Source organism: Achromobacter sp. RTa, assembly GCF_000757485.1.
Lineage (GTDB): Bacteria > Pseudomonadota > Gammaproteobacteria > Burkholderiales > Burkholderiaceae_B > Achromobacter.
The window spans coordinates 225,812-282,309 of record NZ_JPYO01000013.1 but is presented as its reverse complement, the minus strand read 5'-3'; the positions used below and the strand labels follow the sequence as shown (position 1 = coordinate 282,309).

General features: G+C 64.2%; 50 protein-coding genes and 3 tRNA genes (1 of these 53 cut by a window edge). 32 read left to right on the top strand and 21 right to left on the bottom strand.

What is annotated here, in order from left to right:
* Positions 1-1,051 carry the 5' portion of a DNA polymerase III subunit beta gene (dnaN, locus tag JL37_RS05965; protein WP_043542658.1) on the bottom strand. Its footprint begins 59 nt before the window's first position, so 1,051 of the gene's 1,110 nt are visible here — the first part of the coding sequence; its start codon is at positions 1,049-1,051; its stop codon lies beyond the left edge, outside the window.
* Between the two features lie 2 nt (positions 1,052-1,053).
* Positions 1,054-2,511, bottom strand: a complete 1,458-nt coding sequence (dnaA, locus tag JL37_RS05960) for a chromosomal replication initiator protein DnaA (protein WP_043542620.1) — start codon at positions 2,509-2,511, stop codon at positions 1,054-1,056.
* A 406-nt stretch (positions 2,512-2,917) separates the two neighbouring features.
* Here dnaA and rpmH point away from each other — a divergent pair, with 406 nt between their 5' ends.
* From rpmH to JL37_RS05940, 5 genes are all read left to right on the top strand, one after another.
* Positions 2,918-3,052, top strand: a complete 135-nt coding sequence (rpmH, locus tag JL37_RS05955; RefSeq protein WP_006228069.1) for a 50S ribosomal protein L34 — start codon at positions 2,918-2,920, stop codon at positions 3,050-3,052.
* Between the two features lie 50 nt (positions 3,053-3,102).
* A complete protein-coding gene (locus JL37_RS05950) occupies positions 3,103-3,474 on the top strand; it encodes a ribonuclease P protein component (protein ID WP_043542619.1) in 372 nt (123 codons plus the stop codon).
* Complete coding sequence (gene yidD, locus JL37_RS29925) at positions 3,471-3,764, top strand: membrane protein insertion efficiency factor YidD (RefSeq protein WP_081954984.1); 294 nt, start codon at positions 3,471-3,473, stop codon at positions 3,762-3,764. The genes JL37_RS05950 and yidD overlap by 4 nt, the downstream gene beginning before the upstream one ends.
* 48 nt (positions 3,765-3,812) lie before the next feature.
* Entirely contained in the window at positions 3,813-5,498 is a 1,686-nt protein-coding gene (gene yidC, locus JL37_RS05945) for a membrane protein insertase YidC (protein WP_043542618.1), read from the top strand.
* 252 nt (positions 5,499-5,750) lie between these two features.
* Positions 5,751-7,196 carry a catalase gene (locus JL37_RS05940; protein WP_043542617.1) on the top strand — a complete coding sequence of 482 codons (1,446 nt, stop codon included), beginning with the start codon at positions 5,751-5,753 and terminating at the stop codon, positions 7,194-7,196.
* Between the two features lie 79 nt (positions 7,197-7,275).
* Here JL37_RS05940 and JL37_RS05935 read toward each other — a convergent pair whose 3' ends face one another.
* The 10 genes from JL37_RS05935 to JL37_RS05890 form a co-directional block, all read right to left on the bottom strand.
* The gene (locus JL37_RS05935) at positions 7,276-8,154 is read right to left on the bottom strand and encodes an ABC transporter permease (RefSeq protein ID WP_043542616.1); all 879 of its coding nucleotides are present in this window, start codon (positions 8,152-8,154) and stop codon (positions 7,276-7,278) included.
* A gap of 7 nt (positions 8,155-8,161) precedes the next feature.
* Positions 8,162-8,992 carry an ABC transporter ATP-binding protein gene (locus JL37_RS05930; RefSeq protein ID WP_052096887.1) on the bottom strand — a complete coding sequence of 277 codons (831 nt, stop codon included), beginning with the start codon at positions 8,990-8,992 and terminating at the stop codon, positions 8,162-8,164.
* Position 8,993: 1 nt separating this feature from the next.
* Positions 8,994-10,037, bottom strand: coding sequence for an ABC transporter substrate-binding protein (locus JL37_RS05925; protein WP_043542615.1), 1,044 nt, complete (start codon positions 10,035-10,037; stop codon positions 8,994-8,996).
* Positions 10,038-10,083: 46 nt separating this feature from the next.
* A complete protein-coding gene (locus JL37_RS05920) occupies positions 10,084-11,007 on the bottom strand; it encodes a TauD/TfdA family dioxygenase (protein ID WP_043542614.1) in 924 nt (307 codons plus the stop codon).
* 317 nt (positions 11,008-11,324) lie between these two features.
* Positions 11,325-12,524, bottom strand: coding sequence for a M20 aminoacylase family protein (locus tag JL37_RS05915; protein ID WP_043542613.1), 1,200 nt, complete (start codon positions 12,522-12,524; stop codon positions 11,325-11,327).
* Between the two features lie 44 nt (positions 12,525-12,568).
* Positions 12,569-13,588 (bottom strand): ABC transporter ATP-binding protein, encoded by a 1,020-nt coding sequence (locus JL37_RS05910; protein ID WP_043542612.1) that lies wholly within the window; start codon positions 13,586-13,588, stop codon positions 12,569-12,571.
* A complete protein-coding gene (locus JL37_RS05905; RefSeq protein WP_043542611.1) occupies positions 13,585-14,595 on the bottom strand; it encodes an ABC transporter ATP-binding protein in 1,011 nt (336 codons plus the stop codon). The genes JL37_RS05910 and JL37_RS05905 overlap by 4 nt, the downstream gene beginning before the upstream one ends.
* Before the next feature lie 11 nt (positions 14,596-14,606).
* Entirely contained in the window at positions 14,607-15,539 is a 933-nt protein-coding gene (locus JL37_RS05900; protein ID WP_043542610.1) for an ABC transporter permease, read from the bottom strand.
* On the bottom strand, positions 15,536-16,510 hold the full coding sequence (locus JL37_RS05895; RefSeq protein WP_043542609.1) for an ABC transporter permease: 975 nt from the start codon (positions 16,508-16,510) through the stop codon (positions 15,536-15,538). The genes JL37_RS05900 and JL37_RS05895 overlap by 4 nt, the downstream gene beginning before the upstream one ends.
* Positions 16,511-16,532: 22 nt before the next feature.
* Positions 16,533-18,119 (bottom strand): ABC transporter substrate-binding protein, encoded by a 1,587-nt coding sequence (locus tag JL37_RS05890; RefSeq protein ID WP_043542608.1) that lies wholly within the window; start codon positions 18,117-18,119, stop codon positions 16,533-16,535.
* 115 nt (positions 18,120-18,234) lie between these two features.
* On the opposite strand from JL37_RS05890, the gene mnmE reads away from it, so the two are divergent.
* Positions 18,235-19,587 (top strand): tRNA uridine-5-carboxymethylaminomethyl(34) synthesis GTPase MnmE, encoded by a 1,353-nt coding sequence (gene mnmE / locus JL37_RS05885; protein WP_043542607.1) that lies wholly within the window; start codon positions 18,235-18,237, stop codon positions 19,585-19,587.
* A 35-nt stretch (positions 19,588-19,622) separates the two neighbouring features.
* Here the strand turns inward: mnmE and JL37_RS05880 are convergent, their stop codons facing one another.
* Positions 19,623-19,979, bottom strand: a complete 357-nt coding sequence (locus JL37_RS05880) for a hypothetical protein (protein ID WP_043542606.1) — start codon at positions 19,977-19,979, stop codon at positions 19,623-19,625.
* 57 nt (positions 19,980-20,036) lie between these two features.
* On the opposite strand from JL37_RS05880, the gene JL37_RS05875 reads away from it, so the two are divergent.
* Complete coding sequence (locus JL37_RS05875; RefSeq protein ID WP_043542605.1) at positions 20,037-20,621, top strand: hypothetical protein; 585 nt, start codon at positions 20,037-20,039, stop codon at positions 20,619-20,621.
* Positions 20,622-20,626: 5 nt separating this feature from the next.
* Here JL37_RS05875 and JL37_RS30345 read toward each other — a convergent pair whose 3' ends face one another.
* On the bottom strand, positions 20,627-20,962 hold the full coding sequence (locus JL37_RS30345; RefSeq protein ID WP_043542604.1) for a hypothetical protein: 336 nt from the start codon (positions 20,960-20,962) through the stop codon (positions 20,627-20,629).
* 206 nt (positions 20,963-21,168) lie between these two features.
* Here JL37_RS30345 and JL37_RS05865 point away from each other — a divergent pair, with 206 nt between their 5' ends.
* Positions 21,169-21,618, top strand: a complete 450-nt coding sequence (locus JL37_RS05865; protein WP_052096885.1) for a GNAT family N-acetyltransferase — start codon at positions 21,169-21,171, stop codon at positions 21,616-21,618.
* Positions 21,619-21,658: 40 nt separating this feature from the next.
* Here the strand turns inward: JL37_RS05865 and JL37_RS05860 are convergent, their stop codons facing one another.
* Complete coding sequence (locus JL37_RS05860; protein WP_043542603.1) at positions 21,659-23,041, bottom strand: ClcB-like voltage-gated chloride channel protein; 1,383 nt, start codon at positions 23,039-23,041, stop codon at positions 21,659-21,661.
* Positions 23,042-23,530: 489 nt separating this feature from the next.
* Here JL37_RS05860 and JL37_RS05855 point away from each other — a divergent pair, with 489 nt between their 5' ends.
* The 5 genes from JL37_RS05855 (at position 23,531) to JL37_RS05835 (ending at position 28,860) form a co-directional block, all read left to right on the top strand.
* Positions 23,531-24,208 carry a response regulator gene (locus JL37_RS05855; protein WP_043542602.1) on the top strand — a complete coding sequence of 226 codons (678 nt, stop codon included), beginning with the start codon at positions 23,531-23,533 and terminating at the stop codon, positions 24,206-24,208.
* Positions 24,198-25,670: a sensor histidine kinase gene (locus tag JL37_RS05850; RefSeq protein ID WP_156124229.1), complete on the top strand. Its 1,473-nt coding sequence runs from the start codon at positions 24,198-24,200 to the stop codon at positions 25,668-25,670. Before JL37_RS05855 ends, JL37_RS05850 begins: the two co-directional genes overlap by 11 nt.
* Before the next feature lie 117 nt (positions 25,671-25,787).
* Entirely contained in the window at positions 25,788-26,786 is a 999-nt protein-coding gene (locus tag JL37_RS05845; protein ID WP_043542600.1) for a tripartite tricarboxylate transporter substrate binding protein, read from the top strand.
* A 113-nt stretch (positions 26,787-26,899) separates the two neighbouring features.
* Positions 26,900-27,337 (top strand): tripartite tricarboxylate transporter TctB family protein, encoded by a 438-nt coding sequence (locus tag JL37_RS05840; protein WP_043542599.1) that lies wholly within the window; start codon positions 26,900-26,902, stop codon positions 27,335-27,337.
* Complete coding sequence (locus JL37_RS05835; RefSeq protein WP_043542598.1) at positions 27,334-28,860, top strand: tripartite tricarboxylate transporter permease; 1,527 nt, start codon at positions 27,334-27,336, stop codon at positions 28,858-28,860. Before JL37_RS05840 ends, JL37_RS05835 begins: the two co-directional genes overlap by 4 nt.
* 150 nt (positions 28,861-29,010) lie before the next feature.
* On the opposite strand, the gene JL37_RS05830 is transcribed toward JL37_RS05835, so the two are convergent.
* Complete coding sequence (locus tag JL37_RS05830) at positions 29,011-30,177, bottom strand: pyridoxal phosphate-dependent aminotransferase (RefSeq protein ID WP_043542597.1); 1,167 nt, start codon at positions 30,175-30,177, stop codon at positions 29,011-29,013.
* 113 nt (positions 30,178-30,290) lie between these two features.
* Between JL37_RS05830 and JL37_RS05825 the strand changes: the two genes are divergently transcribed.
* From JL37_RS05825 to JL37_RS05790, 8 genes are all read left to right on the top strand, one after another.
* Positions 30,291-31,325 (top strand): AbrB family transcriptional regulator, encoded by a 1,035-nt coding sequence (locus JL37_RS05825; protein WP_043542596.1) that lies wholly within the window; start codon positions 30,291-30,293, stop codon positions 31,323-31,325.
* Between the two features lie 233 nt (positions 31,326-31,558).
* On the top strand, positions 31,559-31,765 hold the full coding sequence (locus JL37_RS05820) for a cold-shock protein (RefSeq protein ID WP_006216596.1): 207 nt from the start codon (positions 31,559-31,561) through the stop codon (positions 31,763-31,765).
* Between the two features lie 2,716 nt (positions 31,766-34,481).
* The gene (mnmG, locus tag JL37_RS05815) at positions 34,482-36,401 is read left to right on the top strand and encodes a tRNA uridine-5-carboxymethylaminomethyl(34) synthesis enzyme MnmG (RefSeq protein WP_043542595.1); all 1,920 of its coding nucleotides are present in this window, start codon (positions 34,482-34,484) and stop codon (positions 36,399-36,401) included.
* A gap of 116 nt (positions 36,402-36,517) precedes the next feature.
* The gene (gene rsmG, locus JL37_RS05810; RefSeq protein WP_043542594.1) at positions 36,518-37,192 is read left to right on the top strand and encodes a 16S rRNA (guanine(527)-N(7))-methyltransferase RsmG; all 675 of its coding nucleotides are present in this window, start codon (positions 36,518-36,520) and stop codon (positions 37,190-37,192) included.
* Positions 37,189-37,989 carry a ParA family protein gene (locus tag JL37_RS05805; RefSeq protein ID WP_043542593.1) on the top strand — a complete coding sequence of 267 codons (801 nt, stop codon included), beginning with the start codon at positions 37,189-37,191 and terminating at the stop codon, positions 37,987-37,989. The genes rsmG and JL37_RS05805 overlap by 4 nt, the downstream gene beginning before the upstream one ends.
* Before the next feature lie 9 nt (positions 37,990-37,998).
* On the top strand, positions 37,999-38,823 hold the full coding sequence (locus JL37_RS05800; protein ID WP_043542591.1) for a GNAT family N-acetyltransferase: 825 nt from the start codon (positions 37,999-38,001) through the stop codon (positions 38,821-38,823).
* Positions 38,824-38,866: 43 nt separating this feature from the next.
* Positions 38,867-39,787: a ParB/RepB/Spo0J family partition protein gene (locus JL37_RS05795; RefSeq protein ID WP_043542590.1), complete on the top strand. Its 921-nt coding sequence runs from the start codon at positions 38,867-38,869 to the stop codon at positions 39,785-39,787.
* A complete protein-coding gene (locus tag JL37_RS05790; RefSeq protein WP_043542588.1) occupies positions 39,780-40,784 on the top strand; it encodes an asparaginase in 1,005 nt (334 codons plus the stop codon). Before JL37_RS05795 ends, JL37_RS05790 begins: the two co-directional genes overlap by 8 nt.
* Before the next feature lie 14 nt (positions 40,785-40,798).
* Here JL37_RS05790 and JL37_RS05785 read toward each other — a convergent pair whose 3' ends face one another.
* Entirely contained in the window at positions 40,799-41,674 is an 876-nt protein-coding gene (locus JL37_RS05785) for a LysR substrate-binding domain-containing protein (RefSeq protein WP_043542587.1), read from the bottom strand.
* Between the two features lie 115 nt (positions 41,675-41,789).
* Here JL37_RS05785 and JL37_RS05780 point away from each other — a divergent pair, with 115 nt between their 5' ends.
* The 4 genes from JL37_RS05780 (at position 41,790) to JL37_RS05765 (ending at position 46,335) form a co-directional block, all read left to right on the top strand.
* Positions 41,790-42,377, top strand: a complete 588-nt coding sequence (locus tag JL37_RS05780; protein WP_043542586.1) for a cysteine dioxygenase family protein — start codon at positions 41,790-41,792, stop codon at positions 42,375-42,377.
* Between the two features lie 2 nt (positions 42,378-42,379).
* Complete coding sequence (gene metC / locus JL37_RS05775) at positions 42,380-43,561, top strand: cystathionine beta-lyase (protein WP_043542585.1); 1,182 nt, start codon at positions 42,380-42,382, stop codon at positions 43,559-43,561.
* Positions 43,562-43,569: 8 nt separating this feature from the next.
* Positions 43,570-45,165, top strand: a complete 1,596-nt coding sequence (locus JL37_RS05770; RefSeq protein ID WP_043542655.1) for a rhodanese-like domain-containing protein — start codon at positions 43,570-43,572, stop codon at positions 45,163-45,165.
* A gap of 174 nt (positions 45,166-45,339) precedes the next feature.
* Entirely contained in the window at positions 45,340-46,335 is a 996-nt protein-coding gene (locus JL37_RS05765; protein ID WP_043542583.1) for a tripartite tricarboxylate transporter substrate binding protein, read from the top strand.
* A gap of 9 nt (positions 46,336-46,344) precedes the next feature.
* On the opposite strand, the gene JL37_RS05760 is transcribed toward JL37_RS05765, so the two are convergent.
* The 4 genes from JL37_RS05760 to JL37_RS05745 are packed head-to-tail and all read right to left on the bottom strand — an operon-like array spanning position 46,345 to position 50,889.
* Positions 46,345-47,106 carry a DeoR/GlpR family DNA-binding transcription regulator gene (locus JL37_RS05760; protein ID WP_043542582.1) on the bottom strand — a complete coding sequence of 254 codons (762 nt, stop codon included), beginning with the start codon at positions 47,104-47,106 and terminating at the stop codon, positions 46,345-46,347.
* A gap of 17 nt (positions 47,107-47,123) precedes the next feature.
* A complete protein-coding gene (locus JL37_RS05755; RefSeq protein WP_052096881.1) occupies positions 47,124-48,806 on the bottom strand; it encodes an ABC transporter permease subunit in 1,683 nt (560 codons plus the stop codon).
* Positions 48,807-48,837: 31 nt separating this feature from the next.
* A complete protein-coding gene (locus JL37_RS05750; protein ID WP_043542581.1) occupies positions 48,838-49,845 on the bottom strand; it encodes an ABC transporter ATP-binding protein in 1,008 nt (335 codons plus the stop codon).
* Positions 49,846-49,881: 36 nt separating this feature from the next.
* Positions 49,882-50,889, bottom strand: coding sequence for an ABC transporter substrate-binding protein (locus JL37_RS05745; protein ID WP_156124228.1), 1,008 nt, complete (start codon positions 50,887-50,889; stop codon positions 49,882-49,884).
* Between the two features lie 193 nt (positions 50,890-51,082).
* Here JL37_RS05745 and hisN point away from each other — a divergent pair, with 193 nt between their 5' ends.
* The 7 genes from hisN (at position 51,083) to JL37_RS05710 (ending at position 56,442) form a co-directional block, all read left to right on the top strand.
* On the top strand, positions 51,083-51,889 hold the full coding sequence (gene hisN, locus JL37_RS05740) for a histidinol-phosphatase (protein WP_043542580.1): 807 nt from the start codon (positions 51,083-51,085) through the stop codon (positions 51,887-51,889).
* Positions 51,890-51,949: 60 nt separating this feature from the next.
* Positions 51,950-53,335, top strand: a complete 1,386-nt coding sequence (locus JL37_RS05735) for a glutamine synthetase family protein (protein WP_043542579.1) — start codon at positions 51,950-51,952, stop codon at positions 53,333-53,335.
* 29 nt (positions 53,336-53,364) lie between these two features.
* Positions 53,365-54,753: an aldehyde dehydrogenase family protein gene (locus tag JL37_RS05730; protein ID WP_043542578.1), complete on the top strand. Its 1,389-nt coding sequence runs from the start codon at positions 53,365-53,367 to the stop codon at positions 54,751-54,753.
* 24 nt (positions 54,754-54,777) lie between these two features.
* Entirely contained in the window at positions 54,778-55,941 is a 1,164-nt protein-coding gene (locus JL37_RS05725; RefSeq protein ID WP_043542577.1) for an iron-containing alcohol dehydrogenase, read from the top strand.
* A gap of 110 nt (positions 55,942-56,051) precedes the next feature.
* Positions 56,052-56,138, top strand: a tRNA-Tyr gene (locus JL37_RS05720).
* A gap of 145 nt (positions 56,139-56,283) precedes the next feature.
* Positions 56,284-56,357, top strand: a tRNA-Gly gene (locus JL37_RS05715).
* Between the two features lie 10 nt (positions 56,358-56,367).
* Positions 56,368-56,442: transfer RNA gene (locus JL37_RS05710), tRNA-Thr, on the top strand.
* Positions 56,443-56,498 lie beyond the last annotated feature (56 nt).

Here is a 56,498-nt window from a genome sequence, read left to right as displayed (position 1 = left end):
GCGCCGACGCGTTGGCGTCGGGCATGACCGACCACTGGATGCTGTCGACCTTGACGTTCGACAGCACATCGAGCAGGTAGCCGACGTTGAAGCCGACGTCCAGCGCTTCATGGCCGTAATCGATGTCGATCTCTTCCTGCGCCTCTTCCTGCTCGGCGTTGGAGGACGAGATCTTCATCTGGTTCTGCGCCAGTTGCAGGCGCACGCCCTTGAACTTGTCGGTGGTCAGGATGGCGGCGCGCTGCAGGCTGCCCTGGAGCGCTTCGCGGCCGACCAGGAAATGGCGCGTGTAGTTCGTCGGGATCACGCGGGTGAAGTCGGGGAACTTGCCTTCGACCAGCTTGGAAACCAGCTCCACGTCACCGAAGCGGAAGCGGATCTGGCCCGGCGCCACGTCGATGGAGACGGGCTCGTCGGAGTCTTCCAGCAGGCGCTGCATTTCCAGCACGGTCTTGCGCGGGACGATGACTTCGTGGCGTTCCTTGATGCCGTCGGCCTCGGTGGCGCAGTGCGCCAGGCGGTGGCCGTCGGTGGCCACGGCGCGCACGCGGCCCGGCTCGAACACCAGCAGCATGCCGTTCAGGTAGTAGCGGATGTCCTGTTGCGCCATGGCGAAATGCACCATGTTGAACAGGTGGCGCAGCGTGCGCTGCGGCAGCGTCAGCGAGACGTCCCACTGCTCGGGCTGGGCCACGGTGGGGAACTCGCTGGCGGCCAGCGTCTGCAGCGCGAAGCGGCTCTTGGCCGACTGCACGGAAAGCTTGTTGCTGGCCAGCGCCAGCTTGACCTCGCCCGTATCGGGCAGCGCCTTCAGGATGTCCAGCAGCTTGCGCGCCGCAACCGTGGTGGACTCGTTGTCCTGGCCCACGCCGAAGTCGGCATGAGTGGTGATCTGTACTTCCAGGTCGGTCGCAATGAAGGCGACTTTGTTGCCTTCCTTGCGCATCAGGATGTTCGCGAGGAGGGGCAGGGTATGGCGTCTTTCGACGATGCCCGCCACAGTCGACAGCGGTTTCAGCAATGCATCGCGTGTGGTTTGTACGAGTTGCATGTTCATCCTTTTAGAGTTTGTTCCAACACGTGCAGGGTATGGTTGAGCTCCGCTTGCTTGGCGCGGGCGTCGGAAATCTTGCGTACGGCATGCAGTACGGTGGTGTGATCACGGCCACCGAACAGATCGCCGATTTCCGGCAGGCTTTTCTGGGTCAGCTCCTTCGCCAGGTACATCGCGACCTGGCGCGGCAAGGCGATATTGGCGGGCCGGCGTTTCGAGTACATGTCGGCCACTTTGATCTTGTAGAAATCCGCCACCGTCTTCTGGATGTTTTCCACGGTGATCTGCCCGTTGGACACGGACAGGAGGTCCTTCAGGGCTTCCTTGCAGACATCCACCGTCAGGACGTCGCGGCCGTGGAAGCGCGCGTAGGCCAGCACCTTGCGCAGCGCGCCTTCCAGTTCGCGCACGTTGCTGCGCAGATGCTTGGCGATGAAGAACGCCACTTCCTCGGGCATGGGCACGCCTTCGGATTCCGCCTTGCGCAGCAGGATCGCGACGCGCATCTCCAGTTCCGGCGGCTCGATGGCGACCGTCAGGCCGGAATCGAAGCGCGAGATCAGGCGGCTGTCGATGCCGGACAGTTCCTTCGGATACGTATCGCTGGTGATGATGATCTGCTTGCGCTGCGCGACCATCGCCTCGAACGCATAGAAGAACTCTTCCTGCGTGCGGTTCTTGCCGGAGAAGAACTGGATATCGTCGATCAGCAGCAGGTCCAGCGAATGGTAGTAGCGCTTGAAATCGTCGAACGCCTTGCGCTGGTACGCCTTGACCACGTCGGACACGTACTGGTCGGCATGCACGTAGCGCACGCGCACCCCGGTGCCCGCCGCCACCATCGCATTGCCGATGGCGTGGATCAGGTGGGTCTTGCCCAGGCCCACGCCGCCGTACAGGAACAGCGGGTTGTACGAGGTGCCCGGATTCTCGGCCACCTGCAGCGCGGCGGCGCGCGCCAGCTGGTTCGCCTTGCCGGTAACGAAGTTCTCGAAGGTCAGGTCGGTGTTCAGGCGCGAGCGCTCGTACACGATATTGGCCGCATCGGCGGTCACCGCCTGCGCCGCGGCCGTCGTGGCGGGCGCGGGTGCAGGCGCGGCGGCCGGCGCGCTCATGGGCGGCGCGCCGCCTGACGGAGACGCGGCGGACGGATGCGTGGGCGCGGGCTGGGCGGCCCGCACGGGCGCGACCGGCATGCGCGGCGCGGTGCCATGGGAGGGCAACTCGAACAGCACCTGCACCGGACGCTCGAACCACTCCGCGGCCAACGCTTCGATCTGGTGGGAAAAGTTCTTGCGCACCCAATCCAGCTTGAAGCGGTTGGGCGCGGCAACGCGCAGCACCGCCTGCGTCTCGTCATACGCAAGCGGGACCAGCGGTCGTATCCACGCGCTGATTTGTTGGGGGGGGAGTTCCTGCTCAAGACGACTGACGCAGGTCTGCCAGAATTCTTTCATGTCGCTCTTATTCAAACCTCGATTCTACCTTGCCTGGGCTGGGGTTATCCACAGGGTAGGGCATAAGTGTCCGCATGCCGCAGGCTTAACTGTTTGACAAGACAGGGAAAACTTGCTGAAATGGTGGGCTTTTCCGAATTCTGTCTGTCAGAAGGTTTCACAGAGAGCTTGACCGCGCTCGCCTGATAAGGGTGTTTTCACCCATATCGATATGGCCCCGCCATATGGCAACCGCCCGGTTCTAGCTTCTATAGGTCGCCTGGGTTTTTCCCGGTCAGAGCCCCGTCTACGAGTTGTTTTTTGCCTATGTTGCAAAAATGCCCGCTAGATACCCGCTTCTTGAATGCGCGACCAGGAACCCTCCGGGCAGGTCCCTTCTGACTTTTGTTCTTTTTGTGGATCGTCCATGAAACGTACCTACCAACCTTCCGTTACCCGCCGCAAGCGCACCCATGGCTTTCGCGTGCGCATGAAAACCCGCGCTGGCCGCGCCATCCTGAGCGCCCGCCGCGCCAAGGGCCGCAAGCGTCTGGCCGTCTAAGTCCGGGTATTCCGGATTTTCCGGAAAACCTGACGCCCGATCCGCAGTCCATGCCGCGCGCCACGCTTCCCCCGGAGGCGCGGCTGCATCGCCCCTCCGAGTTCGCCGCCGCCCTCAAAGGCCGGCGTCTTGCCCGAGGGGCGTTCTTCATTGTGAGCGCCGCTTCCAATGATCTGTCCCCTGGACAGGATGCCTGTGCACGCCTGGGCCTGGTGATCGCCAAACGGTTCGCCGCCCATGCCAGCACGCGCAATGCCATCAAGCGGGTCATCCGCGAGGCGTTCCGCCATCGGCGGCTGGACCTTCCGGCGAAGGATTATGTCGTGCGCCTGCATAGCAAGGTCGCGCCCGCCACGCTCACCGCGCTCAAACGCGGCGTCAGAGCCGAAGTGGACGCTCACTTTGGGCGTATCGCGCGATGAACGGGCGGACCCGCAAGCTCGGAGCTGCTTTACTCATTGCCCCGATCCGGTTCTACAGGTTCTTCCTGAGTCCCTGGATCGGCCGGCAATGCCGCTTTACCCCCACCTGCTCGGCGTACGCGATCGAAGCGATCGAACGCCATGGCGCCTGGCGCGGCCTCTGGCTCGCCGTCCGGCGCATCGGCCGCTGTCACCCGTGGTCGCCTGGCGGGTTGGATCCGGTTCCGCCGGCCAAGGGAACCAATGGCACCCGCCGCTGTTCCCACAGCCACCGCATCGAGCATGATTGACGCTAAACTGGCGGGCTTTGCTGGCCCGTATTCACTTCAGTAGGCACCATGGATATCCGACGAACCGTCCTCTGGATGATTTTTTCCTTCTCGCTGTTGCTCCTATGGAACAACTGGCAAATCCATAACGGCAAGCCGTCGCTGTTCGGGGGCCCCACGCCCACGGCCAGCACGAGTGAACCGCAGGCTGCCGCGAACAACAACGCGACGCCCTCGGTGCCCAGTTCTCCCGCTCCCGCGGCAGCCGCTGCGTCGTCCGCGGTGCCCGGGGCCACGGCGCCCGCTACCGCGCGCTCGGAAGAAATCGTCATCACGACCGACGTGCTGCGCCTGACTTTCGACACGATGGGCGCCCAGCTGGTGCGCGCCGAGCTCCTGAAATACCCGGCCACCGGCCAGCCGGACAAGCCCACCGTGCTGCTGGACCGCTCCGCCGGCCTGAACTACGTGGTGCAGACCGGCGTGGTCGGCGCGCCCAACGGCCAAAGCTTCCCCACGCACCAGACGCCGTTCCGCTTTGTTTCGTCCGAACGCCAGATGACGGGCGACAGCCTGGCCGTCGCGTTTGAAAGCGAATCGGGCGGCATGAAGGTCACCAAGACGTTCACCCTGCATCGCGGCCGCTACGACATCGACGTGCGCCACGACCTGGCCAACGTGGGCGGCGCCCCCGTGACTCCGGCGCTGTACCTGCAGCTCGAGCGCGACGGCAACGACCCGGCCGATACGTCCAGCTTCTATCACACCTTCACCGGTTTCGCGGTCTACTCGGAACAGGACAAGTTCCAGAAGATCACCTTCAGCGATATCGAAAAGAAGAAGGCCAACTACGTCAAGCAGGCGGACAACGGCTGGATCGCCGTGGTCCAGCACTACTTCGCCACCGCCTGGGTGCCCCCGCAGGGCAAGCCGCGCAACAATGAACTGCTGGAAGTGCAGAAGAACCTGTACGCCGCCCGCAGCATCGAAGCCGTCGGCGAGGTTGCCCCGGGCGCCGCCGCCCGCGTGGATTCGCACCTGTGGGTCGGTCCGCAAGACCAGAAGGCCATGGCGGCGCTTGCCCCCGGCCTGGAACTCGTCGTCGACTACGGCTGGCTGACCATCATCGCCAAGCCGCTGTTCAAGCTGATGACCTGGCTGCATTCCATCCTGGGCAACTGGGGCTGGACCATCGTGGCGCTGACCGTGCTGATCAAGGCCCTGTTCTATCCCCTGGCCGCCGCCAGCTACCGCTCCATGGCCCGCATGAAGCAAGTAGCGCCGCGCCTGCAGGCCCTCAAGGAAAAGTACGGCGACGACAAGCAGAAGCTCAATGCGGCCATGATGGAGATGTACCGCACCGAGAAGATCAACCCGCTGGGTGGCTGCCTGCCGATGGTGGTGCAGATTCCGGTGTTCATCTCGCTGTACTGGGTGCTGCTGGCCAGCGTGGAAATGCGCGGCGCGCCGTGGATCCTGTGGGTGCACGACCTGTCGATCCGCGACCCGTTCTTCATTCTGCCCGCCATCATGATGGCCACCATGTTCCTGCAGATCAAACTGAACCCGACGCCTCCGGACCCCGTCCAGGCCAAGGTCATGATGATCATGCCGCTGGTGTTCGGCGGGATGATGTTCTTCTTCCCGGCCGGCCTGGTGCTGTACTGGTGCGTGAACAACACCCTGTCGATCGCGCAGCAGTGGTCCATTACCCGCGCCATGCAGCGCAAGACGGAAGCCGCGGCAAACCGCTGATTCCGGCTCAATCAGGAAACCGGCCCCGATGGGCCGGTTTTTTTATGCGCGCCGGCATCCGCAAGTGAGCCAGAATCCGATTTTTTCAATAGTTATTCTTAATCAACTTTTATATATCAATCAACTTCACAACGTAAAGCAAGCCACCTATGATGTGTTGGCGATGGGCCTGGCAGGCAGTGCCGGGCAATCCGGAACAGGGCGCGGGGCCAGAGCGGCCCCGCATTCCAGGAACGACATAGGGAGTGTGCTATGAACGACAAGAAGCATCTGACCACCGCCTCAGGCGCGCCCGTGGCAGACAACAACAACACACTGACGGCGGGCCCGCGCGGCCCGGCGCTCTTGCAGGACTTCTGGCTGATCGAGAAGCTCGCCCACTTCGACCGCGAACGCATCCCCGAACGCGTCGTGCATGCGAAGGGCTCGGGTGCCTACGGCACCTTCACCGTCACCCACGACATCACGCGCTACACCCGCGCCAGCATTTTTTCCGAAGTCGGCAAGCAGACCCCGCTGTTCCTGCGTTTCTCCACCGTGGCCGGCGAACGCGGCGCGGCGGACGCCGAACGCGACGTGCGCGGCTTCGCCATCAAGTTCTATACCGACGAGGGCAATTGGGACCTGGTGGGCAACAATACGCCTGTCTTCTTCATCCGCGACCCGTTGAAATTCCCCGATTTCATCCACACGCAGAAGCGCGAACCCAAGTCCAACCTGCGCAGCGCCACCGCCGCCTGGGACTTCTGGTCGCTCAACCCCGAATCGCTGCACCAGATCACCACCTTGATGAGCGACCGCGGCATCCCCGCCAACCTGCGCCAGCAGCACGGCTTCGGCTCGCACACGTTCAGCTTCATCAACAAGGACGGCGAACGCTTCTATGTGAAGTTCCACTTCAAGTCGCAGCAGGGCATCGCCTGTCTGACCGACGAGGAAGCCGCCCAGGTCGTCGCGCGCGACCGCGAAAGCTCGCAGCGCGACCTGTTCAACAACATCGAACAGGGCAATTTCCCGAAGTGGACGCTGAAGGTGCAGATCATGCCCGAGGCCGAAGCCGCGACCTACCACATCAACCCCTTCGACCTGACGAAGGTCTGGCCGCACGGGGACTACCCGCTGATCGAAGTCGGCGTGCTGGAACTGAACAAGAACCCGGAGAACTACTTCGCCGAAGTGGAACAGGCCGCCTTTACGCCGGCCAACGTCGTTCCCGGCATCGGCTTCTCGCCGGACAAGATGCTGCAGGGGCGCTTGTTCTCCTATGGCGACACGCACCGCTACCGCCTGGGCATCAACCATCACCAGATCCCGGTGAACGCGCCGCGCTGCCCGTTCCACAGCTTCCACCGCGACGGAGCCGGACGTGTCGACGGCAATGCGGGCGGAACGCTGAACTACGAGCCCAATAGCTTCGGCGAATGGAAGGAAACGCCGTCGGCCGGCGAACCGCCGCTGGCGTTGGACGGCGAAGCCGCCGCGCGCTGGAACCACCGCGTGGACGACGACTACTATTCCCAGCCGGGCGCCTTGTTCCGCCTGATGACGCCCGCTCAGCAGGAACAGCTGTTCGGCAATATCGGCCGCCACATGGCGGGCGTGCCCGAAGAAATCCAGCGCCGCCAGCTGGAACATTTCCGCAAAGCGGATCCGGCCTATGCGGCCGGCGTGGCCAAGGCGCTGGGACTGAAGCTGTAATCCCGCAGCGTCGACAAGAAGGGCGGCCTTGCGAGGCCGCCCTTTTTTCGTCGCCAGGCCTCTGCGACGCGGCGCCGTTTCAGCGCTGCATGCCCCAGCGCCTGACGGTCAGGCGCTCCACCGTGTCGAATGCCAGGTTTTCCACAATCAGGCCGATGATCACCACGGCGGCCAGCCCAGCGAACACCCGGTCTGTGTATAACTCATTGCGGTTCTGGAAGATGTACCAGCCCAGGCCGCCCTTGCCGCTGGACGCGCCGAACACCAGCTCGGCCGCGATCAGCGTGCGCCATGCAAACGCCCAACCTATCCGCAAGCCCGCCAGGATGGCCGGCAGCGCCGCCGGCACCAAAATCCGCAGGACGTAGCGCAGGCCGTTCAAGCCGTAGTTGCGCCCAGCCATGCGCAAGGTATCGGATACGCCCAGAAAGCCTGCGTACATGTTCAGGGCCAGCGTCCACAGCACGGAATGGATCAGCACGAACACCAGGCTGCCTTCGCCCAGGCCGAACCACAGCAGCGCGAGCGGCAGCAACGCAATGGCCGGCAGCGGATTGAACATGGCGGTCAAGGTCGACAGCAGGTCGCGTCCGAAGCGCGTGGATACGGCCAGCGTGGTCAACACGAACGCCAGCGCCACGCCCGCCGCATAGCCCTGCACCAGCACCCGCAGCGACTGCCACGCGCGCGCCGGCAGTTCGCCGCTGCCAATGCCCTGGACGAAGGCCTGCGCCGTTTGCACGGCGCCAGGCAGGAGCAGGTCGTTATCGGCATGGCGCGCGGCCAGTTCCCAGATGCCGGCCAGCAGCGCCAGGATGAACAGCTTGCGTAATCCGGCATGCTGCCACACGCGCTCGTGCCAGGGCAGCGGCGCCTCGGCCGCCTGCGCGGGCAGGGGCGGCAGATCGTATTCGGCTTCGGGACGGACCGGGACGGCCCCTGCGTAGGCGTTGCTCATGGACTTCTCAGGCCGCGGCCAGTTCGGCCCGCGCGGGCTGCGCCGGTTCGAACAGCAGATCGTGAATGCGCCGCGCGGCCGACTGGAATGCCGCGGAGCCCTGGCTGTGCAGATCGAAAGCGTGGGCATTCAATTCGGCCCGCACCCGGCCCGGATGCGGCGATAGCAGCAGCACGCGGCTGCCCAACACCAGCGCCTCTTCGATCGAATGGGTGACGAACAGCAGCGTGAAACGCACGTCTTCCCATAGCGCCATCAGCTCTTCCTGCATGCGCCTGCGCGTCAGCGCATCCAACGCGGCGAACGGTTCGTCCATCAGCAGTACGCGCGGCTGCATGGCCAGGGCGCGGGCAATGGCCACACGCTGCTTCATGCCGCCCGACAGCGTGTGCGGATAGGCGTCCGCGAATGCCGCCAGGCCCACCTTATCGAGGTAGTGCATGGCGCGCTCATCCGCCTCGCGCCGGCCCAGCTTGCGCGACGCCAGCAGAGGAAACGCCACGTTCTGGCGCAGCGTCTTCCAGGGCGGCAACTGATCGAATTCCTGGAACACCACGATCCGGTCGGGCCCCGGGCCACGCACGGGCTTTCCATCTATCTCGATGCGGCCCTCGGTGGGTTCGATGAAACCCGCGATCGCCTTCAGCAGAGTGGACTTGCCGCAACCGGACGCCCCCAGCAGGATGGACCGCTCTCCTTCATGCACCTCGAAACTTGCCTGATGCGTGGCCCGCACCCGCCGATCGCGCGTCTTGTATTCGATCGACACCTTATCCACAAGCAGCAAAGGCGCGGCCGTTTCGGGCTTATCCACAGGCTTGGCGGCGGTCAGGCCCATATCAGCTGCCTTGCGCCGTTACGGGGTCGTCGAAGAAGTAGTCGCGCCAGCTCGCCGGCGCGTGCTTGATCGCGCCCACTTTGTGCATGAACTCGGCCAGCGCGTAGGTGTTCTGCGGCTCCAGCTTGAATTGCACGTCGGGGTTCTTGATCACCTTCACCAGGAAGCCGCGGTCCAGCTTGGCTCCCGTGACGCGCAGGTAGGTGTCGGCGGCCTTTTCCGGGTTGGCGGCGGCGAAAGCGGCGGCCTCCTTCAGCGCCTCCTGGAAAGCCTTGTAGGTCTTGGGATTTTCCTTGCGGAATTTCTCGGTGGCGAACAACACCGTCGAGGAGCTGGGCCCGCCAAGCACGTCGTACGACTTGAGCACGATGCGCGCATTGGGGTTCTCGGCCAGCTCCTGCTCCTGGAAAGGCGGGTTGCCGAAATGCGCCGTGATCTCGGTGCCGCCCGCGATGATCGCGGCGGCGGCGTCCGGGTGCGGCAAGGCAACGGACAGCCTGTCTAGCTTATTGAACTGCGCATCGCCCCACAGTTTGGCCGACGCCAGCTGCAGCACGCGCGATTGCACCGACACGCCCACGGCGGGAACCGCGATGCGGTCCTTGTCCGTGAAGTCCGCTATCGTCTTCACGTTCGGATTGTTGCTCACCAGGTAGTAGGGAAAATTGCCCAGCGACGCAACGCCTTTGACGTTCTGCTTGCCGCGCGTGCGGTCCCAGATCGTCAGCAGCGGCCCTACGCCCGCCCCCGCGATATCCACAGCCCCGGACAGCAGCGCGTCGTTCACCGCCGAGCCACCGGACAACTTGGCCCATTCGACCGAGATGTCCAGGCCTTCGGCCTTGCCGTGTTTCTCGATCAGTTGCTGGTCGCGGGCGACGTTCAGCAACAGGTACACGATGCCGTACTGTTCCGCGATGCGGATGCGGCCTTCCGCCATCGCCGGCGTGGGCGAGGCAAGCGCCAGCACGGCGAGCGCCAGGGCAAGGCCGGCGCCGGTGGCGATGCGGACGAAGCGGTCTCGCACGGGGGAAGAAAAACGCATGGCGTTCCTTGTGGATAAGTGGTTGCGCAGGCGGCGGCCCGCTTTTTCAGAAGGGCGTGTCGCCTTCGATGGTGGTGCGATACAGCTTGCGGCGCAGGTGGTCCGGCGTGCCCCCGGCCAGATGGATCAACGAACGGTTGTCCCAGAACACCAGGTCATGCGCCTGCCACTTGTGGCGGTAGATATGCCCGGGCCGGATGCTGTGGGCAAACAGTTCATCCAGGATCTGGCGGCTCTCGTCCTCCGGCAAACCCTCGATGCGCGTCGTGAAGCCTTCGCTGACGAACAGCGCGCGGCGGCCGGACTCGGGATGCGTGCGCACCACCGGATGCACGACCTCCTGCACCTGCGCCAACTGCTGCGCGCTCAGGTTGGGGCGCCAGGCGCCTTCCTTCTGCAACTGCCCATACTTGGCCAGGTAAGAGTGCACGGCGCGCTTGCCGTCGATGGCATCGCGCAGGGCGGCCGGCAGCGTGTCATAGGCCAGGTGCATGTTGGCGAAGAGCGTATCGCCGCCTTCAGCCGGCAGTTCCTGCGCATGCAGCAATGAGCCCAGGCTGGGCAGTTCCTTGTACGAGATGTCCGAATGCCAGTACTTGCCGGCGTCGCCCAACCCCACCGGCTTGCCGTTCTCCACGATGTTGGAAACGACCAGGATCTCCGGATGCCCGGGCAGATGGAATTGATGCAGCACGTGGATCATCAGGCGGCCGAAGCGGCGGCTGAAATCGATGTGCTGTTGCGGCGTGATGCGCTGATCGCGGAACACCAGCAAGTGATGATCCAGATGGGCCTTGTGCACTCGGGCGAAATCGGCCGCGTCGAGTTCGCGCGACAGATCGATGCCCACGATCTCGGCGCCCATCGCGTCCGCCAGGGGACGGATCACGAAATCCTGGGGCGCGGGGGCCGCCGCGTACCGCGGTGCCGCATATGCCTCGGACCGGCGCAGCGCGTTGCTCTGGGACATGGATCGCTCCTTGCGGGTGAACCGGCGCACAGGCCGGCGTTGGAGCGATCCATTATGAAAACCCGCTGCATCCGGGCAAACGAATTATTCGGCCTTTGTTCAAGCCCGAGCGTCATATAGGGTGGGATCCCCACCTGTGGATAACTCTGGGGGCAAGCCTGGTGGCAAGCCCGGGAAAACCGGTGGAAAGCCGGGGGATATCCCGGTGGATAGCCAGTGGATTGCACGTGGATAGCCGGTGGACAACCTGGCCCCGGCAAAACAAAAGGCGCGGAACCGTGAGGCCCCACGCCTTTTAAATCAATGACTTGCGTGCATCATGCCTTGGGAAGAAACGCCTCCACCAGTTTTACCCAGTATGTCGCGCCGACCGGCAGCAAGGCATCGTTGAAGTCGTAGTTCGGGTTGTGAAGCTGGCACGGCCCCATCCCGTGATAGCTTTCCAGGCGATGCCCGCCATCGCCATTGCCCAGGAACATGTAGGTGCCGGGGACGGCCTCCAGGAAGAAGGAAAAGTCCTCGGCGCCCATGAAGGGGGGCATGTCGCGCAGCACGTTTTCGGCGCCGAAAGCGTCCTCCGCGACCTGGGCGGCAAAGGCCGTTTCGTTCTCCCAGTTCACCAGCGGGGGGTAGGCCCGCACGAAATCCAGTTCTCCCGTGCCGCCGTATACCTGCGGCAGGGTAGTGGCGATGCGGCGCATGTCCGCCTCGATCTTGTCCAGCGCCTCTACTGAGTACGTGCGCACGGTGCCGCGCAGCACGGCCTCGCCCGGAATCACGTTGTACGCATCGCCCGCGTGGATCTGCGTGATCGACAGCACCGCCTGGTCCAACGGATTCTTGCTGCGCGAGATCACCGTCTGCAGGGCGTGGACCATATCGGCCGCCACGATGATCGGATCCACCGACGCATGCGGCTGCGCCGCGTGGCCGCCTACCCCTTTGATGACGATGTCCCACCGGTTGCTGGAGGCCATGGTCGGGCCCGCGCGGAATCCGAACTGGTTCACCGGCATGCCGGGCATGTTGTGGATGCCGAAAACCGCATCGCACGGGAACCGGTCGAACAGACCGTCCTGCATCATCGCGCGCGCGCCGGCATTGCCGCCTTCCTCGGCCGGCTGGAAGATGAACACGACGGTGCCGTCGAAATCGCGATGCGTGGACAGGTACTGCGCCGCGCCCAGCAGCATGGTCGTGTGCCCGTCATGGCCACAGCCGTGCATGCGTCCGCTGATGGTGGACTTGTGCGCGAAACGGTTGTGTTCCGGCATGGGCAGGGCGTCCATGTCGGCGCGCAGGCCGATCGTCTTCTTGCCGCTGCCCGCGCGCAGGATTCCCACCACGCCGGTTTTCCCCAGCCCGGTGTGGACTTCCAGTCCCCAGCCGCGCAAGCGCTCGGCGACCAGCGTGGAGGTGCGCGTTTCCTGGAACGCCAGTTCGGGATGCGCGTGGATATCCCGGCGCAGCGCGGTCAGATCGCTGTGTGCGCGTTCGATTTCGTCGATGGTTTTCATGGCTGTGGATAAACGGTAAATGTGAAAATTGGCGGCCTGCCGGCTCAGGCCATGTCGTTCAAATGGCAGGCGCTGAGCTGCCCCGGCGCGACTTCCCTCAGCAACGGCCGTTCCGCCTTGCAGCGCGGCATGGCGTGTGGACAACGCGGATGGAACGCGCAGCCCGTCGGCGGATCCAGCGGCGAGGGCAGTTCGCCTTTGATGGGCTGGTACGTTCTGCGCCCCGGCCGCAGGGTAGGCAGTTCTTTCAGCAGCGCCTGGGTGTACGGATGGTTGGCATGCCGGAAAACGGTATCGGTGGGCGCCAGCTCCACCACGCGTCCCAGGTACATGATAGCCACGCGATCCGAAATATGGCTGACCACGCTGAGGTTGTGGCTGATGAAAAGATAGGTCAGGTCCAGTTCCGCGCGCAATTGCTCGAACAGATTCAGCACCTGCGCCTGGATCGAGACATCCAGCGCGGCGACGGCCTCGTCGCAGACGATGACCGACGGCTTGAGCGCCAGGGCGCGCGCAATTCCGATGCGCTGCCTCTGGCCGCCCGAGAATTGATGGGGATAACGCTGTGCAAAACTCGGATCCAGCCCCACCTGGCGCATCAGCCCGGCGACGTACTCCGCCTTGTCCCGCGTCCGTACCAGGCCGTGGGCCACAGGGGCCTCGCCTATGATCTCCCGCACCCGCATGCGCGGATTCAATGAGGCATAGGGATCCTGGAAGATCATCTGCACGCCCAGTTCATAGGCCCGCCGTTGTGCCCCCGCCAGCTCCCGCACCGGCTTGCCCTGATAGCGCACCTCTCCCGATGTCGGCGGCAAAATGCCCGACACGATGCGGCCCAGGGTGGATTTTCCACAGCCCGATTCGCCCACGATACCGATCACCTCGCCCGGCATCACGTCCAGGTCCACGCCGGCCACGGCATGCACGACCTGCGTCTTCAGGCCCGCTCCCAGCAGGTTGGCGATCCGCCCGGCCAGATCCACGTGCTGCACGAAGCGCAGTTCGACCTGGCGCAGGGACAGGATGGGGACGGCGGCGGCGCGTTGCGTCGTGCTCATTTGATGTCGGGCCCTCCTGCATGCCAGCAGCGCACCCATTGCGCCGGCCGGACTTCCACCGGCTGCGGCTCGGCCAGACAGGCGTCGGTCGCGCGCGGGCAGCGCCCCCGGAATGCGCAACCTTGAGGCAGGTTGAGCAGCGAGGGCGTCATCCCAGGAATGGGCACCAAAGGCTTGCCGCGGGATTCAGGCGTGGGGATGGATGCGATCAGGCCGTGCGTGTAGGGATGCATGGGATGGCTGATGACCGCCTCGGTGCTGCCGGTCTCCACGATCCGGCCCGCGTACATCACCGACACGCGGTCCGCCAGGCCGGCCACGACCGCCAGGTCGTGCGTGATCCAGATCAGGCCGGTGCCGGTTTCGCGGCATAGCTTCTGCACTTCGAAAAGAATCTGCCCCTGTATCGTCACGTCCAGCGCCGTGGTCGGTTCGTCGGCGATGATCAGGCGCGGAGAGTTCAGCAGGGCGATCGCGATCGCCACGCGCTGCCGCATGCCGCCCGACAACTGGTGCGGATAGGTCCGCAGGCGCTCCTCCGGCGAGGGGATGCCCACCATCGCCAGGGTCTGCAACGCGCGCTGGCGCGCCTGTTCGCGCGTGGCGCTGCCGTGGGCCTGCACCGCTTCGATCATCTGCGTGTCCACGCGCAGCACCGGGTTCAGCGTCATCATCGGATCCTGGAAGATCATCGCGATCTCCTGGCCCCGCAGCTGCCGCCAGCGCGCGGGCGTCGCGCCGCGCAAGTCTTCCCCGTTCAGCAGCAACTGCCCGTCCACGATGCGGCCCGGCGCATCCAGCAAGCCCATCAGCGAAAAACCCGTAATGCTCTTGCCCGATCCCGATTCGCCGACCAGGCCCAGGATCTCGCCTTCGGCAAGTTGCAGGTCCACGCCGTCCACCGCCTTCACCACGCCGTTGCGGGTGAAGAAATGCGTCTTCAGCCCGTGCACCTCGAGTATCGGCTTCCGGGCGGCCAACGGGTTTTCCACAAGCGGTGTCTGCATCTCGCCGCCCCTCAGTTCTCGTGGCGCGGGTTGAGCACATCGCGCAGGTGGTCGCCCACCAGGTTGATGGCGATGATGGCCAGCGCCAGGGCGATGCCGGGGAAGAAGGAGATCCAGTATTGGCCGGACAACAGGTATTCGAAGCCGTTGTAGATGAGCATGCCCAGCGAAGGCTCGGTCACCGGCACGCCCACCCCCAGGAACGACAGCGTCGCCTCCAGCGCGATGGCGTGCGCCAGGTCGATCGTGGCGATCACGATCAACGGCGGCATGCAGTTCGGCAGCACATGGCGAAACAGCACGCGCCCCCAGGACAAGGACATGCAGCGCGCCGCTTCCACGTATTCCTTGCCGCGCTCGACCAGCGCCGCGCCACGCGCGGCCCGCGCGAAATACGCCCATTGCACCACGATCAGCGCGATGATCACTTTATCCACACCTTTGCCCAGGATGGCCAGCAGCATCAGCGCCACGAGGATTGCGGGAAACGACAGCTGGATATCCACAACCCGCATCAGCAAGGCATCGATGCGCCCTCCGAAATAGGCCGCGATCAAGCCTACGGTGGCGCCGATGCCGAAGGCGGCAAGCACCGACACTGTCGCCACCAGCAAGCTGGTGCGCATGCCGTAGAGAATGGCGGAAAACAGGTCGCGCGCCTGGCCGTCGGTGCCCAGCCAGTAATGCATGGCGCCGTCGCCGCTTTCGCTGCCCGGCTCGAGCTTGGAATCCATGATGTCCAGCACGGCCAGGTCGTATGGGTTCTGCGGGGCGATCCACGGCGCCAGCAGCGCGGCGCCCACGATCACCACCAGCATGACCAGGCCGAGCGTCGCCAGCTTGCTGGCGAAGAAGTCCGACAGAAAGCGGCGCCAGGGCGTCTGCTCCTTGGCCCGCGGCGTCGGCACGGTGGCGGAGGCGGAGGCGGAGACGGGTGTATTCATCGGCGGCTATCCAGGCGTACGCGGGGATCCAGCACCGTATAGATGATGTCCACCACGAGGTTCAACATGACCAGGAAGAACACGATCAGCAGCAGGTAGGCGACCACCACCGGACGATCCAGATTGATGATGGAATCGATCAGCAGCTTGCCCATGCCCGGCCACGAAAACACGGTCTCGGTCACCACGGCGAACGCCATCACCTGGCCGAATTCCAGTCCCGCGACCGTCACCACCGGAATCAGGATGTTCTTCAGCAGATGCACGCCCAGCACGCGTCTTTCCGACAGGCCCTTGGCGCGCGCGAACTTGATGTAGTCCATGGGCAGGGCCTCGCGCGTGGCCGCGCGCGTCACGCGGATGATCATCGCGCACTTGGCGAAGGCGATCGTCGCCGCCGGCAGGGCCAGGCTCAGCCAGCCATCTAGCGTCAGCACGCTCAGCTGCAGTGACCCGATGCTGACCGTCTGTCCCCGGCCGCCCGCCGGGACCCAGCCCAGCATCACCGCGAACACCATGATGAACATCAGGCCCACCCAGAAATTGGGCAGCGAGAATCCCAGCACCGACCCCGTCATGATCGCGCGCGATGCGGGCGCGTTGGGCTTGAGGCCGGCGCGGATGCCCAAGGGCACGCCGATCAGCACGGACAGCAGCATGGCCACGCACGCCAGCTCCACGGTGGCCGGCATGCGCTCGAGGATCAAGCGCATCGCGGGTTCGCCGGTCAGGAAGCTGTTGCCGAAATCTCCGCGCACCGCCTGGCCCATGAATATCAGGTACTGCCGCCACAGCGGCAGATCCAGGCCCAGCGACGCGCGCACCGCGGCGCGCTGCGCTTCGGTGGCTTCGGGGCTCGCCAGCATCGACACCGGGTCGCCCACCATGTAGATGCCGGCAAAGACCAGCGCCGACATGACGAGCATGACGACGATGGTCTGCAGCAGCCTTCTTACGATCGTTGCAAGCACGAGATGCCGCCCGCCACGCGCATTACTTCTTCAAGGTCGCGAACTGCGCAAGCGTGACCTGGTCGGGCCGGCCCTGGTAGCGGATGTCGTTCTTCATGGCCCACACCGACAGCTCGAAATGGATAGGCAGCATCGCATAGTCGTCCATGGCGATATTGCTGGCCTGGGACAGCAGCTGCGCGCGCTTGGCGTCATCCATGGTGGACGATGCTTCCTTCACCAGCGCATCCATCTTGGGATTCGAATAGCGGCTGCGATTCGTGGTGCCCAGGCCCGCTTCCGGGTTGCGCGTCACCAGCAGCGAGGTCAGCGCGTTGGACATCTCGCCGCTCGTCACCGACCAGCCGGCCAGGTACGCCGAGAACGCGTAGCTGTCGCGGTTCTTGAAGAACACCGGGGGCGCCATGGCGTCCACGCTGGTCTTCACGCCGATGCGGGTCCACATCGAGGCGATCGCCTGCGCCACCTTCGAATCGTTCACGTAGCGGCCCGAGGGCGAGCCCAGCGTGATCGAGAAGCCATCGGGATAGCCCGCTTCCTTCAAAAGGGCCTTGGCCTTTTCGACATCAGCCTTGGGCGCCTTCGAATGCTCCTTGCTGGAACCGAACATGGGGTAGGGCAGCAAATTGCCCGCCGGCAGCGCCACGCCGCCCATCACCCGCTCCACCAGGGCCTGGCGATTGATGGCCAGCGACAGCGCCTCGCGCACGCGCTTGTCCTTCATGGGGTTCTTGTCGGTGCCCTTGACCCCGGGCGAGGGCTCCGCGTACTGGTCGAGCGCCACGTACACGACGCGCACCGAGGGCGTTTCCTCGACGAAGAGCTTCTTGTCCGCCTTCAGCTTGGGCAGGTCGTCGGTCGGGGGATCCTCGATCATGTCGACGTCGCCGGCCAGCAGCGCCGCCACGCGCGCCGCCGCATTGCTGATCGGCCGGTAGACCACGCGGTCCCATTCGGGCTTCTTGCCCCAGTAGTTGTCATTGCGCGCCAGCACGAACTCCGCGCCACGCTTCCACGACACGAACTTGTACGGACCGGTTCCGATCAGGCCATCGCCGCTGTTCAGTTCCGTGGTCGTCTTGCCCTCGGCGGCCGGCCCCGACGCCGCCTTCTTGGACATGATGGGCAGCTGCGCCAGGTTGACCAGCAGGTTGGGCGCCACGTCCTTGGTAGTGATGCGCACGGTCTGCGGGTCCACCGCCTCGGTCTTCGCGACCGATCCCAGATATAGCGTGAACGGCGACGGGCTGTTGGGCACCTTCGGCACGCGCGCATACGTGAAGACGACGTCCTCGGCCGTGAATGGCGTGCCGTCGGAGAACTTCACGTTGGGACGCAGCTTGAAGGTCCACACATTGCCGTCCACGGTCCAGGATTCGGCAAGCGCCGGCTTCGGCTTGAGCTGCGCGTCCGTCGCGACGAGCGTGTCGAAGATGGTCTGGGAGATCTGCGTATTGGGCGTAAGCGCGTGGTACTGCGGATCCATGGAGGAAGGTTCGGTCTTCAAAGCGATCACCAGATCGCGGGCCATGGCCGAACCAAGCGTGCCAAACGCCAATACCACCGCGGCCGAACCACAGGCCAAGACGCGCGAAAACCGAGATGCCATTGTGATCTCCCAGAGTTGTTTCGGGTTTTGAACCTCCGGGCCACAGTAACCACCAAACAAGCACCCGCGCAACAGTTATATTCCCTTATTGTTCTCGCTTCGCCTACGCTGAAATATGTCCGCCTACGCCCCCATCGCCGCCATTGCCACCGCCCCCGGAAGAGGCGGCATCGGCGTCGTGCGCGTGTCCGGCGCGGACCTTTCCGGGCTCGTTCGTCGCCTTTTCCAGCGCGACCTCACCCCGCGCCACGCGCACTATCTTCCGTTCAAGGCCGAATCGGGCGAGCTGCTGGACGAAGGCATCGCCATTTACTTCCGGGCTCCACATTCCTACACCGGCGAAGACGTGCTGGAACTGCAGGGGCATGGCGGCCCCGCCGTGCTACGGCGCGTGCTGGAAAGCTGCCTGGCCGCGGGCCGGGACCTGGGCGTACGGCTGGCCGAGCCCGGCGAATTCACGCGCCGCGCCTTCCTGAACGACCGCATGGACCTGGCCCAGGCCGAGGCCGTCGCCGATCTGATCGAAGCGTCGTCGGTGGCCGCGGCACGCGGCGCCATGGCGTCCCTGTCGGGCGAGTTCTCGGCCCGGGTCAACGACCTGTCGGACCGCATCATCCATTTGCGCATGCTGGTCGAGGCCACGCTGGATTTTCCCGAAGAGGAAATCGACTTCCTGGAAAAGTACCAGGCGCGCCCCACCCTCGAAACGCTGGCCGCCGACCTGGCCAGGCTGATCGCGCAGGCACGCCAGGGCGTGATCCTGCGCGAAGGCCTGCACGTCGTGCTCGCCGGCCAGCCCAACGTCGGCAAGTCCAGCCTGCTCAATGCGCTGGCCGGCGACGACATCGCCATCGTCACGCCGATCGCCGGCACGACGCGGGACAAGGTAGTGCAGGAAATCCACATCGACGGCGTGCCGCTGCATATTGTCGACACGGCCGGCCTCAGGGATACCGAGGATACCGTCGAGAGCATCGGCATCGCCCGCACCTGGCAGGAAATCGAACGCGCGGACGTCATCCTGCACCTGCAGGACGCCACCCAGCCCGGAGACGAGCTGGACGCCCAGATCACGGCGCGCCTGCCGCCGCGCACGCCCGTCCTCAAGGTATTCAACAAGGTGGACCTGCTGCCCGCGGCCTTCGCCGCCAGCCCAGGCGAGCTGGGCATTTCCGCCAAGAGCGGTATCGGCCTGGACGCGCTGCGCGCCGAACTATTGCAGATCGCGGGCTGGAATCCGGGGGCGGAATCCCCCTGGCTCGCACGCGAACGCCATTTACGCGCCCTGCAGGAGGCCGCGGAACACCTGGGCTTGGCGGGCGAGCACGCCGAACAGGACGACCGAGTGCTGGATCTTTTCGCGGAAGAACTGCGCCTGGCGCACGATAGCCTGTCCAGCATCACCGGCAAATTCACCAGCGACGATCTGCTGGGCGAGATCTTTTCCAGCTTCTGTATCGGGAAGTAGGCCGCGCCACCGAGAGCAGGCCGCAACCCAAGCCCCTAGGGCTTGCGGGCCGCTTCCACCAGGCATTCCGACAGGCGGTCGAAATGCTGCAGCGCGGCCTGGCTCAACTCGACCTGCTTGCGGCGGGCGTCTTCGGTATCCACCAGCAGGACCCAGCCTTTTTCGCGCATGGACTTCAGGCGGGCGTGCAGGGTGGCGGGCGAACCGATGCTGTCCACGGCCATGACATCCCGCACGGACAGGCGGCGTTGCTCTTGGGAGGCGCGGGCGACCAAGGTCAGGATCCGTTCTTCTACCGGGTCCAACGATGGCAGGGAAGGCAGGCCGCGCAGCGCTTCTGCAAGGCGCAGGAAACGCATATAGATGTCCGCGGGCCTCTTTCTTTGTTTCATGGATAATGAACGCGGCGGCCGATGGCGTGGCGAAAAGTAAACGATGATACTCAGGATATGGACAACATTCTAGGTCAGGGAAAATGGGCCCTGGCTACGGCCATACTGTTCCTTGCTAGCCTCGCGGTCAACGAATGGGTGTTCACGAATCTGGAATTCGTCCGCGGCATCAACTGGATTTACCTGCCGGCGGGCATACGCCTGGTCAGCACGCTGATCCTTGGCCTGCCGGCCGCGATGGGCTTGCTGATCGGCTCCTGGATCGCCTGCTTTTTTTATTATTTTCCCGATGATCTCGTGCGCTCCGTGGCCGGCGGCATGATGGCGGCCGCGGCGCCCTACCTGGCCTATCGCTGGGCCCGGGCAGCGCTGCGCTTGCAGCCGGACCTGAGCAATCTCACCACCTGGCGCCTGATTGTCTGCGCGTTTGCCTATGCACTGGCGAATACGACGATCCACCACGCCTGGTTTTTCTTCCAGGGAGAAAGAGCCGCGCTGGCGGGCGGATTCGTGGCGATGTTCACGGGAGACATCACCGGCTCTTTGTTCGTGCTTTACACGCTCAAGGCGGTAGCTTCCATGTTCCGGCGGCTCCCGGCCGGCGCGCGCGCGAACGCAATCAAGGAAAGCCCCGCCAAATAAGCGGCTCAGCCCGTCACGGCCGCTGGATCGCGTTCGGGCTCTTCGCCGTCCAGGGCCTGTGCGGAAACACCCGGTCCGGAGTCTTTCAACAGCTTGTCCAGACGCTCGGCCAGCGTATGCATATCCCGCGCTCTTTTGCCATGTAGCACCCGGCCGAGCGCGCCGAGATTCAGCGCCATCGTCCGCAATTCCGACTGTTCGCTCTCAGTCAGAGGGATGCCCTGGTCCCGGCGCTGTTCGGCCCGGTCGAGAACGGCGGCGCACGCCCCGTGAAATCTGGAGTATTCCTCCCAGAGATTGGGCGGGCCGCTACCCGCCGGAACGGACTTTCCGGATGCCATGGACGCTCCTGTGTGGAACCGCGCAGCAATTCTTCGTGTGGCCGCGCACTTCGGTCAAGAACGCGCGCGGCATATTTATTATAAATTTTATAACTAATTTGACCGACGCTCCCGCCGCGCTGGAATGCCCGTATATTTTGGATTCCGCCGGCCCGGCGGACGCCCAGGCTAGTGCCCAGCCGGCTTTTCTTGCGCACAGGATTCCCGTGTCCTTCGATATCCGTCCCGCCACTGTCGCCGACGTCCCCGCGATCGAGCAGATCGTCGCGAGCGCCTATGCGCCGTATGTGGCGCGCATCGGCGCAACACCCGGCCCCATGCTTGACGACTATCCCGCGCGCGTTGCGCGGAACACGGTCCACGTGCTGGAAACGCAAGCCGGTATCCAGGCCATCCTGGTATTGATCCCCGAAGAAGACTGCCTGCTGCTGGACAACATCGCGGTGTCGCCCGGCGCGCAGGGCAAGGGTTATGGGAGGCTGCTGCTCCGTTTTGCCGAAGGCGAGGCGCGCCGTCTCGGCTATGCGCACATCCGCCTTTACACGCAGGAAAAAATGACCGAGAACATCGGCATCTATACGCGTTATGGCTATGTCGAAACGCACCGCGCCGAGGAAATAGGATTGAAGCGCGTCTTCATGAAGAAGGCGCTTTGATGAAGCCCCCATATCTAAAATACGAGCATTTACTCGTAAATCACGACTCGGGCTTATCTCCTTCTTGAACGTGGGACACCGCCATTCGCGCGCGCCGGTTGCTGGCCAATGATTTCGCGTAGACGGAATCGGGCCGGATATGATGCGCGATTACATAGCCAGTGACGCATGCCAGCATGAGCGGCAGCATGACCTCATAGCTTAGAGTCATCTCGAATATCATCAAGATCGACATCAGCGGCGCATACGTCGTGGCCGCCAGCAGCGCCCCCATGCCGACGATCGCATAACTCGAAACCGCCGACAGATCGCCGGCGGGAAACAGGGCTTGCAAGCCCGTGCCATACAGGGCGCCCAGCGCCGCCCCGACGAACAGCGTGGGCGTGAACACGCCTCCCACTGCTCCCGACCCCACACTGGCCGCGGTCGCCAACGTCTTGAGCAACAGGATGGCGGCGACTGCCTGCCAGGCCCACTGCGTATGCAGCAAGCTGTTGACCACGCTGTATCCATTTCCCCAGACCTCGGGGTTCACCACCGACAGCGCGCCCACGATCAGGCCGCCAAGCGCCATCCTTGCCCACAAAGGAAAAGGCAGGCGTCCGAACGCGCTGCGCGCCACGTCCAGGAAGCGAAGAAATTGCGGCGCCGCCAGGCCGGCGATCAGGCCCAACCCCAGATAGTTGATGACTTCCCAGCCCGACACGAAATCGAAGGGCGGCATGTGGAACACCGCGTCGTAGTGCAGGATCTGGCGCGTCACGATGTTGGCCACGACCGACGAAACGACCAGCGGCACCAGCGTGGCGGACGCGATGGCGCCATAGACGATCTCGGAAATGAACAGCGCGCCGGCGATCGGCGCGTTATAGGCGGACGTGATGCCCGCGGTGGCGCCGCAGGCCACCAATAGCCTCAGATGCCTGGGCGGCAGCACCAGGTATCGCCCCGTCAAAGAAGACAGCATCGCGGCCAACTGCACCATGGGACCTTCGCGGCCGATGGAAGCGCCGGACCCGATGGAAAAAATGGATGATAGGCTGCGGGCGACCGTCTGGCGGAATCCGATGATGCCGCGGCCCACCGATATCGCCTCCATGTAGTCCGCCGCGCCGCGCTTGGGCAGCCGCTTCGCGGCCAGCTGCAGGATCGCGCCTGCGATCGCCCCGCCGATGGCGGGCATCAGAAACCGCTGCCAAGGGCTTAGTCCCCGGGCCAGCGACACCATGCCGTGGGGAACATCCCCGCCGCCGAGCAATATCTGGGTCCAGCCCAGCAATTCACGAAAAACGACAGTGGCCAAGGCGCCAAACAGGCCCATCAACGCCGCCGCGCACACGGTAGCCGGCAGATTGTCAGCCAGCAAACGGCTTCTCAGCCAGGTCGCCCAGCCGGAATTCTTGATTCTGATTTCTCTCGCCATGGCGCGATTCTACGGCGAAAGCTGCTCATTTTTTGTTCAGTCCCCTGTAAAGAAAGCGCGGATGCCTCCCCCCGAATCCCCGGTTTCGATGTCGGCTTGCAGGGCCGTTTTGGGGCCTTGGGAGGGCCAAAACGCGGGGGTGCGAAGCGGCGTTTTTCGGGGTAAAAGTGCCAGTTTTGCAGCCTCGATCCGGAAAGAGGCCTGTGGATAACTCCTAAGGCGGCTGGTTGTGCACATTTTGTGGAGGCAAGTTGAACAAGCGGGGGTTTCGGACAGGGTCCAAAATCTTGTCCAACTTCAGCTTTTTTCCCGCACAGAGTTCTTGCACAGGCAAAAACGGCTCCAAGTGGATGAAAAAAAACAGGTTTTCAAGGTTAAGGTAGTTATCCACAGGCCTTATTAATCATTAGTCTTTATATAAAGAGAAATAAAGGAAAAGCCAAACATGTCTTCCCATTCCGCCCAGCCATCCCCCCCCGGACTCCGTCCATGCGCATCCTTCTGATAGAAGACGAAGCCGAACTTGCCCGCTGGCTTTCAAGAAGCCTGGCCAGGCATGCCGGTTTCGTTGTCGAGTGGGCTGATGACGGACTGGTTGCCGAACGAAGACTGGCAATCGAGGAATTCGATGCCGTCATCCTGGATCTCGGACTTCCGGGCATGGATGGGCATACCTTGCTGGCGAAGATTCGCGCGCGGGACGACCGTACGCCGGTGCTCGTCTTGACCGCGCGCGATTCGCTGGCCGAAAAAATCGGAACCCTCCACCAGGGAGCGGACGATTTCCTGCCAAAACCGTTTGTTGTGGAAGAGTTGGAAGCACGATTGATCGCACTCATCCGACGCAGCCGCGGGCGTGAACACCCGCGCCTCACCCTGGGGAACCTCGTTTTCGAGACTTCAGCCCAGAAATTCACCGTCGGCGGACAGCCCCTGCAGTTATCCCCACGTGAACATTCGGTGCTTCGAGTGCTGATCCAGAAAAGCGGCGAACCCATCAACAAGCAGCAGATCCTGGACCGCATCGTCACCGACGATGAAGACATCAACCTGGAAGCCATCGAGGTCCTGGTGCACCGGCTGCGCAAGAAATTGGCGGACACCGGTGTGCAGATCGTGACCATGCGGGGCATGGGCTACTGCCTGGAGAACGTTGTTGACAACTAGAAGTCCGCGAAAAACCAGGCAAAAACGGACGCGCACCCTCAAAGCCCAGTTGCTCTGGTGGCTGATTCCGACACTGGTGCTGGTGATGATGGGCGCGCTTTGGCTATCCAACCATCAGCTGCGAAACCAGGTCGACATTGCGTACGACCGGTCGCTCTCTGGAGCGCTTCGCGCGATCGACCACAACATATCCACAGCCAGCGGTGGATTAGCCATGGAGCAGCCATACCTGATGCTGGAATTTTTCGAGCTGACGGCCAACGGCAGCGTTTTCTACCGTGTGGCGACCGAAGATGGGCTGGCTGAAATCGGGCATCCCGACCTGCCCATGCCGCAAGACCCCCTGGTATCGGGCGAGCCTCGTTTTTTCTACGCGACCTACCAGGGGACCCCGGTCCGCGTCGCCGCGCTGGCGCGCCCCATGGACCCGCCCCTGTACGCGAATAAAGGGGGACGGGTTGTTGTCCAGGTAGCGGAAGGCCTGGACACCCGGCAGGCGTTCCTGCACCAGGTCCTGGTGCGCTCCGTGGAGCGGGACCTTGCCGTCATTCTCATCAGCGTCCTGGTGATCATCCTGGGGGTTTTCATGGCCCTGCGGCCGCTGGCTCGATTGCGGCAAGAGGTGGAAGGGCGTTCTGCAGACGATTTGAGCCCCGTCAGCGCGTCGGACATGCCCAGGGAGGTCCTACCCCTGGTTGCCGCGGTAAACCTCCACATGGCCCGTTTTGCGGCTCAGGCGAGGGTCCAGAGCCAGTTCCTGGACGACGCATCGCACCAGTTGCGCACCCCGCTGTCGGTTTTGCGCACCCAGACGGCCTATGCCCTGCGCGAAACAGACCCTCAGGAGGTCCGTACAGCCCTTCTGGCGATGCAGGAAGGCCTGGACAGGGCCGTACGCACCACCAACCAGATGCTGGCCCTGGCGCGCGCTAAAGACGCCTCCCTGGCCGAAGGGGGGTTTGTCCTCGAATCCGTTGACCTGGTGGATCTGGCCGACGGCGTCATCCGCAGCCAGCTTCCCACCGCCCGCGTCCGCCAGCTGGACATCGGCCTGGAGGCAGGGCAGCGGCCCGTCGTCGTGCAGGGCGCCGACTGGTTGCTGCGCGAGGCCGTCAGCAACCTGGTGGACAACGCAATCCGGTATACCTCGCCCACGGGGGAAGTCACTGTACGGATCGAGGCGGATGCCGGGCAGGCCAGGCTGGTCGTGGAAGACAGCGGGCCGGGAATGTCCGCCGAGGATATCGCCCGCGCCTGCATCCGCTTCCGCCGGGGGGCGGCCGGCAAGAACAAACCGGGCGCTGGGCTGGGTCTGGCCATCGTCGGCACTATTGCCGAGCTTCTCGGCGCCAGGCTCGTCCTGGAAAACCGGGCGCCGTTGCCCGGCTTGCGGGCCGCCCTGGTGTTTACCCTCGGACAGGGCCCGGATGCTGCGCTGCGCCACGAAAACGGCGGTTTTTGAAAGGTATTGGAAAGCTTCGATTTTGTACGGTTGCGTGCACTGGGGCAGCCAGCGCGGAAAATCGCCACGGCGGGGCTTCCAGCCATACCTAGACCTATAAATCTCGGAGACGCAAGAATGCAGACGAGTCTGAAGCTGCGCCTGGCCGCCATCGCGGCGCTTGGCGCGATTACCCTCTCCCTGGGCGCAGCCCAAGCCGCCGAAGAGCCCCGCCGTCCGGAATGCATCGCGCCGGCGCAGCCCGGGGGCGGTTTCGACCTGACCTGCCGCCTGGCCACCGAGGGCCTGAAGCAAAGCGGCGCGCTCAAGAGCGCCATGCGCATCGTCTACATGCCCGGCGGCATCGGCGCCGTGGCCTACAACAACATCGTCGCCCAGCACCCCAACGAGCCGGGTACCATCGTGGCGTTCTCGGGCGGCTCTCTGCTGAACCTGGCCCAGGGCAAGTTTGGCAAGTACAACGTCAATGACGTGCGCTGGCTGTCCGCGATCGGCACGGACTACGGCGTCGCGGTGGTTCGCAACGATTCCCCGTACACGGATCTGAAGAGCCTGATGGAGGCCTTCAAGCAGGATCCGACCAAGATCGTGCTGGGCGCCGGCGGCACCGTGGGCAGCCAGGACTGGATGAAGGCCGCGCTGACCGCCAAGGCCGCGGGCGTGGATTTCAAGAAGATGCGCTTCGTGGCGTTTGAAGGCGGCGGCGAAGCCGTGACGGCTTTGCGCGGCGGCCATATCCAGGCCTACATGGGCGATGCGGCGGAAGCCTTCACCATGCTGGAAGGCGGCGCGCCGATCCGCGTGCTGGCCGTGTTCAACGACCAGCGCCTGCCGGGCAAGCTCGGCACCGTGCCCACCGCCAAGGAACAGGGCTACGACATCGTCTGGCCCATCATCCGCGGCTTCTACGTCGGCCCCAAGGTGTCGGACAGCGACTACCAGTTCTGGGTCGACGCCTTCAACAAGACCATGGCTTCGCCCGAGTTCGACAAGCTGCGCCAGCAGCAGGGTCTGTTTCCGTTCAACAAGACAGGCCCCGAACTGGACGCCTACGTGAAGGACCAGGTCAAACGGTACGGCGAACTGGCTGATTCCTTCGGTCTGGTCAAGAAGTAAGCACCAGGCCATTCCTCCCGGCATCGCGCCCGCCAGGGCTTTCCCGCCGCGGTTTTTCCGCGGCGGCGGGAGAGGCTGCGCCGCGCGATGCGACTACAACGGAAAAAGTGATCATGAACGATCGATTATTGGGACTGGCGGCGTTGGCGCTTTCCGCCTTCATGACCGCGGCGGGATGGGGGATCGAAGCCCCGTTCGCTTACGAGCCCGTGGGGCCGCGCGCATTTCCCCTGCTGCTTGCGCTGATCATCGGGCTGTGCGGCCTGTGGCTGGTCTACAAGGGCGGCAACGCAGTCGAGGCCAATCCGCCCGGCGCCAATGGCCGCATCGCGCTGATGGTGGTGTTCGCCGCCGCTTATGCCTTCCTGTTCCAGTGGCTGGGCTTCGTGATAGCCACGTCGCTGATGACGGTATTCGTCGGGCGCCTGTTCGGGGGTGGCTGGCTCAAATGCGCCATCGGCGGCGTCGTCATGAGCATTTTCTTTTTCGTGCTGTTCGACAAAGTGCTGGACGTCGTCCTGCCGGGCGGATTGCTGGAGAGCCTGATATGAGCGCCATACTCGATCACTTGACCATAGGCTTCGGCGTCGCCTTCTCGGTGACGAACCTGCTGGTGGCCGCCATCGGATCCTTCTTCGGCACGATGGTGGGCGTGCTGCCGGGGCTGGGGCCCATCAATGGCGTGGCGATGCTGATACCGATCGCCTTCGCCATGAACCTGCCGCCGGAAACGGCGCTGATCCTGCTGGCGGCGGTGTATGTGGGCGCCGAGTACGGCGGGCGCATTACTTCCATCCTGCTCAACGTGCCGGGAGAAGCCAGCGCCATCATGACGACGCTGGATGGCTACCCCCTGGCGCGGCAGGGCCTGGCCAACGTGGCCTTGTCGCTGTCTGCGTGGTCGGCCTTCTTCGGCGCCATCGTGTCGGTGGTCGGCATCATCCTGCTGGCGCCGCTCCTGGCGAAATGGGCGCTCGCATTCGGCCCCGCCGAGTACTTCGTACTGATGGTATTCGCGTTCTGCTGCCTGACCAGCCTGCTCGGAAAGCAGCCCGTCAAGGGCGTGCTGGCGGCGATGATCGGCCTGTCGATTTCGGTGGTGGGCGTGGATGCGAACTCGGGCGTATACCGCTATACCTTCGAATCGGTGCATCTGGCCGACGGCATTGATTTCGTGGTCGTGGTGATCGCGCTGTTCGCGGTCAGCGAAATGCTGGAAATGCTGGAAAAAGTGATGGCGGGCCATAGCGTGGAGGTCAAGCCCAGCGGGCGCAAGCTGTTCAACCTGAAAGAGCTCGCCTTCACGTGGTGGAGCGTGGTGCGCAGCGCGTTCGTCGGCTTCGGCGTCGGTGTGCTGCCCGGCGCGGGAGCCAGCGTGGCCGCGGCTGTCGCGTACTCGCAGGAGAAGCGCATCATCGAGGCGAAGGATCCGGAGGCGAAGTTCGGCAAAGGCGATATGCGGGGCCTCGTGGCGCCCGAGGCCGCCGCTACCGCATCGGCAATCGGCTCTTTTGTTCCGATGCTGACGCTGGGCGTTCCTGGTTCGGGCACCACCGCGGTGATGATGGGCGCGTTGACGCTCTACAACATCACACCGGGCCCCGTCCTGTTCGATTCCAAGCCCGATCTGGTGTGGGGGCTGATCGCCTCGCTGTTCGTCGCCAACGTGCTGCTGTTCATCATGAACGTGCCGCTGGTCCGCCTGTTCTCCAAGGTGTTGTCGGTGCCGGGATGGCTGATGGTGCCTGGCATTCTCTGCATCAGCTATATCGGCGTGTACGCGATCAATGCGGGCACGTTCGATCTGTTGCTGGTCGCGGGCCTTGGCACGCTGGGCTACTTCCTGCGCAAACTGGGGGTGCCGATGGCCCCATTGGTATTGGGGGTGGTGCTGGGAGACATGATGGAACAAAACTTGCGCCGAGCCTTGTCCATTACGGACGGCGACGTGAGCGTGTTGTTCGCCAGCCCCGTCGCTATCGGTTTGTGGGCGGGGGCGGCCGCGGTCGTTATCGTGCCGCAGATCATGCGCCGGATGCGCGCAGCAAGAAAGGTTGCCGCCGATCCGGCCTGATTCGAAGCCGGGGCGTTCGCCAGGCTGTTTGGCGAATGTTCCGGATCATCGCCGGAATTGCATGGGGCGCCTCGCGGCGCCCCATTTTTCATGCATCGGAACCAGCGGAATATAAATATGAGCTTTTATTCATATTCATGATTCGTCCGGTCAGACTTGGGCCAGGCGTTCCAGCGCGGTATCGAGGGTGGCGTCCTTTTTCGCGAAGCAGAATCGCACGATGCGGTGATTGGATTCGGGCGCATCGGGTTGGCGGTAGAAAGCGGATACCGGGATGACGGTGACGCCGTGCTTAATGGTCAGGTCGCGTGCGAAATCGGCCTCGCTCTGCTTGGAAATATCGCTGTAGTCAGCGAGCAGGAAGAACGTGCCGGGGCTGGGAAGAGGGCGGAAACGAGTCTTTTCCAGGCCCCGTGAGAGGCGGTCGCGCTTGGCCTGGTAGAAGGCCGGGAGATCCAGGTAGGGCTTGGGGTTGAGCATGAATTCGGCCAGCGCGAACTGCATGGGCGAAGGCACGGTGAACACCATGAACTGATGCACCTTGCGCAGTTCGGCGCTGAGCTGGCGCGGAGCGCAGCAATAGCCGATCTTCCAGCCGGTGGTGTGATAGGTCTTGCCGAAGGACGAGATCACGAACGCATGCTCGGCCAGCAGCGGACGGCGCGCGACGCTGGCATGCGGCTTTCCATCGAACACGATGTGTTCGTAGACCTCGTCGGAAACCAGCAGCACGCCTGTGTCGCGCACAATGGCTTCCAGGGCGTCGAGATCGCTGTCGTCGAGCACGGCGCCGGTGGGGTTGTGCGGGAAGTTCAGCATCAACAGGCGCGTTTTCGACGTGATGGCGTCGCGCACGCGCTGCCAGTCGATGCGGTAGTAGGGATCGCCTTCGATCGGCGCGCGCAGCGGCACGGGCACCGCCGTGCCGCCCGCCAGGCGAATCGCCGGCAGGTAGGAGTCGTAGCAAGGTTCGATGACGACGACCTCGTCGCCGCTGCCGACGGCGGCAAGCACCGTGGCCATCAGTGCTTCGGTTGCGCCACTGGTGACGGTGATCTCGGTTTCCGGATCATAGGCATGGCCGTAGAGTTCGCGCGTCTTGGCGGCGATGGCCTCGCGCAGCGGAGCCACGCCAGGCATGTAGGGGTATTGGTTGTGGCCGTCGGCCATGGCCTTGGCAACGAGCGCGCACAGGGCAGGGTCGGGATCGAAGTCCGGAAACCCCTGGCCCAGGTTGATGGCCTTGTGTTCGATGGCCAGGCGGCTCATCACGGTAAAAATGGTGGTGCCAACGTCAGGAAGTTTGGATCGGATCATGGTGAACGGGGTAGTGGACGCTGCTAGCAGAGAGAGTTTTCGTAAGTATCCCACTAACTCATAATTCGGTTTTCTCATGAGCTCAAGGCGCGGAAGGGGACGTGGTGGGGAATATGCTGTTGAGGGTGCTGGGCGGGTTTGCGATTGCGCTGACAGGGGCCTTGCTGGCGGTATGGGCGCATATTCCTTTGCCCTGGATGCTGGGCGCGCTATTGCTGACTGCCGCTACGCGGATCGCAGGCCTGGGCACGGCTTGCCCCAGGCCGGCACGCAACGGCGGACAATGGGTCATCGGAACATCGCTGGGCCTTTATTTCACGCCGCAGGTGATCGGACACATCGGCAGCAACGCGGGGCCCATCATCGTGGGCATGCTGTTCGCGCTGGGGTTGGCGTTCATGGGCACCGCTATCCTGCGCCGCTACGCGGACGTGGATTTCAAGACCGCCTGGTTCTCGTCCGCGATCGGGGGCGCAAGCGAGATGGCCAACCTGGCCGAGCGCCACGGCGCGCGCATCGATCGCGTGGCGACGGCGCATAGCGTGCGCGTGCTGCTGGTCGTGGTCACGGTGCCATTCATTTTCCAGTGGTGGGGCGTCGCGGGGCTGGATCCGACCGTGCCGGGGCCGCGCGAAGTCCATGGCGCGGGCCTGGCCTTGCTGGTGGCGCTCACGAGCATAGGCGGAGCGGCCTTCATGAAGCTGCGCCTGCCCAACCCCTGGGTGCTGGGCCCGATGCTTGTCGCCATGATGTTGACGGCGTCCGGCATCGAATTGTCGGCGTTGCCGGACTATGTGCCCAAGATCGGGCAGCTGTTCATCGGTTGGTCATTGGGAGACCGCTATCGGCCCGACTTTTTCAGGGCGGCTCCACGCTTCATTGCCGCGGTGGCGGGGTTCACCATTACCGCGCTGGCGCTTGCGTTCGGTCTTGGAGCCTTGCTGTCCTTGTGGTCGGCGGCGCCCATTCCAACCTTGATCCTGGGCACCACGCCGGGAGGCATTGCGGAAATGGCGATCACCGCCAAAGTGCTGCAGCTGGGCGTGCCGGTGGTCACGGCGTTTCATGTAACCCGGATGGTATTCGTCGTGATTGTTACCGGCCCGCTGTACGCGTTCCTGGCCCCGCGGCAGGCCGATTCGGTGTGAATCGGACCCGTTCCAGTCTGAAAAATACGACATTGGGGAAAACAACTATATGAGTCTGTAATGTGTGGTGAGTATGCTGATCAGGCAGTTGATTCAAGCAGCGCGCGGACTCGTTCTGCAGCTTGGCGGCAAGCGGGAACGCAGCAGCAACGCAGGTGTCACTACCGGTCGTTCAGTTCTCACGGCGTCCTTGATTCATTGCATTTCGAGTTAATTACAGGACGCTAGAAAAAATGGCTCAGAAGGGCAAAGTTAAGTGGTTCAACGCTGACAAGGGTTACGGTTTCATCACTCCGGACGTTGGCGGGACCGATGTTTTCGCACACTTTTCCGCCATCCAGGGCCGCGGCTATCGCAGCCTGAACGAAGGCCAGGAAGTCGAATTCGAAGTTAAGGATGGTCCGAAAGGACCTCAAGCGGCCGAAATTCGCCCGCTCTAAATCGGGAAATCCCAATTTCCCGTCCGCCAGGTTCGGCCTGGCTGCAACGCCCCAAGACCTCCGGGTCTGGGGCGTTGTTTCATTTTGGAGCCCTGTCTTTCCGGCAGCGCTCTTTCAATGTTAGTAATTACTAACATATTCTCGACCCGTGGATAAGTTTGTGGATAATTATTTTCGGGCATGAGTATTTTCGTGCTCAGTAATGAAGCAGCCCGGTCGACTTGGCCGGGGTTTTGCACAGTTATCCCAGTTTTCACGAGTATCCGGTAACGCGGCGCCGGCCGTCGCGGCAAGTTTGCCGCTTTTGTCATACTGAAGAGAAAACGGGATTTTTCCCTAGCAAATACATGCGCTTGGCCTTGTTTCGGCGCAAATGCGCGGCATGGCCATGGCTGTCGCGCGCGACTTTTCTATTTGGTCTGGCCTTTTTCAGGGGCTGCGCGAGGGTGGTTGTTCACAAAGATATCCCCATCCCGGTTATGCACAGAATTACTCCTTTTGGCTTGTCGAAGCGAGGTTCGCGCCTGTGGATATAAATGGGGATAGGAGGGCCTGGCTCAGACTTTCGGGTAGCGTTGCTGGAATTCTCGGGAAGGACCGCCAGTATGGCGAGGCGGCTCTTTGGCCACGTCTACGGGTTTTCCACAGCATGCGGAAGATAAGCTGGATATCAACCAAATGGATGATGGTGCCGCAGCTGACAGATGGGCAAGATAATTGCTTGGTCAATGAATCTTGCTGCGCCGGCCTCCACGTACTCGGCAAGCTCGCGGGATAAATATCGCGCGCTTGGATAACAATGGGGATAAGTCAGCGATGAGTGATGCGCAGCGCAAGGCGATTTTGACCCGAGGATCGGAGCTTGGTTCCCGCATGGTTTGATGCTGCGGGCGGACGCAATCGTGGCGCGATGCCGGCTCTCCGGCTTCATCTTATCCACAAAGTTTTCCACGGCGGCCCGTGACCTTCGCGTACCGTGAAGGCGTCGCTTCCTGAGAATCTTTTTCCCTTTGGCCCTGCAAGAACAGGTTGCTCTCATAGGGAAGATGTTGCGCATTTGTGCTTTTTCATGGATCTGGGTCTTTTGCACTCACATGCAGCATCGTGGCTCGGATCGTCGCCGCTTTCCTCCCTTCTTCCGACTTATCCCCAGACTTGTTCCACGTGAAACGCCCGGGCTGGGCAATCGGGAATAGAGGTGTTTGTTGATAACTCTGTTATGAACTCAATGGACATCTGAGGTTGGTTTTTTTGAGTGTAGGTTTCGCGCGAGGCGAATTGCAGAACCTCGCTCATGTATAGCTCCGGTTGCCCAGCCGGCCATGTTGTTGCGTGATGGAGTGCCGTTGCTAGGGGTGGCGCATATTTGAAAAGTTACGCAGCTGGAAGTGACTCTGTTCGGCGCCGAACGGGCGGCGTTCTTTTCGATGCATTGAATTTATCCCTGCCGCTCAACAAGTTATGGACGGTAAACCGGCGTTTTCTTTGCTGCGATTATTTGAAGGTATTGATCCTGTTTCACGTGAAACTCCAAAAATGATGCACTTTTTGGGGGTAGGGGTAGGGTAGGGTCAAAAACATTCAAATTTTTGTGGCGCCAGGCTGATTTTTGATTCAGAACAAGCAATTCGCCAGATCGCCTGGCATGACGTCTGGCAACTCGAGCGTTTGGCCAGTCCTTCGCTTCCGATCGGTTTCACGTGGAACATTGAGTGATCCGTGGCTTGCCTTATCAGTTCTCCCAGTTGCTCTTCGCGGAGTTTAGCGTGAGCAGCTCGAATAATATGAGCAGCCTTTGCGCGCTATGGGTGTTTCACGTGAAACATTGATGGCGCCGCATCAATGGGATAGCCCACATAGGCCAGTTTGTTTTCGAATATTGAAGCCTGTGCATCCGCGACGTTGCCTCTCAGGTGCGTATGTAGCGGTTGCCGAAGAGCGTTCGCCCGTATTTATGGTCTATGTTTCACGTGAGACATAGACCACTTCAGGCGTCGTCAAGCGAGACCGGGGGGTACTGCCAGTGGACATGCGTTAGCGAAGCTCGGTCCTGGCGGTGAATGGCACTAGCGCTCTGGTCTGTATCGATTACAGGTAAATGGGATGTTTCACGTGGAACATCGACGGACTGATTCCCGCCAAGCCAATACTTGAATGGCTACGCTTACCGTCAGAAGGCGGCTAGGAATATGACCGGCCAATAATAGTAGGCATAGGCGACCCAGCCCTAAGCCTACGCACGGCATATCAGTCAATTTGATGTTTCACGTGGAACATGTGGTGCATCCTTCTGGCAACGAGGTAGGGCCAGTCCGTGGGGTGCCACTAGCAGTCGGGCAGGAATTTCCTCCCCACAATGCCTAGGTGCTTTCGCAGGTGGACATGTTCCACGTGAAACAGAGACGGAAAGTCCATCGATGAGGGCCAAGGTCAGGGATTGGGCATAGCGAAAGGATGCAAACCCGAATCCTCATGCTCTCCATGAGTTATCGTAGCTCCCCAAAGAGCCTGTCGGAGGCCCCTGTTTCACGTGGAACAAATCGTAGAAACACCGGCAAATGCCGACATATTGTGCGGCCTTGACGACGCGCCGTTGCCATTTGCCTACGGCTCAAGCCACCCGGACGCCTCCATTGCTGCACCGAAACATGTTTCACGTGAAACATGCAATCGCTGCCTCTATAATGAGCACCGAACGCTCTCTTACCTCCCCATCATGGACTATCCCCGCGCATTCGATGTCATCGTCGTCGGCGGCGGCCACGCCGGCACTGAAGCCGCATTGGCTGCCGCACGCACTGGCGCCCAGACGCTGCTGCTGACGCACAACATCGAAACCCTAGGTCAAATGTCTTGCAATCCCTCCATCGGAGGAATCGGCAAGGGTCATCTCGTCAAAGAAGTCGACGCCCTGGGCGGCGCAATGGCTTTGGCCACCGACGAGTCGGGGATCCAGTTCCGCATCCTGAACGGATCGAAGGGCCCGGCCGTACGTGCGACCCGAGCGCAAGCCGACCGCGTGCTGTACCGGAAGGCGATCCGCGGCCGTCTGGAGAACCAGCCGAATCTCTGGCTGTTCCAGCAGGCCGTCGAAGACCTGATGGTGGAAGGCGATCGCGTTGTGGGCGCCGTCACCCAGATCGGGCTCAAGTTCCGAGCGAAGACGGTGGTGCTGACCGCCGGCACCTTCCTCAATGGCCTGATTCACGTGGGCCTGCAGAATTATTCCGGCGGCCGGGCAGGGGATCCTCCCGCGATCTCTCTCGGGCAGCGTTTGAAAGAACTCAAACTGCCGCAGGGACGCCTGAAGACGGGGACGCCTCCCCGCATCGACGGACGCTCCATCAACTACGGCGTGCTGGAAGAGCAGCCGGGTGACCTGGATCCCATCCCCGTGTTCTCGTACCTGGGCAATGTGGCGATGCATCCGCGGCAGCTGCCCTGCTGGATCACCCATACCAACGCCCGCACGCACGACATCATTCGCGGCGGCCTGGACCGCTCGCCGATGTATAGCGGAGTGATCGAAGGGGTGGGGCCGCGCTACTGCCCATCCATCGAAGATAAGATCCACCGTTTTGCGGATAAGCAGTCGCACCAGGTCTTCCTGGAACCCGAAGGCCTGGATACGCATGAGGTCTATCCGAATGGTGTTTCGACCAGCCTGCCGTTCGATGTGCAGCTGGAGTTGATCCATTCCTTGCCCGGCCTGGAGAACGCACACATCCTGCGACCGGGCTACGCCATCGAATACGATTACTTCGATCCACGTGGATTGAAGAGCACGCTCGAGACCAAGGCGATCGAGGGCCTGTTCTTCGCAGGCCAGATCAATGGCACGACGGGTTACGAAGAAGCCGCGGCCCAAGGCCTGCTGGCGGGCACCAATGCGGCGCTCCTGTCACTGGACCGCGAGCAATGGACACCGCGCAGGGACGAAGCCTATCTGGGCGTGCTGGTGGACGACCTGGTCACGCGTGGAGTGACCGAGCCCTATCGCATGTTCACGTCGCGGGCAGAGTACCGCCTGAGCCTGCGCGAAGACAATGCCGATCTGCGCTTGACGGAAATCGGCCGGCGGCTCGGTATCGTCGACGACCTACGCTGGGACGCATTCAACCGCAAGCGCGACGCCGTCGCCGCCGAAGTCGAGCGCCTTAAATCTTCCTGGGTGAATCCGCGGGTGCTGCCGGCGGAAGTGGCCGAGCCGCTGTTGGGCAAGGCAATTGAACGTGAGTACTCACTAGCAGATCTGCTGAAACGGCCGAACGTCTCATATGAAGCCCTGATGGCTGCCCGCAACACGGACGGCACGCTGCTCGCGGGCCCCGGCGTATCGGACGACGAGGTGCTCGCCGAACAGGTCGAGATCCAGGTCAAGTATGCCGGCTACATCGCGCGCCAGCAGGACGAGGTGCAAAAGCACATTGCGCACGAACAGCAGCCCATTCCCGCAGACGTCGACTACGACGCGGTTACCAGCCTGTCGTTCGAAGTGCGCCAGAAACTCAAGGCGCATCGTCCCGAGACCATAGGCCAAGCCGCCCGGATTTCCGGCGTCACGCCCGCTGCCATCTCGCTGCTCCTTATCCACTTGAAGCGCCTGCATTACGGCTCGCGCAAGCAAGCGGCATGAGCCCGCCGGGCCGCCCCAAGGGCGAATACCGTAGTGCGGAGCACGAAGGCAGCTCCATGAGCCCGCCGGGCCGCCCCAAGGGCGAATACCGTAGTGCGGAGCACGAAGGCCACTCCATGAGCGCCGGCGCCGACATGCCCGGCCGCCTCTCCCGCGCGTGCGAGCAACTCGGGCTGGACGCCGATGCCGGCGCGATGGCGAAGCTGCTGGACTATCTGTCCCAGATGCAGCGCTGGAACCGCACCTACAACCTCACGGCGATCCGCGATCCGCAGCAGATGCTGGTCCAGCACCTGTTCGACAGCCTTGCCGCCGTAGGGCCCTTCAGCGAGGCGCTGGGCGTGCCTGGCGCCGCGGCCAAGGTCTACGACGTCGGATCGGGCGGAGGCCTGCCCGGCGTCGTCCTGGCGATCATGCGGCCCGACTGGTCCGTGACCTGCGTGGACGCCGTCGAAAAGAAAACCGCATTCGTGCGCCAGATGAGCGGCGTGCTGGCCTTGCCCAACCTTCAGGCGCGGCACGCGCGCATCGAAACGCTGGCCCCCGCCGAGTGCAACATTGTCACGTCGCGAGCCTTCGCATCCTTGGACGATTTTGCTCAACTCGCAGGTCGTCACGTGCGCAACGATGGTACCCTCGTCGCCATGAAGGGCAAGCTCCCCGAGGATGAAATCCAGGCGTTGCACGCGCGCGGGGAATGGCAGGTCGACCGTATTCAGCCGCTTCATGTGCCGGAGCTGCAAGCGGAGCGCTGCCTGATCTGGATGCGCCGTAGTCAAGGAACCCTATGAAGAACATACCCCCCAGCACGACCGCCCGCGTATTCTGCATTGCCAACCAGAAGGGCGGTGTGGGCAAGACGACTACCGCCATCAATCTGGCGGCCGGCCTTGCCACGCACAATCAACGTGTGCTGCTGGTGGACCTGGACCCTCAAGGCAACGCCACGATGGGCAGCGGCATCGACAAGAACACGCTTGAATCGAACCTGTACCAGGTGCTGATCGGCGAGGCCGGCATCGAGCAGGCCCGCGTGCGTTCCGAATCGGGCGGCTACGACGTGCTGCCCGCCAACCGGGAACTCTCCGGCGCCGAGATCGACCTGGTGCAGATGGAGCAGCGCGAACGCCAGTTGAAAACGGCGATCGACACCGTTTCGGGCCAGTACGACTTCGTTCTGATCGACTGCCCGCCCACGCTGTCCCTGCTGACCCTGAACGGGCTGGCCGCCGCCCATGGCGTCATCATTCCGATGCAGTGCGAGTACTTCGCGCTGGAAGGCCTGTCCGACCTGGTCAATACCATCAAGCGCGTGCATCGCAACATCAACGACGACCTGCGCGTCATCGGCCTGCTGCGCGTGATGTTCGACCCGCGCATGACCCTGCAACAGCAAGTGTCCGCGCAGCTCGAGGCGCACTTCGGCGACAAGGTCTTCAAGACCGTCGTGCCGCGCAACGTGCGCCTGGCCGAAGCACCCAGTTACGGCATGCCCGGCGTGATCTATGACCGTGCGTCACGCGGCGCGCAGGCCTACATTTCATTTGGTGCCGAAATGATCGAGCGCGTAAAGAAGGATTTGAAGTAAGCCGTATCCATGTCCACCTCCGCGCTCTTTGCTCCGCCCCAGATGACCGCCAGCCGCACGCCGCCCGCCGACGTGCGCGATAGCCTGCGCGCGCGTCTGGAGGAGGCCGCGCTGAATGCGACGGCTGTGGGCGCGCAGGTGCTTTATGATGGCTGGCTGGTGCGTTTCGCGCACTCGTCCGCCAAGCGCGCGCGCAGCGTCAATGTGCTGGGGTTATCCACACGTACGCTGGACGAGCGGCTGGCGTATTGTTCTTCGTTGTATGCGCGCCATGGCTTGCCCATGGTGCTGCGCATTACCTCCATCGGCCCCGATTTTTTCCTCGACGCCGAGCTGGAGTCCCGCGGTTATACCTTCACCGACGAGACGCGAGTCATGTGCATGCCGCTCGCCCCCATGACTCGCGTCAGGGGCGACCTGCAATTCCTTACGGTCGATGCCAGCCGCTTTGCGGCGGCGGTTGGGGAGATGCGCGGCTCGCGGCCCGAGCACGTCGATGAACACCGGACACGCCTTCAAGGGCTGGCTGTGGATATTCTGCCGGTGCTGGCGATGGACGCCGCCGGACGGTGCGTGGCTGCGGGCCTGGCGGCCCGCGACGGGGATCTCGTGGGTCTGTTCGACATCGTCACCGATCCGGGGCAGCGGCGCAAAGGCTACGCTGGCGCCCTGGTGGAACACTTATTGGCAGAGGGCGCTACCGGCGGCGCCACGACAGCCTATTTGCAGGTTGAGCCGGAAAATTCAGCCGCGCGCGCCTTGTATGGCCGCTACGGTTTCAAAGACTGTTACGCGTATTGGTACCGCCTGCCCGCCGAGCACGCGGAAGCCTGAGCCAGGCTCGAGATACAAAAACAGAAGGAAAGAGGATTTAACTATGGCCACCAAGAAACCCAAGGGATTGGGTCGCGGACTGGACGCCTTGCTCGGCGCGGACGCGCCCGCCATCGAAAACATCGGCAAGGCCGTGGCCAAGCCCGAGGGTCCGCCGTCCACCTTGCCCGTCTCGAAGATGCGCGCCGGCAAATACCAGCCGCGCACGCGCATGGACGAAGGCGCATTGGGCGAACTGGCCGAATCGATCCGCACGCAAGGCATCATGCAACCCATTCTCGTGCGGGCATTGGGCGAGGCCGCGCCCGGCCACTACGAAATCATCGCGGGCGAGCGCCGTTTCCGGGCCGCCCAGATCGCGGGCCTGAAGGAAGTGCCCGTGCTGGTGCGTGAAGTGGCCGACGAGAACGCGGCCGTCATGGCGCTTATCGAGAACATCCAGCGCGAAGACCTGAATCCCCTGGAAGAGGCGCAGGGCGTGCGCCGGCTGCTGGACGAATTCGGGCTGACGCACGAGCAGGCCGCCCAGGCGATCGGCCGTTCGCGTTCGGCCACCAGCAACCTGCTGCGCCTGCTCAACCTGGCCGCGCCGGTTCAGACCATGCTGCTGGCCGGCGACGTGGACATGGGCCATGCGCGCGCGTTGCTGGCCGTCGACGCGGCTACGCAGATCCAGCTGGCCAACCTGATCATCGCGCGCCGCCTGTCGGTGCGCGAAGCCGAAAAGCTGGTCGCCAAGACCGCCAAGGACGCCGACGCATCCGCCTCGCCCAAGAAGAAGGCCAATGGCGCGTCGCGCGACCTGACCCGCCTGGAAGAAGCCCTGTCCGACCATCTGGGCACGCGCGTCGCGCTGAAGGTGGGCGCCAAGGAAAAGGGCCAGATCGTCATCGACTTCCATGGCTGGGAACACCTGAATTCCCTGCTCGAACGCCAGGGCTTGTCCGGGGTGGTGGATGCCTGATCGCGCGCTGCCTGTCATCGCGGTATTGGCGACGGGCGGCACGATTGCCGGCGCCCAGGCAGACGCGACTTCCGCGGGTTACAAGGCCGGGTCGTTTTCCGTCGGCGATCTGCTGGCCGCCGTGCCGCAGCTGGCCGGCATCGCCGACATCCGCGCCGAGCAGATCGCCAACGTCGGCAGCCAGAACATGACGCACGGCGTGTGGCAGGCGCTGGCCGCCCGCGTAGAGGCCTTGTGCCGGGACGCGTCGGTGGCCGGCATCGTCATCACGCACGGCACGGACACGCTGGAGGAAACGGCGTATTTCCTGAGCCTGGTCATCCGCCACGACAAGCCCATCGTGCTGGTGGGCGCCATGCGCCCGGCCACCGCGCTGGGCGCCGAGGGGCCCGCCAATCTTTATAACGCCGTGGCGCTGGCGCGCCATCCCGAGGCCCGGGGCCGCGGGCCGTTGGTCGTCATGAACGAAGACGTGCACTACGCCCGCGAGATCCAGAAGACCGCCAGCGCCGGCCTGTGCGCATTCGCCTCGCCCAATCGCGGCCGCGCTGGCGTGATGCACGGCGCCGCGCCGATCTTCTACTCCCGCAACACCACCGTCCACACGACGGAAAGCGAGTTTTCACTCGCATTGCTCGAAAAGGCCGGATGGCCCCGCGTGGACGTCGTCTACGCCCACGCCAACCTGCAGGCCGATCTGATCGATTTCCTGGCCGGCGCCGCGGACGGCATCGTGCTGGCGGGCGTCGGAGACGGCAATGCGACCGACCTGGCCATCGACGGACTGGTGCGGGCCGCCTCCAATGGCGTGGCGGTCGTGCGATCCAGCCGCACGGGCAGCGGCTTCGTTGCGCGCGACGTCGAACTGGACGATGCCGGCATGGGATTCGTCGCCGCGCGCGACCTGAACCCGCAAAAGGCGCGCATCCTGCTGATGTTGGGCCTGTCCATCACGCGCGACCCGGCCGCCCTGCAGCGAATTTTCGACCGCTATTGAATGGGCCCTGGCGGCTAGGCCGCCACGTCGCCTTGCTGCGCCAGGCCGAGGTTGGCCCTGAGCATGTCATAGACCTGCCGCGTCAGCGGATTGATCAGGTCACGCCTTATCCACAGGAAATACGTGACGTCCGGCAAGGGAGGCAGCCCCTCCTTTTCTCCCAGCACGCGCATCTCCGGGCCCAGCAGTTCCACGCTGCGCGCCGTCACGCCCAGGCGGGCTCGCAGCGCCGCCTTTATCCCCACCAGGTTCGGCGCCACATAGTTGGTGTGCCAGCGCACGCGCGCCTGTTCCAGCGCATTGAGGGCCAGGCGGCGGAAGATGCTGGGCTCATCGGCCAGCACCAGCGGCACGGGAGCATGCACGTCGTGCACATAGTCCGCGGAGGCCAGCCACACCGTCGGCGAAGTGCGCAGCGCCACCCCTTCGAAGTCCTGATCGAAGCGGGTGGAGATCGTGAGGTCGATTTCGCCGGCTCGCAGCGCGTCCATCAGGATGGGGCTGCGGTCCGTGCGGATTTCCAGCTTCACGCGGGGCGCCGAGCGCGCGATATGCATGAGCAGCGTGGGAAGTATGGTGTCCGCCACGTCCAACGGGGCGCCCAGGCGCAGGTCTCCTTCCAGCGGCCCGTCCTGCAGGGCGCGCAGCGCCTCGTCGTTGATGGCCAGGATATGGCGGGCATATTCCACGAGACGGCGCCCGTGCGACGACAGCACCTTGTTACGGCCCTGCTTTTCGAACAGGGGCCGGCCTATGGTGGATTCCAGCCGCTGCATCTGCTGCGTGACGGCCGACTGCGTCTTGTAGAGCCGGTTGGCCGCTTCCGAGAACGTCTCGTATTGGGCGATGGCGGCCAGCGTGCGGAGCAGGTCCAGATCCAGGTTGCGCATGGATGGCTCAAAAGTATTAGGAACGCTAATAGGATATTAAGGCAATTTAAATTGTCCGGTGCCCGGCCGGGGGATACATTAAATCCGATAACGACTGAAACCAGGGAAAATCCAAGTGAGCAATCCGCATCCTCATCAGGCCGGCATCGACGGCGCCATCGGAAATATTAAGAAAACTGTAGGAAATAAGGGGCTGAACCGGGACAGCCTGAAGGTCGTGCTCGACGAGCTGGTGGCGTTGGCCGGCCACGCGGACTGGTGGGCCGCGGACCGCTATCCCGCGCCGGAGGACGGCGAACGCCAGGCGCGCTACCTGATCGCCGAGGATGCCGACAAGAGCTACGCGCTGTATTTGAACGTGATGCGTCCCGGCAAGCAGATCGTTCCACACAATCACACGACGTGGGCCTGTATCGCTGCCGTTGAAGGCGTGGAATACAACTACGTCTACGACCGCCTCGACGACGGTTCCGAGCCCGGCGTGGGCCGCCTGGAAAAAACGGGAACCGTCGTGGTGGGGCCGGGCGCCGGCATCGCCCTGATGCCCGACGATATCCACGCGGTGGAAATCCAGGGCGATAGCGTCATCCGGCACCTGCACATGTACGGGCGGGCGCTGGAAACGCTGAATGAGCGCCTGGCGTTCGATCTCGAAGCCGGCACCTGCAAGGTCATGCCGATCGGCGTGCAGACCCGCCGTTGATCATGAGCAAGCCCCTTCGGCCCGCGACGCGCCTGCTGCGCGCAGGGCGTCCCCATCAAGGCTGGGTCAATACGCCCGTCACGCGCGCCAGCACCTACGTCTTCGACAGCGTGCAGGCGTGGCGCGATACGCGCGCCCGCCGCGAAGAGGAACGCCTGCCGTCCTATGGCGCGCGCGGCACCGACAGCACGCACGCGCTCGAAGACGCGCTGGTCGAACTCGAGGCCGGCCATCGCGCCAAGCTTTATCCTACCGGCCAGGCCGCCATCGCCACGGTGCTGCTCGCCTATCTGCGCGCCGGAGACCACGTGCTTGTTACCGACGCGGTGTACGAACCCGTGCGCCGCTTCTGTTCCGAGCACCTGTCCCGGCTGGGCATCGAATATACGTATTACCGGCCGGATGGCGCCGGCGTCGCGGAACTCATCCGGCCCAACACGCGGATGATCTATGCGGAGTCGCCGGGTTCCCTGACCTACGAGATGCCGGACCTGCCCGCGCTCGCGGAATTGGCCCGCCGGCATGATTGCTGGCTGGCTGTGGATAACACCTGGGCGTCTGGCTTGCTCTGCAAGCCTCTGGCGCTGGGCGCCGATATTTCCATCCTGGCGGCCACCAAATACCTGGGCGGGCATGCCGACGTGATGATGGGAGCGGCCGTAACCAATGCGCGCGCCTGGCGCGCCCTCGAACGCGCCACCATCGACCTCGGCCAGACCGTCGGCGCCGACGACGCATTCCTGGTGTTGCGCGGGATGCGCTCGCTGCCGCTGCGCATGGCGCAGCATGCGCGCAGCGCGTTGCGAGTGGCGGATTGGCTCCTGGGCCGTCCCGAAGTGGAGCGCGTCCTCTGTCCGGCCCTGCCCGGAGATCCCTCGCACGCCATCTGGAAGCGCGACTGCAGCGGCGCCAACGGCCTGTTGACGGTGGAGTTTTCGGACGCCCTGGGCGAGGCGGATGTCGAACGCCTGATCGACAGCCTGCGGCTCTTCGGCATCGGCGCGTCGTGGGGCGGCTTTGAAAGCCTGGTGATCCCCGTGCGGCTGGACACCAGCCGGTCGCTGCCCGATACCGTCCGGCGCGGGGTCATGGCGCGCCTGCATATAGGCCTCGAGGACCCCGATGATCTCATCGCCGACCTCGAACAGGCGCTGACCGCGCTTTCCCTTTCCCGTTCACTCTGAATCAGATGATGCATTCCATCCAAGATCATTCCGTCGCCGACATTGATTCGCACACGCTCAAGCAATGGCTGCATGACGGTGACGAGATCGCGTTGCTGGACGTGCGCGAACACGGCCAGTACGGCGAGTCCCACCTGTTCTACGCGGTGCCGGTGCCGTATAGCCGCCTGGAGGTGGACGTGGCGCGCCTGGCGCCGCGGCGCGACGTGCGGATGGCGATCTACGACGAAGGGGGCGCCGACGGCACGGCGGCGCGCGCTGCCCGCGCCTTGGCGGCGCTGGGCTACACCAATGTGCACCGCCTGGCGGGCGGCATTGCGCAATGGCGGCAAGATGGCTACGCCGCCTTCGCCGGCGTGAATGTGCCCAGCAAGACGTTCGGCGAATTGGCCGAAGAGGTTTTCCACACCCCGCGCATTGGCGCACGCGAACTTGCCGAGCGGCAGCGTCGCGGCGACGACCTGATCGTGCTGGATGGAAGGCCCTATGCCGAGTACCAGAAGATGAGCATCCCGGGCGGCGTCTGCTGCCCGAATGGCGAACTGGCGCTGCGCGCCCATACGCTGGCCAAGAGCCCCCGGACCACCATCGTCATCAACTGCGCGGGCCGCACACGCAGCATCATCGGCGCGCAGACGCTGATCAACCTGGGCGTGCCCAATCCCGTCTATGCCCTGGAAAACGGCACGCAGGGCTGGTATCTCGAAGACCTGCAGCTGGAGCACGGGGCGCTGCGCCGCTACGCCGACGACATCGCGCCGCAGGACGTGCCCGCGCTGGCGCGGCGTTCCGCGGCGCTGGCGGAACGTCATGGCGTGCCCACGGTGTCCGCGGACGAGGTGCAGGCCTGGCTGCGCGACGCGACACGCACCACTTTCCTGTGCGACGTGCGCAGCGCGGAAGAGTATCTCCAGGGCTCCCTGCCCGGCGCGCAGCACACGCCGGGGGGGCAGTTGATCCAGGCCACGGACCAGTATGTGGCCGTGAGGGGCGCGCGCATCGTGGTGTTCGACGCCGAGGGCGTGCGGGCTCCGGTCATCGCCAGCTGGCTGCGGCAGATGGGCTGGGACGCCAGCGTGCTGAGGGAAGGCGTGCACGCCAGGCTGGAGCGTGGCGCCGACGAGGCGCGCGCGCCGGAGATCCGCCTGCTGGGCGATGCAGAACTGGCCGCGGCGATCGCGCAAGGCGCGCAACTGATCGATATCCGTCCCGGAATGCGCTATCGCGCCAAACATATCGCCGGCGCACACTGGGCCATCCGGCCGCGCTTCGACCGCCTGTCCCTGGACGCCTCGCGCCCGGTTGTGCTGCTGGCCGAAGACGCCGCGCTGGCCGCGTGGGCGGCGCAGGATCTGGCGGCGCTCGGAATGCATGACATCAGCGCCAATGCCGGCACGCCGGCCGGCTGGTCCGTACAGGGCATTGCGCTGGAATCCACGCCCGACGCGCCCGCCGATGCGGATTGCATCGACTACCTGTTCTTCGTGCATGACCGCCACGATGGCAACAAGGCCGCGGCGCGCCAGTACCTGGCCTGGGAGACCAACCTGGTCAGGCAGATAGACGAACGCGAACTCGCGGGCTACCGCTTTCCCGCGAGCTAGATAGCGCCGGGCGAGCCCGCCGACGCCCGTCGGCGCGGCAAACGCCGGCGCGCCAACGCATTCATTCTGACAGTACGCCCCGCGGCCCGCGCCGCAGGGGTGCGGACGGTTCATGGCGAACCGAAATGCAACGGACGGCCGAGCATCCGGCCGCCAACACAAGGGGAAATACAGATGAAGCAGATCGCATCGCACGTTTGCAAGGCCGCGGCCCTCGCCGGCCTGTTGTGGGCAGGCGCCACCCAGGCCCAGGCGCCCGCGCCTTTGGCCGACTATCCCAAGCAGGCCATCACCATTGTGTCGCCGTTTCCGCCGGGCGGCGGCAACGACGGCGTGGCGCGCCTCCTCGCGCAGGAGCTCGGCGCCATCACGGGCCAGAGCGTGGTTGTGGAAAACCGCTCGGGCGCCGGCGGCAACGTCGGCACCGCGCAGGTGTCGCGGGCCAAGCCCGACGGCTACACCCTGGTGATGTCGCAGACCAGCGTGATGGCGGTCAATCCACGCCTCTACAAGAACGTAGGCTTCGATCCGATCAAGGACTTCGTGCCCATCTCCCAGATCACGTCCGCGCCGCTGGTGCTCGTGGCGCGCGCCGAGAGCCCGTACAAGACGCTCAACGATTACCTGGACGCCGCGCGCAAGCAACCGGGCGTCATCACCTACGCGACGCCCGGAAACGGCACCATGAGCCATCTGATGGGGGCGCTGGTGTCGCAGAAGGCCGGCGTGAAGCTCGTGCACGTGCCGTACCGGGGCGCCGCGCCCGCCATCACCGACCTGATGGGCGGCACGGTGGACATGCTCATCACTTCGCCGGCATCGGCCGAGCCGATGGTGGCCGCGGGCAAGCTGCGCATCCTGGCGCTCAGCCACGAAAACAGCATCGGCCTGTTCAAAGGCGCGCCCACGCTCAAGCAAGCCGGCATGGACGGCATTACGGCCGACGACTGGTACGGCCTCTTCGCGCCCGCGGGCACTCCTCCCGATCGCATTGCCTATCTGGCGCAGGCGGTGGAGCAGGCGATGAAGTCGCCCGGCGTGATCGCGAAGATCAACAGCGGCGGCAGCTGGGCGGTGGGCAGCAAGCCCGACGCGTTCAAGACGCGGCTGCAGGAAGACGCGGTGTACTGGGCCGGCATGGTGAAGACCGCCGGCGTGTCGCTGGATTGAGATCCCGCGTCATACGGCCAGGACGCGTCCGACCGCCGATTTCAAGGCCGCATAGGCGGGCGCCTTCTGCGCGCTGGCGTTGGTGACCAGATGATCTATGCGGTCGGCGCGGCAATAGGACACGCGGCTGCACAGGCCGATCTTGCTGAAATCGGCCAACAGCACCAATTGCTTGGCATTGGCGGTCATGGCGCGCGCCACCTCCGCCTCGCGCAGGTCATAGTTGGTGGCGCCGCACTCCGCATCCACGCCAACGGGCGACAGCAGCGCCAGGTCGGCGCGGTAGCGGTGGATCTCGCCTATCGTGATGTCGCCGGCGGTGGCGCATACCGGACCGTCCACCGAGCCGCCCAGCATGATCAGCTGGTTGGCGCCGCTGCCCGCGGTGCCGATCTTCAGGGCCACGTCGAACGAGTTGGTGATGACGGTCAGGCCCGACAGCTTGGCCAGTTCGTCGGCCAGCACGCTGGTAGTGCTGCCCGCGTCCAGGAACAGGGTCTGGCCGCTGGACACCAGGCCCGCCGCCGCGCGTGCGACGGCGCGCTTGTATTTGACGCGGGTATGCACGCGCTCCGCGATGGGCGGTTCGCTGTGAACGGGCACCGCGCCGCCATGCACGCGGCGCAGCTCGCCCATTGCCTCCAGCTCCAATAGATCTCGCCTGACCGTTTCCCGGGATACCCCGAGTTCGCCGACGATACGGTCGGTCGATACCTGCTGCAGTGAAGACAGCAGGGCGCGGATTCTCTGATACCGCTCTTCTTGCCACATGTCCGATGCTTCCTAGTCTATGCCCGCCGCCGTGCGGCCCAGGCAATCAGCGCGCGCAACACCAGCAGGGAACCTCCAACGACCAGCATGATAAGCGTTGAATAGGCCGCCGCCTGCGATACGAACCCGGCTTCGTCCAGTCGCAGGACAGAGACCGGCGCGACGCTGACGGATGGGGTGACCAGGAAGATCACCGCCGAAAGGGTAACCATCGAGCGCATGAACAAAAAGAAGAAGACGCCCAGCACGGTGGGGCCGATCAACGGCAGCACCGCATCGCGCAGCACGCGCAGCGTGCCGCCGCCCAGGCAGCTGACCGCCTCCTCCAGGGCCTGCGGCACGGCGCGCATGCCCGTCATCATCGTCAGGAAGCCCTGCGTGTGGTAGTGGTAGAAGTTGCACAGCGCGATCAGGGCGGCGCTGCCATAGAGCGCATACAGCGGCGTGCCCGGCGCGTTGAACGCGAAGATGTAGGACAGGCCGAGGACCAGGCCCGGCACGCCCACCGGCAACACCGCCAGCATGTACACGGGCTTGGCCCACGCGCGCGGGATGCGGCACACGCCGAAGCTCAGGAAGAACAGCAGTAGCACCCCGCCGCCCGCCGCGGCCAGGGACAGGTACAAGGAGGTCCAGAGCGGCGCATAGCCGCCGCTGACGGTGATGTCGTAGTGCTTCAGCGTCCATTCCATGCGATAGGGCCAAAGCCGCATGAAACTCGCGAAGATTACGGTGGCCACCGTGACGATGATTGCGCTGCTCGCCAGCAGCACGCCGGCGCCGAAGGCCGCATCGCGGCCCCGCGCGGGTTGCGGCGTGACTTTGAGGCCGCTGGAAGAGGCCGAGCCGAACTGGCGTTGCGAGGCCACGCGCTCGATCTGCACGGATATCAAAGAGGGCAGCAGCAGCAGGATGCCCACCACGGATCCCATGCCGAAGTTCATCTGCCCGGACACCTGGCTGTAGATCTCGGTCGCCAGCACGCGGTAGTTGCCTCCGATCACCGCGGCGTTGCCGAAGTCGGTGATGGTGATGACGAACACGACGAAGGCCGCGCTGAGCAGGCCGAATTTGCAATTGGGCAAGGTGATGTCGAAGAATTGGCGGGGGCCCGACGCGCCCATGACTTCCGCTGCGTCGTAATAGCGCGCGTCCATGTTGCGCAAGGCCGCCTGCAGGATCAGCACGGCCTGGGGCAGGGCATAGAACACATTGGAGATCAGCAGGCCCCAGAAGCCATAGATATCGATTTCCCAGCCGGTCCAGCGATGCACCAGCCCGTTGCGGCCCAGCAGGAAGATCAGCCCCAGCCCCTGCACCAGCGAAGGAGCCAGCAGCGGCAGGACCAGCGCCACCCGCACGGCGGCCTTGCCGCGCATGCAGCTGCGGTCCAGGCCATAGGCAATGGCGAAGCCCAGCACGATGCTGACGGCCGTGGTGGCGAGGCTCATGACCAGGCTGTTCAGCGTTGCGGTCAGGATACCCCGGGTGGCGAAGACTTCGGCGTAATTTCCCAGGCCGATCGAACCGTCTTTTTCGACCAGGCTGTGCCAGGCGACGGTCGCGAGCGGATAAAGGAAGAACAGCGCCAGGCCCGCCATCGGGATGCCGACGCAGGTCCACAGCAGCATGCGGTCCGCCGACCAGGGCGCCCGCCCGGTTGGCGCCGCGATGGCCGTGCCGGCGTGGGCGGCGCTCACGCGGGGGCTCCGCAAGGGCGGGGCGTACGTTTCATACGCTCACCCAGGCGCACTGGCCGGGCTCCGCGTCCAGGCGCACGGGGGCGCCGCGCGACAATCCCGCCGCGCCGTGCTGCTCCACGACCAGTTCGCGCCCGCGCCAGGCGATGCGCAGGCGGGTGAGGTTGCCCATGAAGGTCATATCCTGCACGCGGCCGGCGCCGCGCTCGTCCGCAGCGACGCGCAGGTTCTCGGGCCGCAGGCAGGCCTCGTAGCGCTCGCTGTCGCCATCGGGCCGCGTCGCCAGCAATTCAGGCATGGCTTCCCGCACCCAGTCGGTCGGCAGCAGATTGCTCAGTCCGACGAAATTCGCCACGAAGCGCGTGCGGGGCCGCAGGTACAGATCGGCCGGCGAGCCCACCTGCTCGATGCGTCCGTCGTTCATGCAAACGATCTTGTCCGCCAGCGTCAGCGCCTCTTCCTGGTCATGCGTCACCATAATCGTGGGGATCTTCAGGCGGCGCTGCACGTCATGGATCTCGGCGCGCATGTCGGTGCGTACGCGCGCGTCCAGCGCGGACAAGGGTTCGTCCAGCAGGATCAGCGCAGGGTCCACGGCGAGCGCGCGCGCCAGGGCCACCCGCTGCTGCTGGCCGCCCGACAGCTGATGCGGATAGCGTTCGGCATGATCGGGCAATTTGATCAGCGCCAGCAGTTCCCCGACCCGCGATGCGATGCGGTCGCGGGTTTCGCCGCGGATGCGCAAGCCGTAGCCCACGTTCTCGGCCACGGTCATGTTCGGGAACAGGGAGTACGACTGGAACACGATGCCGAAGCCGCGCTTGCGCGCGGGCAGCGCGCTGAGGTCCCGTCCGCCCAGGGTGATGGCGCCGCGGTCGAACGGCAGCAGCCCGGCCACGATGCGCAGCAGCGTGGTCTTGCCGCAGCCGCTCGGGCCGAGCAGGCAGACGAATTCGTGCTCGCCCACGGACAGGTCGATGTCTTCCAGCGCGACCGAGCCGTCGAAAGTCTTGCGTATCCCGCGCAATTCCAGGTACATGGCGTCTCCCAGGACGGGCCGCGGCCGGCGCCGCCGTCAGCGCTTGATGGTTTCCTGCCAGGTCTTGATCGTGGCGTCCCGTTCCGCCGCCGATTTCTGGAAGTCCACGGGATACAGCACCGCGCCCAGGTCCTTGGGCAGGCCTGCCGCTTCCGCCGCCTTGTTGGGGGCGGCGCCGGGGATGGTGACGAGCTCCTTGTACTTGCTGTACAGGCCGCCCGCCTGTTGCGAGAGCGTCCAGTCCAGGAAGCGCTTGGCGTCCGCCGGATTCTTGGCCGTCTTCATCAGGCCGGAGGCTTCGAGTTCGTAGCCCACCCACTTGGAGGGGATCACCATCTTGATGGGATAGCCTTCTTCGATGGACTGCATGGCGGGGAAGGCGAAGGACACTCCGATCGCGTACTCGCCGGCGCGCGCCATCTTGCAAGGGCGGGAGCCGGACGGCGTGTACTGCGCAACGTTCTTGTCCAGGTCCTTGAGCAGCGCCCAGCCTTTTTCCTGGCCCAGGCCCTGCAGCAGCGCGACGATCTGGAGATAGCCGGTGCCGGACGCCGCGGGGCTGGGGATGACGATCTCGCCCTTGTAGACGGGCTTGGTCAGGTCTTCCCAGGACGTGGGCATGGGCAGGTTCTTGGACTTCAGCCTGTCGGTGTTCACACAGAAGGCCGCGACGTAGCCGGTGGCTGCGAACCATTTGTTGTCGGCGCCCTTGTACTTGGCGGGCAGGGCGTCGATCCCTTTGGCCGCGTACGGCTCAAGCAGTTTCTGCAGGCGCGGGTCCAGCATGTTGCTGACGGCGAACCCCCAGATGACGTCCTGCTGGGGATTCGACGCCTCGGCGATCAGGCGGGCGCCCAGGTCGCCCGTGGACAGCCGCAGCACGTTGACTTTGACGTCGGGCATGGCCGCATTGGCCGCCTTCAGATAGGCCGCGATCTCGTCTTCCTCGAGCGCGGTGTAGACGGTGATCGCGCCGGCATGCGCCTGTGCATAACCTAGGGAAATTACTGCAACCACAAGACTGAGCTTCTTCATACATTGCATGATGGGACTCCAGTTGGAATACACGGCAACGGTGCGAGCTACGTATGCGGACTGCGGTCTGCCAACCCGGTTGCGAGTTGCAGTTTTAGGTATGTTTGCAAATTTGTGGCAACGTGTCTAGACTGGAAAAACCAGTATGCGGGCATTTTTTTCGTAGACGCATCCGCCCGCGTCACGCCCGGAGGCATCGTCGATGCAAACTTCATTGCCGTTATCCGCGCCGCAACTCGCCGCCTATTCCGCATTCGCCCAGGCGCTGGCGGATCAGGTCCGGCCGCTGTCGCGCAAGTGGTTCCGGCACGCCCTGTCGATCGACACCAAGGCGGACGACAGCCCGGTCACCCAGGCGGACAGGGAGGTCGAAGCCGCCCTGCGGGAGGCAATCTCCCGGGAATACCCCGATCACGGCATTTTCGGCGAGGAGTTCGGCGCCTCGCACGCCGAGGCCGAGCTGGTGTGGTCGCTGGATCCGATAGATGGCACGCGCGCCTTCATTTCCGGCAATCCGCTGTGGGGCACGCTGCTGGCGCTGCTGCACCGGGGCAAGCCCGTGCTGGGGCTGATCGACGTTCCCATGCTGGACGAACGCTGGGTAGGGACGGCGGGCGGGCGCGCAAGCCTGAACGGCGCAGCCTGCCGCGCCAGCGGATGCACCGAATTGCGCCAGGCCATCCTCTACGCCACTTCGCCCGACATCTTCGCCGGCGCGGAGCTCGCCGCCTTCGACGCGCTGGCGCAGGCCGCGCGCATGCGCCGCTTCGGCGGTGACTGCTACAGCTACGGGCTCCTGGCCAGCGGCCATGTCGACCTCGTGGTCGAAGCCGGCCTGCAGCCATACGACTACCTGTCGCTGATGCCCGTGATCGAAGGGGCAGGCGGCGTCATTACCGATTGGTCGGGGCAGCCGCTAGGCCTCGAATCGCAGGGCCGCGTCGTCGCGGCCGCCACGCCGCAGCTGCATCGCCAGGCGATGCGGGTGCTGGGGGCTGCCGTGACCTGAACGCCGCGCCGCCCGCCCGCAGGTCAACGCAACGCTTCAGCCACAGCAAGGTGAACGAGCATGCATGCACTAGGGGTAGCAACGGTGGAAGACGCGGAGCGGCTGGTGCAAGCCAGCACGCTCTCGCACATCAAGGTCGGTCTGTCCGACATCGACGGCGTCATGCTGGGCAAGTATCTGCGCCGCGACAAGTTCCTGGGCGCGCTGCGCTCGGGCCTGGCATTTTGCGACGTCGTGTTCGGCTGGGATCTCGACGACCAGCTGTACGACAACACCAAGTACACCGGCTGGCATACGGCCTATCCCGACGCCAAGCTCAAGATCCTTCCTCACACAGGCCGCAGGCTGCCTTTGGAGCAGGGCCCGGGGGGCGAGGACATGCTGCTGTTCCTCGCTGAATTCGAAGGGGACGCGGGCGCCATCTGCCCGCGGCGCCTGCTGCACCGGACCCTCGAGCGGGCGGCCGCCATGGGCTACGACGCCTACGCCGCGCTGGAATACGAGTTCTTCATGTTCCGCGAAACGCCGCATTCCGTGCGCGCGAAGAACTATCGCAATCTGGAGAACTGGACGCCGGGAAATTTCGGCTATTCCGTGCTGCGCAGCACGGTCGAAGGCGATTTCTACCGCAAGCTGCTGGATATGTGCGAGCGCATGGACATGCCCATCGAAGGCTTGCACACCGAGACCGGGCCTGGCGTGCTGGAAGCCGCCATCGCGGTCGACCTGGCCGCGGCCGCGGGCGACAAGGCGTTCCTCTTCAAGACCTTCACCAAGGCCCTGGCGCAGCAGAACGGCCTGATGGCCACCTTCATGGCGAAATGGTCGCACGATCATCCGGGCCAGAGCGGCCACATCCATTTGTCGCTGCGCGACAGGAAGACCGGCCGTTCCGCGTTCCACGATGAATCCCGGCCCCACGGCATGAGCGCGACGCAGGCATCCTTCATGGCGGGCGTGCAGCGCTACCTGCCCGAATTCATGTCCCTGTACGCGCAGACCGTCAATAGCTATTCGCGGCTGGTGCCCGGATACTGGGCGCCGCTGGACGCCACCTGGGGCATGGAGAACCGCACCACCGCGCTTCGGCTCATCCCGGGCAGCGACAAATCGCAGCGTGTGGAGGTGCGCATCGGATCCGCCGACGCCAATCCCTACCTGGCCTTGTCCGCCGCCCTGGCCTCGGGCCTTTACGGCATTGAACAGGGCCTGGCGCCGGAGCCGATGGTACAGGGCAACGCTTACACGCAGCAGTTTCCCGCGCATTTGCGGCTGCCGTGCACCCTGTGGGAGGCAGCCCAGCGGCTGCGCGAATCCGAGGCCGCGCGCCATCTGTTCGGCGATGCGTTCGTGGAGCATTACGTGGCGACGCGCGAATGGGAAGAGCGGCAATTCCGGCGCCACGTCACAGATTGGGAGCTGGCGCGCTACTTCGAAATCATCTGATCACCGATATACGCTTGCACAGGGCAGCCATGACTCAGGAACTCATCACCATCAGTCCCATCGACGGGCGCGAGGTCGTCCGCCGTCCCTACGCCAGCGAAGCGCAGATCGCGCAGGCGCTGGCCGGCGCGCAGGCCGCGCAGCCGGCCTGGCATGCGCTGGGCGTGGCGGCGCGGGGACGCATCGTGTCGGACGCGGTGGACCGTTTCGTCGCGGCCAAGGACGAGATCGCGCGCGCCATCACCGTCCAGATGGGACGGCCTTTGCGCTACACCCCCGGCGAGGTATCGGGTTTCGAGGCCCGCGCGCGCCACATGGTCTCGATCGCGAGCGAGGCGCTGGCGCCTATCCAGGTGCCGGCGCAAGCAGGCTACACGCGTTTCATCAGCCGTGAACCCATCGGCGTCGCGCTGACCATCGCGCCGTGGAACTATCCTCTGTTGACCGCCGTGAACAGCATCGTGCCCGCGCTGATGGCGGGAAATGCCGTCATCCTCAAGCATTCCGATCAGACGCCGCTTTGCGCGGAGTTCATCGAACGGGCGTTCCGGGAGGCCGGCGCGCCCAAGGGCGTGTTCCAGTATCTGCATGCCAGTCACGATATTGCGCAGCGGCTGATCCGCGCGCCCGAGATCGGCTATGTGTCTTTCACCGGTTCGGTGCGGGGAGGGCGCGCCGTGGAAGAGGGGGCGGCCGGGCGGTTCATCGGAGCCGGGCTGGAACTGGGCGGCAACGATCCGGCCTACGTGCGGGCGGACGCCAAGATCGACCATGCGGTCGAAACGCTGGTGGACGGAGCCTACTTCAATTCGGGCCAATCCTGCTGCGGCATTCAACGCATCTACGTGGCGCGGCCGCTCTACGACGAGTTCGTGGAGCGCGCCGTCGCCCTGACGCGGGGCTATGTGCTGGGCGATCCGCTGGACGCCGACACGACGCTCGGGCCTGTCGTGCGCGTTCGGGCCGCCGCCGAGATCCGAGAGATCGTCGACGAGGCCATATCCGCCGGAGCCAGGAACCTGATAGATTCCTCGCATTTCAATAAAGCGAGTAAAGACTCGCCTTATGTGGCGCCAGCCTTGCTGACCCAGGTCGACCACCGCATGCGCGTGATGAACGACGAGTGTTTTGGTCCGGTGGTGGGCGTCATGGCGGTCGACAGCGACGAGGAGGCCGTCGCGCTGATGAACGACAGTCCATATGGGCTGACGGCTGCGGTTTTCACACAGGACGAGGAAGCCGCCCTGCATATCGGCCGCCGGGTCGAGGCGGGCACGTTCTTCATGAACCGGTGCGACTACCTCGATCCCGCCCTGGCCTGGACCGGGGTCAAGAATTCCGGCCGCGGCGTCTCGCTGTCGGTCGTTGGCTACGAGCAGCTCACGCAAGCCAAATCCTTTCATCTGCGCAGCGTCTGACAGGGCGCCCACAGGAAGCGAACCATGAACGTGCCCAGCGTAAATTGGAATTACCCCACCGCCATCAAGGCCGGTCCGGGCCGCATCAAGGAGTTGCCGGACTGGTGCCGCGAACTTGGCATGACGCGCCCGCTGCTCGTGACGGACCCGGGGCTCGCCGCGCTGCCGATGGTGGTCGGCGCGGTGGCCGCCTGCCGGCAGGCGGGTCTCGAATGCGGCCTGTTCGACGGGATCAAGGGCAATCCCACGGGCCGCAATGTCGACGATGGCGTGGCCGCCTACCGGCAGGGCGCCCACGATGGCGTGATCGCGCTGGGCGGCGGGTCCGCGCTGGACGCGGCGAAAGCGGTTGCGCTGATGGCGGGGCAGAAGCGTCCGTTATGGGATTTCGAGGACGTGGGCGACAACTACCTGCGCGTGGACGTGGCCGGCATGGCGCCGGTGGTGGCGGTGCCGACCACTGCGGGAACCGGTTCCGAGGTGGGGCGGGCCTCCGTCATCACCGACGAGTCCGCCGAGGTCAAGCGCATCATCTTCCATGCGCGCATGCTGCCGGCCATCGTGATTCTCGACCCCGAGCTCACGGTGGGGCTGCCGCCGGGAATCACGGCCGCGACCGGCATGGACGCGCTCTCGCACAATCTCGAGGCGTACTGTTCGCCGTTCTTCCATCCCATGGCGGCGGGCATCGCGATCGAGGGCATGCGCATGATCAGGGAATACCTGCCCCAGGCGGTGGCCGATGGCGGCGATCTGCAGGCGCGGCAGCAGATGCTGGTGGCCTCCTGCATGGGGGCCACCGCCTTCCAGCGCGGCCTGGGGGCCATGCACGCGCTGGCGCACCCGCTGGGGGCGCTGTACGACGCACACCACGGCACCCTGAACGCCATTCTCATGCCCTATGTATTGAAGGCCAACCAGCAGGCGGTGGCGCCGCGGCTGGAGGCGTTGGCGCGCTACCTGGACCTGCCGGGCCAGGGCCCTGGCGCGGTGCTGGAGTGGGTGCTGGCCTTGCGCGAGTCCCTGGGGATCCCCCATACGCTCGCGGAGATCGGCATAGACGAGGCCCAGGCCGAGCGGGTGGGGCGCATGGCGGCCGAGGACCCGTCGGCCGGCACCAACCCCGTCGCCTACACGCCAGGGCAGTACGCCGATCTTTTTCGTGCAGCAATCCGCGGAAACCTGTAAGCTACGCCCCCTCTGCGCGCAAACGCGGAGTCGCTCTGAACGGGATTTTGAATATTTCGTCCGAATCGTTTGACACCGGATCTGAAAGTGTTCATAATCTCGAATTCTCTGGAGGGGTGCCCGAGTGGTTAAAGGGGGCAGACTGTAAATCTGTTGGCCTTGCGCCTACGTTGGTTCGAATCCAACCTCCTCCACCAGAGACCCATACCCGAATCCAGGCGCAGTTGGCCTGGATTTGCAATGTAAGGCCAGGAAGCGCTGGGCCGCCTTCGCAAGGAAGGTGGCAAGGCTTTCTGGGCTTGATGTTGAAAGGTTTGGGAAAGAGAAGGTGAAAGGGTAGCCGCGGGTGTAGCTCAATGGTAGAGCAGAAGCCTTCCAAGCTTACGACGAGGGTTCGATTCCCTTCACCCGCTCCAAGCTTTATATGCCCATGTGGCTCAGTGGTAGAGCACTCCCTTGGTAAGGGAGAGGTCGCGCGTTCGATCCGCGCCATGGGCACCACTAATTTCCAAAGTTCTTTTCTTCAGTCAGAAGCGCAATCCAGGTCAGGAGTCAGC

What these genes read in the sequence shown, in the direction of transcription:
- dnaA (WP_043542620.1), bottom strand. Translation starts at nt 2,511, where the DNA reads ATGAAAGAATTCTGGCAGACCTGCGTCAGTCGTCTTGAGCAGGAACTC.
- rpmH (WP_006228069.1), top strand. Translation starts at nt 2,918, where the DNA reads ATGAAACGTACCTACCAACCTTCCGTTACCCGCCGCAAGCGCACCCAT.
- JL37_RS05950 (WP_043542619.1), top strand. Translation starts at nt 3,103, where the DNA reads ATGCCGCGCGCCACGCTTCCCCCGGAGGCGCGGCTGCATCGCCCCTCC.
- yidD (WP_081954984.1), top strand. Translation starts at nt 3,471, where the DNA reads ATGAACGGGCGGACCCGCAAGCTCGGAGCTGCTTTACTCATTGCCCCG.
- yidC (WP_043542618.1), top strand. Translation starts at nt 3,813, where the DNA reads ATGGATATCCGACGAACCGTCCTCTGGATGATTTTTTCCTTCTCGCTG.
- JL37_RS05940 (WP_043542617.1), top strand. Translation starts at nt 5,751, where the DNA reads ATGAACGACAAGAAGCATCTGACCACCGCCTCAGGCGCGCCCGTGGCA.
- JL37_RS05935 (WP_043542616.1), bottom strand. Translation starts at nt 8,154, where the DNA reads ATGAGCAACGCCTACGCAGGGGCCGTCCCGGTCCGTCCCGAAGCCGAA.
- JL37_RS05930 (WP_052096887.1), bottom strand. Translation starts at nt 8,992, where the DNA reads ATGGGCCTGACCGCCGCCAAGCCTGTGGATAAGCCCGAAACGGCCGCG.
- JL37_RS05925 (WP_043542615.1), bottom strand. Translation starts at nt 10,037, where the DNA reads ATGCGTTTTTCTTCCCCCGTGCGAGACCGCTTCGTCCGCATCGCCACC.
- JL37_RS05920 (WP_043542614.1), bottom strand. Translation starts at nt 11,007, where the DNA reads ATGTCCCAGAGCAACGCGCTGCGCCGGTCCGAGGCATATGCGGCACCG.
- JL37_RS05915 (WP_043542613.1), bottom strand. Translation starts at nt 12,524, where the DNA reads ATGAAAACCATCGACGAAATCGAACGCGCACACAGCGATCTGACCGCG.
- JL37_RS05910 (WP_043542612.1), bottom strand. Translation starts at nt 13,588, where the DNA reads ATGAGCACGACGCAACGCGCCGCCGCCGTCCCCATCCTGTCCCTGCGC.
- JL37_RS05905 (WP_043542611.1), bottom strand. Translation starts at nt 14,595, where the DNA reads ATGCAGACACCGCTTGTGGAAAACCCGTTGGCCGCCCGGAAGCCGATA.
- JL37_RS05900 (WP_043542610.1), bottom strand. Translation starts at nt 15,539, where the DNA reads ATGAATACACCCGTCTCCGCCTCCGCCTCCGCCACCGTGCCGACGCCG.
- JL37_RS05890 (WP_043542608.1), bottom strand. Translation starts at nt 18,119, where the DNA reads ATGGCATCTCGGTTTTCGCGCGTCTTGGCCTGTGGTTCGGCCGCGGTG.
- mnmE (WP_043542607.1), top strand. Translation starts at nt 18,235, where the DNA reads ATGTCCGCCTACGCCCCCATCGCCGCCATTGCCACCGCCCCCGGAAGA.
- JL37_RS05880 (WP_043542606.1), bottom strand. Translation starts at nt 19,979, where the DNA reads ATGAAACAAAGAAAGAGGCCCGCGGACATCTATATGCGTTTCCTGCGC.
- JL37_RS05875 (WP_043542605.1), top strand. Translation starts at nt 20,037, where the DNA reads ATGGACAACATTCTAGGTCAGGGAAAATGGGCCCTGGCTACGGCCATA.
- JL37_RS30345 (WP_043542604.1), bottom strand. Translation starts at nt 20,962, where the DNA reads ATGGCATCCGGAAAGTCCGTTCCGGCGGGTAGCGGCCCGCCCAATCTC.
- JL37_RS05860 (WP_043542603.1), bottom strand. Translation starts at nt 23,041, where the DNA reads ATGGCGAGAGAAATCAGAATCAAGAATTCCGGCTGGGCGACCTGGCTG.
- JL37_RS05855 (WP_043542602.1), top strand. Translation starts at nt 23,531, where the DNA reads ATGCGCATCCTTCTGATAGAAGACGAAGCCGAACTTGCCCGCTGGCTT.
- JL37_RS05845 (WP_043542600.1), top strand. Translation starts at nt 25,788, where the DNA reads ATGCAGACGAGTCTGAAGCTGCGCCTGGCCGCCATCGCGGCGCTTGGC.
- JL37_RS05840 (WP_043542599.1), top strand. Translation starts at nt 26,900, where the DNA reads ATGAACGATCGATTATTGGGACTGGCGGCGTTGGCGCTTTCCGCCTTC.
- JL37_RS05835 (WP_043542598.1), top strand. Translation starts at nt 27,334, where the DNA reads ATGAGCGCCATACTCGATCACTTGACCATAGGCTTCGGCGTCGCCTTC.
- JL37_RS05830 (WP_043542597.1), bottom strand. Translation starts at nt 30,177, where the DNA reads ATGATCCGATCCAAACTTCCTGACGTTGGCACCACCATTTTTACCGTG.
- JL37_RS05825 (WP_043542596.1), top strand. Translation starts at nt 30,291, where the DNA reads ATGCTGTTGAGGGTGCTGGGCGGGTTTGCGATTGCGCTGACAGGGGCC.
- JL37_RS05820 (WP_006216596.1), top strand. Translation starts at nt 31,559, where the DNA reads ATGGCTCAGAAGGGCAAAGTTAAGTGGTTCAACGCTGACAAGGGTTAC.
- mnmG (WP_043542595.1), top strand. Translation starts at nt 34,482, where the DNA reads ATGGACTATCCCCGCGCATTCGATGTCATCGTCGTCGGCGGCGGCCAC.
- rsmG (WP_043542594.1), top strand. Translation starts at nt 36,518, where the DNA reads ATGAGCGCCGGCGCCGACATGCCCGGCCGCCTCTCCCGCGCGTGCGAG.
- JL37_RS05805 (WP_043542593.1), top strand. Translation starts at nt 37,189, where the DNA reads ATGAAGAACATACCCCCCAGCACGACCGCCCGCGTATTCTGCATTGCC.
- JL37_RS05800 (WP_043542591.1), top strand. Translation starts at nt 37,999, where the DNA reads ATGTCCACCTCCGCGCTCTTTGCTCCGCCCCAGATGACCGCCAGCCGC.
- JL37_RS05795 (WP_043542590.1), top strand. Translation starts at nt 38,867, where the DNA reads ATGGCCACCAAGAAACCCAAGGGATTGGGTCGCGGACTGGACGCCTTG.
- JL37_RS05790 (WP_043542588.1), top strand. Translation starts at nt 39,780, where the DNA reads ATGCCTGATCGCGCGCTGCCTGTCATCGCGGTATTGGCGACGGGCGGC.
- JL37_RS05785 (WP_043542587.1), bottom strand. Translation starts at nt 41,674, where the DNA reads ATGCGCAACCTGGATCTGGACCTGCTCCGCACGCTGGCCGCCATCGCC.
- metC (WP_043542585.1), top strand. Translation starts at nt 42,380, where the DNA reads ATGAGCAAGCCCCTTCGGCCCGCGACGCGCCTGCTGCGCGCAGGGCGT.
- JL37_RS05770 (WP_043542655.1), top strand. Translation starts at nt 43,570, where the DNA reads ATGCATTCCATCCAAGATCATTCCGTCGCCGACATTGATTCGCACACG.
- JL37_RS05765 (WP_043542583.1), top strand. Translation starts at nt 45,340, where the DNA reads ATGAAGCAGATCGCATCGCACGTTTGCAAGGCCGCGGCCCTCGCCGGC.
- JL37_RS05760 (WP_043542582.1), bottom strand. Translation starts at nt 47,106, where the DNA reads ATGTGGCAAGAAGAGCGGTATCAGAGAATCCGCGCCCTGCTGTCTTCA.
- JL37_RS05750 (WP_043542581.1), bottom strand. Translation starts at nt 49,845, where the DNA reads ATGTACCTGGAATTGCGCGGGATACGCAAGACTTTCGACGGCTCGGTC.
- JL37_RS05745 (WP_156124228.1), bottom strand. Translation starts at nt 50,889, where the DNA reads ATGCAATGTATGAAGAAGCTCAGTCTTGTGGTTGCAGTAATTTCCCTA.
- hisN (WP_043542580.1), top strand. Translation starts at nt 51,083, where the DNA reads ATGCAAACTTCATTGCCGTTATCCGCGCCGCAACTCGCCGCCTATTCC.
- JL37_RS05735 (WP_043542579.1), top strand. Translation starts at nt 51,950, where the DNA reads ATGCATGCACTAGGGGTAGCAACGGTGGAAGACGCGGAGCGGCTGGTG.
- JL37_RS05730 (WP_043542578.1), top strand. Translation starts at nt 53,365, where the DNA reads ATGACTCAGGAACTCATCACCATCAGTCCCATCGACGGGCGCGAGGTC.
- JL37_RS05725 (WP_043542577.1), top strand. Translation starts at nt 54,778, where the DNA reads ATGAACGTGCCCAGCGTAAATTGGAATTACCCCACCGCCATCAAGGCC.